We start from the raw sequence: 56189 nt of genomic DNA, 5'->3' as shown, positions 1-56189 counted from the left end.
GATAATTTAGACTTGCTCTACCGCACTTTTCGACGAGATTTCAATGTGCTGAGAGCCGAAAGCGGTATTCACGCCCTGGAAGTGCTGGCGACAGAAGGGGAAGTAGCCGTGATTATCTCCGATCAGCGGATGCCAGAAATGAAGGGAACGGAATTTTTGAGCAGAACCGTGCCCAAGTTCCCGGATACGGTACGAATCATCCTCACGGGTTTTACCGATGTGGAAGATTTGGTAGAAGCGATTAATTCTGGACAAGTCTACAAGTACATTACCAAGCCTTGGGACCCCAACGAATTAAAGGCGGTAGTCCAGCGGGCAGCAGATACCTATGAATTGCTAAAGCAACGCACGGAGGAACTGCATCGCGCTCAAGCACAAACGGCACTGCTGGCAACGATTGTGCAAGTGGCTCAGGAGTCTCCCAATGTGGAAGCAACGCTGGAACCCATCGCCAGTGCCTTTGGCAGAAATTTCGCAGCAGATGGCTGTATTTTGCAGCAGGTAGAAGGCAATCAGCTGGCAGCGGCAAAAGGAACCTATAGTGCCGTAGGCGACACGGAAAACTGGCTGGAAAAAGACCCTCTGGCACAAGATGCGATCGCCTCTCGAAAACTTCAGGTTTGGGTAAATACTCCGGGAACGACTCCTCCAGCAAGTATCGAACAATACCAAGCTTCCGGTCTCCAGGCGCATCTAGCGATCCCGATCATCTATCGGAGCGACGTGCTAGCGTTGCTATCCCTCCAGTGGAAACGACCCTGTAAACTACGCGAAGATGAGTTGAAATTCATTCACTTATCCGCCCAGCAGATTGCTCTGGTTCTAACCACGACCCGCACTCATCAGTAATCGTTAAGGGCTAATGGTAATTTCCTAATTAGCCATTAGCCCTTACCTGTTAGCAACTGAAACATCATGACCTCTGAGCATATTCAAGCCATCTTTGACCGCATTGCACCCGTTTACGACGAGCTTAACGATCGCTTAAGTCTGGGACAGCACCGCGTATGGAAGCTGATGACGGTGAAGTGGAGTCATGCAAGTCGGGGAGATATTTGCTTAGATGTCTGCTGTGGGAGTGGTGACATCGCCCAGCTACTGGCGCGACAGGTGGGAGAGAAGGGTCAAGTATTTGGGGTAGATTTTTCACCGGCGCAATTAGCGATCGCCAGAGAGCGGTGCGAAAATAGGGATACCCAAAAGGAGTGCCCTATCACCTGGATAGAAGGCGATGCCCTGAATCTCCCCTTCCCCGACAACCATTTCGACTGCGCCACAATGGGTTACGGACTTCGCAACGTCACCAATATTCCTCGATGTCTGGAAGAATTGCACCGCGTCCTCAAGCCGGGTGCTAAAGCCGCTATCCTAGACTTCCATCGTCCCAGCAATCGTTTAATGCGAAGCTTTCAGCAGTGGTATCTCGATACCATCGTCGTCCCAACCGCCAAAGACATGGGATTGACTGAAGAATATGCCTACATTAGCCCTAGCTTAGATAAATTTCCCACGGGCAGCGAACAAGTGGATTTAGCCGGAAAAGCGGGATTTACCGCCGCGACCCACTATCAGATTGCGGGTGGGGTCATGGGCGTATTGGTAGTAACCAAAGCCTAAGATGGTAGTAGGGGGTAGCAGATGAGTTTTGAGTAATCAGTGTTGAATTATCAGTTATGAATTGACCCTAACTCAACACTCAACATTCAACATTCATAACTTCCCTTAAAACGTAACCCCTGCCTAATTGGATCGCCGCCTTGAATTGGTCTAACCTCTGGCTTTACGTCAGCCCCCCGATTGTTGGTGCAATTATTGGCTATTTCACCAACGATATCGCCATTAAAATGTTATTCCGCCCCTATCGGACTCTTTACATCGGTGGGCGGCGCGTCCCTTTCACGCCTGGATTAATTCCCCGAAATCAGGAACGCCTAGCCAACCGGGTTTCTGACACCATCATGGGTTCTCTGCTGACGCCAGAAGAATTGCAAAATCTGGCACGACGGCTGCTGCATACAGAACGGGTGCAGGGAGCAATTCTTTGGTTACTCCGGCTAGCGCTAGAGCAGGTCAAACCCGATGCCGAGCAGAAAACCGCTAAAATTATGGCGGGAATTCTGCGGGATTTGCTGGGTGAATCGTTTCCTCGCCTGCTGAAAGTTTTAGCCCGCCGCGAGGATTTTCTGGAAATCCAACTTAATCAAATTTTTGATAAGGTTTTGCTGGAATTTCAGCTGAGTGACGATCAGGCAAAGAAGCTTTCTGACTGGATATTGCAAGTGGTGCTACCGCCAGATATTGTGCGGCAAGCTTTGATAGATTTCCTGACTGACCGCAATATTCAAGTCATTGATGAAGGCTTTCGGGCAAAGACGAGTGGCACTTACTGGGTAGTGGCGAATTTGTTTGGTCTTCGCAACACTCTGACGCGCCTGCGGACGTTTTGCCTGGATGAAAAAGAGGAAACAAATCAGCGGATAACAGAGTTGATTCTCTCTTTGGGAATTCGAGAACGTTTGCAGGAATGGCTGCAAAATCTCTCTTTACAAAATTTGCCGGTTTCGACGGTGCGCCAGTTGCGGAAAACGATGCGCGACAGCGTCCGCAGTTATATTCAAGAGCGGGGCGCTGATTTGTTGCAGGGATTGAGTGACTCTGTGGACTGGGAAAATATTGCTAAGTTAATCCTGGGTCGGCTGCGAACATCGCCTGCTGTCAACGCTTCCTTAGAAGTGGTTAGCAAAGAATTGGCTTTAATTTTAGAGCGCTATTTGGAGCGGGATCTGGAAAAAATTGTCGCTCAAGTAATTCCGATTTTGTCGATCGATCAGGTGATTATTGACCGAGTCAAGGGAACATCGGCGGCGGAATTAGAAATGGCAATTCAAGGCATCGTCAAAAGTGAGTTGCAAGCAATTGTTAATTTAGGGGGCATTTTAGGGTTTGTCGTGGGTTTGTTACAGGGGGTTTTGCTGTTGCTGCGTTAAGCTGTGCAAAAATTAACACGGTTCGTTTCGGAGTCGTTGGTAAGCTATGGCTTGGGCAGCGGGGCAGAGGTTATACGGCGATCGCTATATCATCGAAAGACCGCTGGGTCAGGGTGGTGTTGGGATTACCTATCTTGCTAAAGACAGAAAAGGCAATCAAGTTGTCATCAAGACGCTGAAGGACGATGTCCTCAACAACCCAGAACTCGCTTCTTTCCGGGATAAATTTCAGCGGGATTTCCGAGATGAGGCGCTACGCTTAGCCTTATGTCGTCATCCGCATATCGTGCAGATTGACAACGCTTTTCAGGAAGGTTCGCTTCCCTGTATGGCGATGGAATATGTGGAAGGGGAAGATTTATGGAAGTGGGTGAACAGGTGGGGACTGCTGTCGGAAATAGAAGCACTGCGCTACATTCAGCAGATTGGTGAAGCGCTTACCGTCGTTCACGATAAAGGGTTGCTGCATCGGGATGTAAAGCCGCACAACATCATGCTGCGTTCTGGGAAATTAGAGGCAGTTTTGATTGATTTTGGGATTGCACGGGAGTTTATCCGGGATACTACCCAAGCTCATACTCAAGCTTTAACCCACGGTTTTGCACCGATTGAGCAATATGCTGAGGAAGCGAGGCGAGGCGAGTATACGGATGTCTACGCCCTCGCTGCAACTCTGTATTATTTACTCACGGGAAAGCGCCCGACTCCGGCTTTTGCCAGGGCGGCGAAAGTTCCCTTAGAGGCACCGAGACAAATTAATTCTAGTATTAGCGATCGCGTTGAGCTGGCAATTCTCCTGGGAATGGAGTTTGAACCAGAGAATCGTCCTGCTTCAGTGCAAGCTTGGTTGGATTTATTTAATTTCAGCAGTCTGAATCAAGATGGGGCGACGTTACCCATCCGAAACGTTGAATCAGTCATTACTACGTCTGACACCACGCTTCCCACGACAATGTTTGTCTCTTCAGACGCTTCCCACAATAAGCTGAGTCCGGAGGTGGGGGAAAATTACCGTCAATTGCGGGATTTATTAGCAGCAGGGAAGTGGAGAGAAGCCGATATGGAAACGGCGGCGATTATGCTGAAGGTAGCCCGTCGGGACGAAGAATGGCTGGATTACGAACACATTGAATCGTTTCCAGGGCAAGATTTACGCACCATCGACACTCTCTGGGTAAACTATAGCAACGGACGCTTTGGCTTGAGCGTCCAGAAGCGGGTTTACAACGAGTGTGGGAAAGATTTTGTCACGTTTGGCGATCGCGTGGGTTGGCGCGTCAACGAAACTTGGTTGTGGTGGAATGACCTCAATTTCACTTCCGATGCTCTCCCCGGACATCTTCCTGGGTGGCGAGTCGGGGGTTCGGGGGGTGTTTGGGGTTGTTTTGTAACGGTTGGCGAGTCGCTGCTGGCGCGTCCCGATTTGTAAGCCGATAAACAAAGAGCGATCGCTTTGTTTTGAAGCAGCTGGTTCGCAAGATTTCTGGAAATTAATTCTTAAACAAGTTGAATTTGAAAATTTTCCATTGCTTGTTTTTTCTGAGCATAGAGACTCCGCAACCTCCGCAATTGAGCCTCTGACAGCACAGATTTAATGACGCTCAGCAATTCCCCCCATCTGTACATTTCTGCCAAGGAAGGGGCTGTGTTTAGTTTCTGCTCGTAAAATTTCACCCAAAAGCCGGGGGCTTTATATTGATGCTTTCTCCAACGCTTGCGCCATCTGAGGAAATCTTTGGTAGTGGGTGTCTCTGCGCCTAAAATGGGTGGCAGATCCGCATAGCTGACAAACGTACTCACGCCTTTGCCAACAACGTGGATGACATATTGCCAGCAATCGATCCGATATATCTGTTCGGGGTTGAGGTTAAGCAAAAGCGCGATCGCTTCTTTCGTCACAAACCGAGCTAATTGATGAACAACCCTTGCTTCAGGCTGTGAGCTTGATATCATAATAATTAACTCCAATATCATGGAGTTTTTGTGGAATTAGCGATCGCTCTTCAGTTTCCGACGCCAAAGGGCGATCGCTTTTTACTGGATAAAATATTTTAGTCGAAATTTAAACTCTATGTCAAGAACAGAGTTAATAAAGTTGCGGATTAGGGAGTTTGCCGCCAAGGAAGGCTGGACGCTGAAGGAGGTTTCCGAACGTTCCGGAGTCTCCTACAGCACCATCAAAACTTATGCAGTGTCGCCGGGAATGGTGATGGCGGACTTAGCTGCTTTAAGAAAATTAGCGCGAACCTTTGACGTGTTAATTGAAGATTTGTTGGAAGTGGTGCAAGAATAAGCGGCGTAACATTCAATAAAGTTTAAGTGAGCGATCTCGCTGTGGGGACATTTCTTGGTACTGTGCCAAAATGAACCCAAGCGTTTCAACATTGCAATCGATGGTTTGGGGCGTTGAAATTAATTTCAGCAGTAGGAATGGACTACAGCAGACTGCAAGATTGACTAGCAGATGGAAATGGAAAGAAGCTGATAAAGAAACTGCGGCTGTTGTACTTAAAATAACCAATCGAAAAAGAAGGTTTGCTAGATATAGAAGCGATTAAAAAGATTCCCGATCCAGACTTTTGTACTATCGAAAAACTATGGTTAAGATACAGCAACGGGCATTTTGGTTATAGCGTACAAAAGAGTATCTGGCAGAGTGTCGGTGGTAAGCTGCACGCTGGCGATAAAACTTGGCAAAGTTTTGGCGATCGCTTGGGATGGTTTGAACAAGGTTGGTGCGAATATGATGAACTTACCTTCAGCTTGGATGCACCAGCAGGACATCTTCCTTGGATGCGATCGCTTAATTTCTCTTAGGGGCGACGTGGATTCTTCATTTTTAATTGTGGAAATGTCTTATCTCGCGTCGAGACTTGCAAGTTGTAGCAAAAAGTAATTTCCAGCGCTTTGATAAGACTTAGCAAAGGCATGCAATGACAAGCGATCGCTCTCTCTAAATCCAAGTGTTCACAAGCGATCGCTTCTGGCAAGATAAGGAGAAGTGTCACATTCACTAAGGTCATCAGTTGCTATGCGTTTGAAGCGAATCCTTGGCTTTTTGGTGTTGTGTGCGGGTGTTAGCAGCCTCTTCATCTGGCAGGAAGGGCGATCGCTACCCGTCTCCCAAGCTCAACCTCCACCCTTGCCGGAGGGGGTGCGATCGCAGACTGATGTGCCTTATGTGCCAACACCTAACGAGGTGGTGACAGCAATGCTAAAGATGGCTGACGTCACTCAAGATGATGTCGTCTACGATTTAGGTTCTGGCGATGGCAGGCTGGTTATCGCAGCCGCGAAGGAATTTGGCGCGAAGGGTGTCGGTTTCGAGATTAACCCCCGACTAATTGAGGAAAGTAACGAAAAAGCTAGATTAGCCAGTGTGAGCGATCGCGTGAAGTTTGTCGAGCAAGATTTGTTCCAAACTGACCTCAGCGAGGCTACCGTGGTGACGCTTTACCTGCTGCCTAAAGTTAACGTCCAACTGCGACCAAAACTGCTGCGCGAACTCAAACCGGGAACGCCCGTTGTGTCTCACCAGTTTGACATGAAGGAATGGAAACCCGATCGGACTGAAGTATTGCGGGTCGGTTCTCGCATTCATAGAGTTTTCTATTGGGTGATTCCAGCACAGGTAACAGGAACCTGGCAATGGAATATGCAATCCGTTGGCAGCAAAAACCCCTACACGCTGCAATTACGTCAACAGTTCCAAGAAGTTACAGGAACGGTGAGAATGAGCAATGAGGAAATGCCGATTACTCAGGCGAAATTAACAGGCGACCAACTTAGTTTTAAAGTTACACAGCCGAAGCAAGGGAAGCTAGTAACCATGCAGTTTAATGGGCGCATTTCTGACAACACCATTATTGGAAGCGTGGATATATTAGGTGGTGCCAAAGTAGATAGACGCAACTGGTCAGCCCGACGCTAATACTAAATTGGTCAAATTCCTTTGATGCAAGAGTTTTAAATTTTACTCTAACGCGAGCAACAAAAGAGCGATGATTGCCCGAACTAGAAGAGTTAGACAAATTGTATCAGTCTAACGAAATGATAGTTAGCCTACTTCATTTCTCGGTGGGCGCGTACCGGAACATTGTCTGTAGGGTGTCATCCTTAGACCTCCTGCATGAATAGGAAAGCAATGTGCCAGTTAGAGTCAAGGTAAAGGAGAATCGGGAAAACCTTAGGAAGAAGGACGGCAAGAGGGAGTTAAAATGCCCTATAACGAATTAGAACATCTATCCCGTAGAAACTTTTTAGCGACTTCTGGCAAGATTAGGAGTCTTGAAGAGGTCATATTGAACCAGCAGTCTCCCTGGCAGTTTCTCGCAGCCGCTCCACATCACGCATCGGTGGTGCACCAAAGAGCCGCTTGTATTCCCGGTTGAAGTGCGAGGCGTCATCATATCCCACATGGTAGGCAGCACTGTTAGCGTCAAGGTTTTGCCCCAGCATCAGACGGCGAGCCTCTTGAAGCCGTAGTTGCTTCTGAAACTGTAAAGGACTCATAGCAGTGACTGACTTGAAGTGATGGTGGAAGCCTGAGACACTCATTCCTAGATCGCGTGCGATGCTTTCAATCCGAAGCGGCTGGTTAAAGTCTTTGCGAAGTCGATCGACAGCTCTAGCGATGTGGTGAGTGTAGCCACCTAAAACGGCAATCTGACGCAGCCGATTTCCTTGCGTTCCCATTAGGAGTCGGTAGATAATTTCCCGTTTAATCAGGGGTGCAAGCACATGGGTTTCGGCAGGAGAATCGAGAAGCCTGACAAGCCGCACCACAGCATCCAACAGGTCTGCATCCAACGGACTCACGTCGATCGCTTTTACACTAGCACCCCGTTGCGCTGAGGGATAGCCTGCCTCAACCATAGCTGAGCCAACGAGGGTAGGGTCGAGATCGAGACGAAGACCTAGGTACGGTTTTTCCTGAGTTGCTTCTAGAATTTGGCTGGCAATCGGCAGTTCGACCGTCCCCAGCAGATAGTGCATTGGGTCGTACTGATAGCGATCGCTGCCTAGAAGGACTTCTTTACTGCCCTGAGCGATCGCACAAAAGGCAGGAATAGAGACACTATGAAAGCATTCCGAAGGAGACGAGGTGCGATAGAAGTGCAATCCTTTCAGCAGCTCGATCGCTCCATCTTGACGAATCGCTTGGGCAATTCGCTCCGTTAGTTCCTCTCGGTTGGCTTGCGCTCTGTCTGCCTCGCGCTTTGCCTGTGGGGTGTTAGTTAAATACATATTGAAAACAGAGGTTTGAATTGTAAAACATTGACAGGAAACCGCACAAATCAAATTTCATCTGAGTGCTTCAAGTTTGCTGAGTAGGAGGTTAACGAACACTATAAAAGCTCCTCCCTCTTCTGGAGATGGATCAACTAAGCGATGAGCAGACGGGTTACGAAAAGTCCCAACGATGCCAGCGTATAAATCTCGGTAGCCCTGTCGTTCTGAAGCAACTGTGAACTTCGAGGCTAACGTTCCTTTGTCACTAAATACGTTGTTCACTAGGGCAGAGCCAGTGCAATTTGGATCGGAGATGGAACCGACATCACGCAATCGCTCTTCTAGGATGACACCTGCTGTCCTTACAGCGGAATCCCACAGCATGGAATCTGAGCTTCCTGCACCTAAAATTGGTAAACACCGCTTTTTTAATTGCTCATCAAAGTTACTGATGTCTGCTAAAGGAGTTAAGTGAGTAATGAAAGATGTGTCGGGGGCGCTAAAGTCTGCGTCTATAGCCTCGTACGCTTTGCCCATTACAGTACATTTACGTGCAGTCTCATTCTGTCTTCCTGACTTATCTATTTTGTAAACGATATCGCAATGGATGAGTTTATTTTCTGCCAGAACATTTAATGCGCCTTGAGTAATTGAAATTTCAGATAACTCTTCGTCAGTTCCTTTAAAATCAAGCATTACAGCTTCAAGCGATGGTGCATCAAAGGTAGGAACCCACATAATTCCGAATTCCTCATTCAATTTTCCTTCTTGAATTTTTTGAACGAGCCATCGGACAAGGTCTTTTTGCTGATTTGTCAGGTTATACATCTGTAGAAGAATCACGACAGAAAAAATTAAGCAAAGGCAGGAATAGAGACACTATGAACCAGCCCTGTATAAGAATCTAGCGTGGCTTGAATCGAAATCGGTGCAAGTTTGCAGGATTGTATAACCATCCTAGACGATCGTTTTATTGCTTGCCTTTCAGGATTCATAGAATGAAGTTAAAGGAATGAAACGTGATTCCGGCTTCTTGTAAGCGTCTGGATTTTTCTTCAAGAGAATACTCAAGTTTATTTAATCAAGCGCTTCTCGCGATCGCACGAGAAGCATCATCAAATCCACGGCAGGCATTGGTCGCTGTGGGAAAGCTTTGCATGACAAAGCACAAATTGGAGGAACAGAAATGAAACGGCTCACGATACCTGTCATGGCATTTTCCTTATTGGCTTTGGGGTTCGCGCAGGCAGGGCATACGCAAGTCTCATCTGGCGATCGCCCACAGAGCGTAGAAATCACGCGGAACGGTTCGCAGCCTTCCACCGAAGGAGCAGCCGAATATTTCACGGGTTCTGTCTGCATCAATCCCCTGTTTCCAGTACACGATCCATCACGCGCATCTGGCGCGAGTGTCACCTTCGAGCCTGGTGCCCGAACCGCATGGCATACCCATCCCCTGGGGCAAACCCTGATTGTGACGGCTGGAGTTGGCTGGGTTCAGCAATGGGGCGGTCAAATTCAGGAGATTAGACCCGGTGATGTTGTCTGGATTCCACCGAACGTAAAACACTGGCACGGAGCCACAGCAACTACAGCCATGACCCATACTGCGATTCAAGAACAACTTGACGGCACCCCTGTGAACTGGATGGAACAGGTCAGCGACGAACAGTACGAAGGGAGATCCTGATGCTTTCGAGATGGCTTCCCACTAGAGGAAAAAACGGTCAGAAGCGAATGCTGATTTTGGTTCTCGCTTTAGCAATGTCCCTAAGTTCCTCAGCCTGCCATGCCGATAACAGTATCACCAGCAATGCCCCGTCAGAGATACCAACTGAACTATCAACCGAGCAGACAAACAGGATGAAGATCAACATCCAGATCGGAAACAAGGTTGTACCAGCCATGTTGATTGACAGCAAAACCACTCAGGATTTTATTTCCCTGCTGCCATTAACACTGACGCTAAAAGATTACGCAAACACCGAAAAAATTAGTGATTTGCCAAGACGATTATCCACAGAAGATGCACCTCCGGGCAGCGATCCTGCGGTTGGAGATATTGCTTATTACGCTCCCTGGGGGAATTTGGCGATGTATTACAACGATTTTGGATACTCAAACGGACTCATTATTCTCGGAAAAATTGACGGTGACATCGAGGCATTGAATGTGCCTGGTTCTGTAAAAGTGACGATCGAGTTGCGATCGCAGTAAAGAGGGTACGAAATGAAACTGCTTGCGACGGCTATTGAGCCAAAGTGAACCCGCTAAATAAACCCACACATACGAACAAATCAATGAAACACCGCGTTCTAATACCAACCCTCTTGATGAGTGCAATCTGTGCCACGGCGGCATTTGCGCTCGACAAAACACACGTCTCACGTAAGAAGATATCCCAAGCACCCGTGCAGCAGTCCGCTGTGGTTGAGGGGGTAGACAACTTCTATAAGAGCGACAAGGTGACCATGCAGAAGGTTACATTCAAAAACCAATACAACATACAGGTTGCTGGGACTCTCTTCATCCCCAAAGCCTTGAATCAGAACGCCAGGAATCCGGCAATCATTGTCGGGCACCCAATGGGCGCAGTCAAAGAACAGAGCGCAAATCTGTATGCCCAAAAGCTGGCTGAGCAGGGATTCGTCACCTTGTCCCTCGATTTGTCTTTCTGGGGCGAGAGTGAGGGGCAGCCTCGCAACGTTGTTTCGCCGGATATTTATGCCGAGGATTTCAGTGCTGCGGTCGATTTTCTGGGCACTCGACCATTCGTTGACAGGGATCGGATTGGCGTTCTCGGGATTTGCGGCAGCGGGAGCTTCGTCATCAGCGCCGCCAAGATCGACCCGCGCATGAAGGCTATTGCGACGGTCAGTATGTATGACATGGGTGCTGCCGCTCGCAACGGGCTTAAGCATTCTACGACCCTGGAACAAAGGAAGAAATGGATCGCAGAGGCGGCCCAGCAACGCTATGCGGAGTTCACGGGCGGCGAGACCAAATACACAAGCGGAACCGTGCATGAACTCAATGAGAACTCTACCCCCATTGAGCGTGAGTTCTATGACTTTTACCGCACTCCTAGGGGCGAATACACCCCCAAAAGTTCGTCGCCGAAACTGACAACGCATCCGACGCTTACCAGCAACGTCAAATTCATGAACTTTTACCCGTTCGATGACATTGAAACGATTTCGCCTCGTCCCATGCTGTTCATCACGGGTGACAATGCACATTCTAAGGAGTTCAGCGAAGATGCCTACAAACGCGCAGCCGAGCCAAAGGATCTCTATATCGTTCCGAACGCGGGACACGTCGATTTGTACGACCGGGTGAACCTTATCCCGTGGGACAAGCTTGCGTCCTTTTTCAATCAGCACCTCAGTCGGTAAGCGAGAAACTGGCAGGAGAATATGTGCTACTCAACTCGAATGGAAACTTCACAGATAAGGTGGCTTTTGTCACCGGAGCAGCGAACGGCATCGGTCGAGCGACAGCGCTGGCATTTGCCCGTGAGGGCGCTAACGTGGTGGTCGCTGACATTTCAGAACAAGGCAATCAAGAAACAGTCCGCATAATTGAGGAACTCGACGGGCGGGCGGGAGCTTCGCTGCTGCCGAAGGCAATCGCCATCAGGTGCGACGTGACGCGAGCCGAGGACGTGAAGGCGGCTCTGGATAAGACTATCGAACCTGAGTTCGGGTTAAGCCGAAGGGAGGAAAAACGCATTGATATTGAGAGAGGGCTTCTTAGGCTGATGGCAATAGGCAATTAATCCACAGACCAAATTCACCAAGAAATTGACCGGACTGCGATGCCTAGAATGCTCAATGTGAGAGATGTTTTTCAATTGGTCGATAATTGTCTCAATTAGGTCGCGTTTGCGGATAAGCAGCTTATCTATCAGTGGCATCAGCTTATTGTTCATATTGCGCTTCGGCTTAGTAATCAGTTGAATCCCCATCTGGGTTAATAGCTGCTCAAACAACTTTTGCGATATATACCCTCGGTCAGCCACCACCTTACCAGACAACCCTTTGAGTAGAGTCAGCACAGGCTTACGGTCATCTATATTGCCAGCAGTGACAGCGATATTCAGCAGTTCCCCTTGGTCATTACAAACCAGATGTAGTTTAAAGCCGAAGAACCAATCTACACAAGTCTTACCTCGCCTGCCGATATCCTTGAACACCTTGTGGCTTTTGATTCGTCGGTTATGACAGACCGCAATCTTGGTCGAGTCCATTACAGACACACCTGTACACTGACCAAAACAACTGTGTAGATAGGTACTTAAAGGAATCAGGGTGGAAGGCATCCATTCTACAAAGCGTTGATAACTCACCAACTTGGGAAAGGCTGCACTCCACTGTCCATGTACCTTCTCTTGGTAAAACGCTTTAAAATTCCGGTAATGAGATTGATGAAATGCAATCTCGATGGTCATAATTTCGCTCAGGCACAGTTGACGATGGCGGTGGCGATGTTTGAGTGCATCCCTCATCAGTTGTTTATGCCACAAAGGTTCAAAAAGAAGGCAGAAATCATCGACAGAGCAAAAAAGTTCTTCTAGACTAAGCATGGGACGAGCCTGTAAAGCTGTTGTGTGATGACTTTTAGCTTACTCGCTTGTCCCCTCCTTATCCCGAACTCAGGTTATCGAGACTTTCGGGCGGCTGGACTTTGCCTTCAACAACGCTGGCGTGGAACAGAAGATAGCGGCGACAGCCGACCTTACAGAGGAGGAGTGGAACCGCATCGTCAACATCAACCTGCGCGGCGTGTTCCTGTGCCTAAAGCACGAAATCCCGCTGATGCTTAAGCAAGGAAGCGGCGCGATCGTGAATACCTCTTCAGGTGCTGGAGTCAAAGGCTTCAAAGGTCAAGCTGCTTACGTGGCTGCAAAGCACGGCGTGGTCGGACTAACCAAGGCAGCGGCTCTCGACTACGCCGCGCAGAACATTCGCATCAATGCTGTATGCCCCGGAATCATCGACACCCCGATGATGGATCGCTTCAGCGGCGGCACTTCCGAAGGACGAGAACGAGTGATCTCGCAGGAACCAATTGGCAGGATGGGTCAGCCCGAAGAGATCGCCAATGCCGTCGTCTGGCTGTGTTCGGATGCGTCCTCTTTCGCCGTCGGGCACGCCCTGGTCATTGATGGCGGTCAAACGGTGTAGTGATGTGCAGCGCCAACCCGATCGAACCCTAAACGCACGACAATAAAGCATTGTCGCCATCGTCTCCTTCACCGCCAACGGCGATGACTCATATCGCTACTCAGGAGGTACTCGACGCCAAGCCCTTAGACTGGATGGAAAAGGTCAGCGACGAACAATACCAGGACAGATTCAAGACCGAGTACAAGTAAACCAGCTTATCTTCCAGATTGGAGCATCAATTTATGTACAACGCCAAAGCTTACTCCGCAGTCAGTGCAACATCACCGCTGGCCTCCGACACGATCGCACGGCGCGATCCTACTGAGCACGACGTTCAGATTGAAATTCTCTTCTGTGGCATCTGCCACTCCGACCTCCATTCAGTGCGGGACGAGTGGAGCGATTTCATGTCCACAACCTACCCGATCGTTCCCGGTCATGAAATCGTCGGACGGGTCACTCAAGTCGGTTCAGCAGTGACCAAGTTCAAGTCGGGCGATCTAGTAGGAGTTGGCTGCATGGTCGATTCGGATGGTCACTGTCCCAATTGCAAGGCTGGCTTTGAGCAGTTTTGCCAAAATGCGATCTTCACCTACAACTCCCCAGACAAGCACAAGACCGCTCCAGTTACCTATGGTGGCTATTCCAATAGCATTGTTGTCGATCAACGCTTCGTGCTGCGCGTTCCCCCAAACCTCGATCTAGCTGGAGTTGCACCGCTCCTGTGTGCAGGCATTACCACGTATTCGCCACTCCGTCATTGGGGAGTTACAGAGGGTAAGAAAGTAGGTGTGGTCGGTCTGGGCGGATTGGGGCACATGGGCGTGAAGCTTGCTCATGCAATGGGAGCGCACGTTGTTGTCTTTACCACGTCCCCCGACAAGAAAGAAGACGCGCTCCGCCTGGGTGCCGATGAAGTTGTTGTTTCCCGCAATGCTGACGAGATGCAAAAGCACGCTGGTAGCTTCGATTTTATCCTCGATACCGTCGCTGCCAAGCACGACATTAATGCTTATCTCAACCTGCTGGACCTCGATGGTAACATCACCCTGGTTGGTGCGCCTGAAAAGCCTCTAGATGTCGCGGCATTTAGTCTGATTATGAGTCGCCGCAGTCTTTCTGGCTCTATGATCGGCGGCATCGCCGAAACCCAAGAGATGCTCGACTTTTGCGGTGAACACAATATCACCGCCGATGTTGAAGTCATCCCCATCCAGAAGGTCAACGAAGCCTACGAGCGACTGCTCAAGTCCGATGTGAAATATCGCTTTGTAATTGATATGGCTTCTCTGAAATCTGAATAACCGAGGTGAAACTTCGCAGGAGTACCAATGCAAACGTGCTTACGAGCGCTTGGTGAACAAGGACGCGCGCTATCGCTTCGTCATCGACATAGCCCCGCTGAAGGCAGGCGCGTCGAACCGAAGCTAACCCGCTAGATAAACCCACACCTACGAACAAATCAATGAAACACCGCGTTCTAATACCAACCCTCTTGATGAGTGCAATCGGCGCACCGGCGGCATTTGCACTCGACAAAACACACGTCTGGCGTAATAGCCCCCAAGCACTCGCGCAGCAGTCCCCTGTGGTCGAGGGGGCGGACAACTTCTATAGGAGCGACAAGGTGACGGTGCAGAAGGTTACATTCAAAAACCAATACAACATGCAGGTTGCTGGGACTCTCTTCATCCCCAAAGCCTTGAATCAGAACGCCAGGAATCCGGCAATCATTGCCGGGCACCCAATGGGCGCAGTCAAAGAACAGAGCGCAAATCTGTATGCCCAAAAGCTGGCTGAGCAGGGATTCGTCACCTTGTCCCTCGATTTGTCTTTCTGGGGCGAGAGCGGTCGTCGAGTCCGGGCGTGACGAGTATTTAGTCACATTGACGTCGTCGTCAACAACGTGGGGTATAGCCTGCGCGGCTAAGTTCGAGGAACTATCCTTATCCGAGATCAAGCGCCAGTTTGCGACCACCTTCCGTGGAAGCTCAACTCCGTAGAGCGACGTGACAACGAGTAAGCCTGACGAAATCGCCGAAGCGGTTCTTTGGCTTGATTCGGATGCGACTTCGTTTGTAATTGGACATGCGATGTCCGTCGATGGAGAATTTGTACACTCCCAAACTGAGGACGACGCTTCAGGGGCGACACTGGCACTAATTTGACAACAGGATGGTTGTCTTTCGAGATCGTGATTTCTTCACCACGAAGTGCCACCTCAATTAATTTGGGCAGAGGTTGAGATGCCGCAGCGAGATCGATTTGCTGCATAAATCTAACCCTCTTTTTTATTCATCTTCCATCTTTTCTGAAAAATCCGTGTCTTGATACACTTGGTCAAGTGCCTGCTGTTGAGTCCGCCGGGAAGGACGACGGTATTTTTTTGCTTCCAACCGGGGTTCGTATTGACTGTGCCCTTTACCCTTCGTTTTCATTTTCAGGGTGGCGTCGGGATCGGCTTGTTGGTTCAGATGAGTAGAAAGAGCGATCGCATCTTTCAGAAAATCTAGATAATGCTCGTAACGTTCCCAATCCCCTCGCACCGCACAATTCGGCTCATCCCGATGCAGGCAATCACTAAATTGACATCGGGCAACCGCTAAGCGCTGGCGTGCTTCTGGGAAATAATGCACTAACTCTTCCGGAGTCGCATCCAAGTCTGGTTGGTTGAATCCAGGGGTATCTGCAATGAATCCGCCTGTCGGTAATTCAAACAATTCAACGTGTCGCGTCGTATGACGCCCTCGGCTGAGTTTGCCGGAAACTTCTCCGACGCGCAGATTGACGCTGGGAATAAGATAGTTTACGATGCTCGATTTCCCGACGCCAGAAAGACCCGCAAAAATAGTAATTTTATGATTTAGTTGATGCTGGAATTCTTCTAGACCTCGACCTGTGTGGACGCTGATAAATATCGGTTGGTAGCCCCATCCTTGCAAGCGATCGCGCCATTGGTTGAGTTGGTCAGTTGTCACTAAATCGCTTTTATTTAAGCAAAGGCAGACTTCTAAGCCAGTAGACTCTCCTTTTACCAGAAAACGACTCAATTGATAGGCATCCAACGTAGGTTCTTCTAGGGCAAAAACGAGAAGAATTTGCTGAGCATTTGCCACTGGAGGACGATCTAGTTCGCTTGTGCGGGGGAAAACTTCGGCGATCGCTCCCCGTCCACCTGCCCAGTCAGCTTCCTCAATCAGAACGCGATCGCCTACCATCACCTTCTGACCTATTTTTTTCAGCCTTGCCCGACGAGTACACAGGAGAAAGGGAGTTATCGGCGGGGTGTCAGATTCTAACTCCGGACTACTGAGGTCTAGTCGCACTTGATAGAAATTCGCCTGCACAGCCACCACCGTCCCAATTAACGGCGAAGATTCTTCGAACCGATCAACCGGATCTGGAAATTTCTCCTCCCTCTCCTCTCCTGTCGGCGGTAGCGACGGAGGTGGTACAGAACTCATAGGGAAGCTGGACGCCGCACCCTCAGGGCAAAAAAGCCTGTGCGGTCTTCAGACGCAATGAATCGCGTCTCTTCAATTGTGTAGCCCGCCATCGCTAAACTATCAGGAACCTGCTCAATTGGCTCACCCGGATCTAGCCACACTTCTAATAAGGTACCGGGTGCCATTTGTTCCAGGCGGAGTTTAGTGCGAACGAAGTTAATTGGGCAAGGCGTCCCCCGCAAGTCCAGCTGAGCGTCCGGCACATCCGTTGCAGTCGCTGGATTGTCGATCACTTGAACAACCCTCCTAAAAATCCTTCTAAACCGCCTTTCCCAGTGCGATCGCCTTTGATTTTAGCCAGCTTCTCTAGCAGTTCGCGTTCTTCAGCCGTAATTCGATTGGGAATATCAATTCCTACATTAATCAGGTGATCTCCCCGGCTGACTGGGTTCCCTAGTTTGGGTACGCCATGATTTTCTAGCGTCAGCACCGTATTCGGTTGCGTTCCCGCCGGAATTGTTAACTCTACCGGCCCATCTACTGTATTCACTTCCAGACGGCATCCTAAGATCGCCTGCAAGTAGCTAATCTTAATCTCTGACAGGACGTTAATCCCATCCCGATGAAACTCTGCGTCTTCCTCAACAAACAAATAGACATACAAATCTCCCGGAGGGCCACCGCGCAGTCCAGCGTCTCCTTCTTTAGAAACGCGCAGCCGGGTTCCATTATCTACCCCTGGAGGGATAGTAATTTTAAGCTTTTTCGTTTCCTGTTTGCGACCGACTCCTCCGCAAGTTTCACACTTGTCCTCAATTACCTGCCCTTCACCGTTACAGGTGGGACAGACAGAGACTTGGGTAAAGCTACCAAAGGGAGTCCGTGTCGCACGACGCACTTGACCGGAACCACTGCAAGTTGGACAGGCTCGCGGTCGCGTTCCTGGCTTGGCACCTGCACCGCTACAGGTAGCACAGGTTTCTAGATGGGGAATCCGGATTTCTTTTTCGCCCCCAAAGACGGCTTCCCGAAATTCCAGCTTTAAATCTAACCGCAGGTCGTCACCGCGAACGGGACCGCTACGTCTGCGAGCAGCCGTTTGACCCCCGGCACCCCCAAACCCACTGAAGAAGCTTTCAAAAATATCGGCAAAGTTACCAATATCGCCTAAGTCTGGGCCAGCTCCGACACCAGAAGCCACCCCGGCTTCTCCATAGCGATCGTAGCGAGTCCGGGTTTCTGGTTCCGAAAGGACTTCGTATGCTCGATTAATTTCTTTAAAGCGTTCTTCCGCCCCTGGCTCTTTATTGACATCCGGGTGATATTTTCGGGCCAGACGGCGATAGGCACGCTTAATTTCCTCTTTGTCTGAGTCACGGGAGACCCCGAGAATTTCATAGTAGTCGCGGGCCATAGAACGCTGCTTCTTTAGGGGTTAAGGGTTAGGAGAACGGAAAAATGAAAACTTTAGATATCCTTCAATTTTTCATTTTTCCTTTTTTATTTTTATTTGATTTAGTCAACTGGCTCGTAGTCAGCCTGAACGGTATTATCGTCATCAAATCTAAAGTCATCGTCATCGGGTGTGGAGTCAGGCGCTTCACGAAACTCTGGGGATATACCACTTTCCAAACTTTCGTAATCATCCGGTGTCTCGCGTCCGCTGGCTTGCTGGTACACGGCAGCACCAATCGCAAACAGTGTCTGCTGAAAATCGTCGATCTGTTGTTTGATCTCCTCAACACTAATTGAGGGGTTAGCCAGCGCCGCTCGCACCGCTGTAGCCTTCTTATTTGCCTGCGTTTTGATATCCTCTGCAACCAGATCCCCGTTATCATTTAACGTCGATTCATAGCTGTAGAACAGGCTATCAGCCTGATTTTTCAGCTCCACTACTTGCATCCGACGCTGGTCTTCTTCGGCATAGGTTTCAGCTTCGTGCCGCATCCGTTCGACTTCGCTGGCACTCAAGCCGCCGGTATTGCTAATCCGGATACTCTGCTCTCTCCCAGTGCCTTTGTCTTGAGCCAATACTTTGAGAATTCCATCAACGCCAATTTCAAAGGACACTTCAATTTGAGGGATGCCTCTGGGAGCGGGGGGAATTCCTGCTAGGAGGAATTTGCCAAGACTTTTGTTATCTTTCGCCATCGCCCGCTCACCCTGTAAGACGTGAATTTCTACGCTTGTTTGTCCGTCGGTGGCGGTGGAAAAAACTTGGGATTTCGTCGTGGGAATTGTGGTGTTGCGCTCAATAATTTTTGTAAACACTTCTCCCAAGGTTTCAATGCCCAAGCTTAGGGGGGCAACATCCAATAGCAGCAGATCCTCGACTTCACCGCTTAAGACGCCTCCTTGGATCGCTGCTCCCAGCGCCACTGCTTCATCCGGGTTGATCGACCGATCGGGTGCTTTGCCGCCAAAAAACTTCTTAATCGCATCTTGAACGGCAGGAATTCGAGTTGAACCTCCCACCAGGATGATCCGGTCAATCTCATTGGCTGTCAAACCGCTGTCTTTGATCGCCTGAGCTACAGGCTCAATGGTACCTTCCACCAAATGGTTGACGAGTTCTTCAAACTGGGCGCGGGAAAGTTCCATCTCTAAATGTTTTGGCCCGGTTTCATCGGCGGTGATGAATGGCAAATTGATAGAGGTGCTGCCCATGCTGGAAAGTTCGATTTTGGCTTTCTCTGCTGCCTCTCGCAACCGCTGGAGAGCCATTTTGTCGGTTCCCAGGTCGATGGAATCTTGCTGTTTGAAGTTTTCGATCATCCAGCGGACAATGCTGTTGTCAAAGTCATCTCCGCCTAGATGGTTGTTTCCAGAGGTAGCTTTGACTTCAAAAACGCCGTCACCCAATTGGAGTACGGAAACGTCGAAGGTACCGCCCCCTAAGTCAAACACCAGAATGCACTGCTCTTCATCTTGTTTATCCAAGCCGTAGGCAAGAGCAGCTGCCGTGGGTTCGTTGATGATCCGTAAAACTTCCAGTCCGGCAATGGTACCGGCATCTTTTGTCGCCTGCCTTTGGGCGTCTGTGAAGTAGGCAGGTACGGTGATGACTGCCTGGTCTACCTGTTCGCCAAGAAAGTTTTCTGCATCCTGCTTTAGCTTTTGCAGGATCATCGCTGAGATTTCTTGGGGGGTGTAGTTGCGTCCCCGAATTTGGACATCGACGGTATCATCGCGACCTTTGATACAGGTGTAGGGCACGCGCGATCGCTCTACTTCGGTGTCATCCCAGCGGCGACCGATAAAGCGTTTAATGCTGTATACCGTATTTTCGGCATTGGTGACAGCTTGCCGTTTTGCTAGCTGACCCACTAGGCGATCGCCGCCCTTGCCAAATCCCACGATACTTGGGGTCGTTCTCCCTCCTTCTGTGTTAGAGATGACGATGGGTTGACCCCCCTCTAAAACAGCCACGCAACTATTGGTCGTGCCCAAGTCGATGCCAATGACTTTTCCCATAGCTAGCTGTAGTAAAGGTTTACAGGATTTGTTAAGTAGCCGTCGAATTGCTTGTCCGAAATGGTTCGGACCCGGCACCAGATTTCCATCAATTTGATTGTAATTTCTGACGCCTTCAACCGTCGATGCAGTGCATCAAACTCCATTAACTTTCGCCAGAAAGCGGATGACCTTCCTCTGAGGTTACCACGGGCTCCATACCAGCAGCAACTTTGACTAGGGCGTGGCGCAAGACGCGATCGCCCAAGAAATAGCCGCGCACCAGCTGTTCGATCACGGCTCCTTCTGGATATTCATTCGTTGGTTCCCGCATCACGGCTTCGTGGAGATTGGGATCGAAATCTTGACCCTCCGGACGCATGGGAGATACTCCGATGCGCTTGAGAGCGTCTGCCAGCTGTTTGTAGACACTCTGGTAGCTTTTGTGAATGCTCCATTCTCCATCAGTTTGCGGCTTGATCTGCGATCGCGCCCGCTCAAAATTATCCACTACGGGCAGTAACTCAGTAATGGTTGTGCACTTGATCTGCACCTCCGAGTCTTCCTTCTCTTTGAGAGTCCGCTTGCGGAAATTTTCAAAATCTGCGGCTATCCTCATGTACTGAGTTTTGAAAGAGTCACACTGTTGCGTGCGCTCTTCCACTTGCGCTTTTAAAGCCTCCACTTCCCGCGTCAATGCTTCTACAGCCGCTGTGTTGCTGGCTGCTTCTGCGTTACTTTCGTCTCCGCTGGCTCCGGAGGTTGCACTGGCATCTGATACCACATCAGATGTTTGGCTTGTGCCATACACTGACGCCTCCCCTAATGGTTCTCCATTCAAGGTTCCCGTTTCAGATAATGGTTCATTCCCCATTTCCTGTGCCACCGCCTGGTTATCAACCATTGGAGGTGAAGTATTGTCTTGCTGATTTTCTTCCTCGTTCATTGGGCTATCATCCCAGCTAAGAGACTGCTCGCGCTCATTTTAATGGGTAGTCCTGTCGATGTCGCCACTACCACCTCCCGTTCTGTATCAGGTTGGTGTCTCACCACTCCCTGAGTTAGGGATGGAGAGAAGAGGCGCATTGCCACAAAACTTTCCCCTTTCTAGAATCATAGTGTGCCCAGGCATCCTGCCAATACTCTTTAAAGCTTTTGGCTTGACTTTCTGACAAGGCTTGGGTGGGAAAACCGTATCAACACGCCAACCCTACCTTAACCCTACATTGTGCCAAGCTATGCCATCTGCTGGCATTTGCACAGAAATTTCTTTATAGAAGCAATTGCCTACTTTCCGATTGTAACGTCATCTTCACGAATTTCAGGATAGCCATTGAGCGAGTGGGCGTGCCAGACATCAGAATCTAGACAGTAGACGATGTATGAATCGCAAAATAAATTAAGACAATCCTACGCCTAAGACTTGGTTAAGGCTATTATCGTGAATGTTCCCTACCACGTTCAGCCTTACACGCTCCTTGTCATTAACCAAGTCGTGTCCGAGTCTTCTAAGGCTCCGGCAGGTCTTCAATCTTAAAACTTACAGCATCGTTGTACGGATATTACTGCTTGCGGCTAGTGAGGAGCAAATTGGCTTATCGCGTCAATTTTGCCTTTAAAATCGCCACAACGGCTCAACATAAATGATGAAACGGTCTGGTGGTACTGCGGGGGCGCAAGCCCAAGTCGGTTATCTAAACCGTAAAAATTTAGTTTTTGGCTGACGATAGCAATTTTGCTTCATGGTTTTGGGAACAATTTGTAAAGAGGTATTCTCACGGATCTATGACTCAATCCTCACCACGAAATCGCGCCCTTGCTGTCCGCAATGAGTTTTCGCCCTTCGGCAACCAGCTGATTCAGGCAGGCTATGTTGACACCGACCAAATGCGGCAGGCTATGGTAGAAAGCCGCAAGTCTGGTAGACCCTTAACCGAGGTTCTTGAAACGATTACTGGGCGATCGCTTCCCCCAGATTTGCTACGTCAGTATAAAAAACAACAGCTTTTTGAACTCAAAATTCTTTACGGAGTTGAATCTCTAGATCCGGAAATCAGCCAAATTCCCACTTCTCAGATTGGGTCTTTGATTGAAACCCTGATTCCGATCGATATCTGTAGTCGCTATAAACTGGTACCTTTAACGAAAAATGACACCCAGCCCCCCTCGGTACTGGTGGCAATGGTCGATCCAGATAATTTAGCGGCTCAGGACGATCTCAACCGCATCTTACGACCCCAGGGCATCGCCTTGCAGCGAATGGTGATCACTCTGGAAGACTGTTTGAATCTAATTAACCAATACAAGGATGAGCAAACCAGGAAAGAGGAAGTAGCGCGAATCCAAAAGTCTGTGGATGTCTCAGACGTTCTGGATAATTTGAACGACTTAGGCGATGCACCTCCTGAAATTGAAGATGACCTGAATGTAGAGGATGCACAGGGCGCTCCCGTCATCAACTTGGTTAACAGAATCCTCCTCAAGGGTCTGCAAGAGCAGGTTTCAGACATTCATATTGAACCCCAAGAAGAATTCTTACGCATTCGCTTCCGGAAAGATGGGGTGCTACAACAAGCCTTCGAGCCGTTCCCGAAAAAAATCATCCCAGCCGTCACAGCTCGCTTCAAAATCATGGCTGAGCTAGACATTGCCGAGCGACGGATGCCCCAGGATGGTCGTATCCGGCGGGTGTTTGAAGGGCGTAAGGTTGACTTTCGGGTGAATACCTTACCCAGCCGCTACGGCGAAAAGGTGGTCTTGCGAATTCTCGATAACTCTTCCACCCAGCTAGGTTTGGATAAGTTAATTTCCGATTCGGAATCGCTAGAAATTGTCAGAGAAATGGCAAGCCGTCCCTTCGGCTTGATTTTAGTAACCGGGCCAACTGGGTCTGGTAAATCTACCACCTTGTACTCGGTTCTGGCAGAACGGAACGATCCGGGAATTAATATCAGTACGGCAGAAGACCCGATTGAGTATGCCTTGCCTGGGATTACTCAGGTACAGGTAATTCGAGAGAAAGGAATGGATTTTTCCTCGATCTTACGAGCCTTCATGCGCCAAGATCCGGATGTAATTCTGGTGGGTGAAACGCGGGACAAAGAAACGGCGAAAACCGCAATTGAAGCAGCACTAACCGGACACTTGGTGCTGACAACCCTGCACACCAACGATGCCGCCGGTGCGATCGCCCGCTTAGACGAAATGGGTATCGAGCCATTCATGGTATCGGGTTCGCTGATTGGCGTTTTGGCGCAACGCTTGATGCGGCGTGTTTGTAGCGAGTGTCGCCTTTCCTATTCACCCACTTCACAAGAACTCGGTCGATTTGGTTTATCGGCTTCTGGGGACGGGGATATTACCTTCTACAAAGCCAATACTTTACAACCCGATGAAGCGAAGGAAGCCAAAAGCAGAAATGCTCTGTGCCAAAAATGTAATGGCATTGGCTATAAGGGACGTGTGGGTGTTTATGAAGTCATGCGCGTAACCGAACGCTTGCAAAATTTAATCAGCCAAGGTGCCCCCACCGAGCGCATTAAAGAAGCAGCCGTGGAAGAAGGGATGAAGACATTGCTGGCATACAGCTTAGACCTGGTACGCCAAGGTTATACCACTCTGGAAGAAGTAGAACGGGTGACATTTACAGATTCTGGTCTAGAGGCAGAACTCAAAGCCAAGCGGAAGAGCGGTCTAGAATGTGTCACTTGCACTGCTGAGTTAAAGCCAGAGTGGCTAGATTGTCCTTATTGCATGACGCCTCGCTTTTCCGAATAAATTTCAATCGTCAATCGCTAATGGCGAATGGCAATCACCCAAGCTACGCCCTTAGTCAAGGAAAAATTAGCAACTGAGAAATCAAGAATCACCCCAGGAGACAGCCTCATGGAATTAATGATTGAAGACTTGATGGAGCAACTCATTGAAATGGGCGGCTCAGATATGCACATCCAGGCAGGAGCGCCGGTTTACTTTCGCATTAGTGGGAAACTCAACCCCATTGGGGACGAACCGCTTCCTCCCCAGGAGTGTCAGAAACTCATCTTCAGTATGCTGAACAACACGCAGCGTAAGGAATTAGAGCAAAACTGGGAACTTGACTGCTCTTATGGGGTTAAGGGATTGGCTCGCTTCCGCGTCAATGTGTACAAAGAGCGGGGCTACTATGCGGCGTGCTTAAGAGCGTTGTCTTCTAAAATTCCGAACTTCGATCAGTTGGGTCTCCCAGACGTCGTGCGGGAATTGACTCACAGACCGAGAGGAATGGTGTTGGTGACGGGGCAAACGGGTTCTGGGAAAACCACCACCCTGGCTGCGATGCTCGACTTGATCAACCGGACGCGAGCAGAACACATCCTAACGGTGGAAGACCCGATTGAATATGTTTACCCGAACATCAAGAGCTTGTTTCACCAGCGTCAAAAAGGCGAAGATACTAAGAGCTTTGCGAATGCGCTGAGAGCCGCGCTCCGGGAAGACCCGGATATTATCCTGGTAGGGGAAATGCGCGACCTAGAAACCATTGGTCTGGCGGTATCAGCGGCTGAAACAGGTCACTTGGTGTTCGGCACCCTGCACACCAGCTCAGCAGCAGGTACTATCGACCGGATCTTGGACGTATTTCCTCCAGAGCAACAGCCCCAAATCCGCGCTCAGTTGTCTGGTTCGTTATTGGCAGTCTTCAGCCAATGCTTAGTGCCCAAACATAATCCGAAACCCGGTGAATATGGTCGGGTAATGGCGCAGGAAATCATGCTGGTAACACCAGCGATCGCTAACTTGATTCGAGAAGGAAAATCTGCTCAAATTTACTCTGCTATCCAGACTGGAGCAAAATTGGGAATGCAGACGATGGAACAGGCTCTAGCTGGCTATGTCAAAGCTGGTGCCATCTCCTTTGAGGCGGCGATGGGCAAATCATCTAAACCTGAAGAATTACAGCGTATCCTGGGGACATCGCCAGCGACAGGGGCAAAAGCTGGCGCTCGGTAGGTTCGAGGCGGTGTAAAACCTATTGCACTAAGCTTGTATGATGCCAGGTAGTCCAGACCGAATATGTTTCGGTCTGGACTACCTGGCAGCCCTCAGCAGAAATTGTCAAAAACCTCCCCGGAAGACACCTTCCCATTACAAAAATTTTCCTTTTAAAAGCCATTCTTCTTTCACTTAGAGGTGAGGTATGCCTACCTATATTGCTGATGTTCGAGACTCTAAAGGAGCCGCAAAGAAAGACAAAATTGTTGCCGACTCCCTGGGGAGTGCCCGCGACGCCCTGCGCGAAAAATGGGTTTCTGTTGCAAATATCAAAGAAACTCAAACCTTTGACCTGAGCAAATTAAACCTAAAAGAGTTTCAAACTTCTTTAGCGAAGGTTACGGTCAAGGATAAAGCCGTCTTTTCTCGTCAATTTGCCGCGATGGTCAACGCGGGTGTGGCGATTGTTAGATGTTTGGGCGTACTTTCGGAACAATGTAGCAATCCTAAGCTTAAAAAAGCGCTGGTGGAAATTAGCTCAGAGGTTCAACAAGGTGTGAATCTCTCGGATGCGATGCGTAAACATCCGGAGTGTTTCGATAATCTATACGTCAGTATGGTGCAAGCAGGAGAGGTCGGCGGTGTCCTCGATGAGGTACTCAACCGATTAGCCAAAGTCCTAGAGGATATGGCACGCCTGCAAAACCAAGTCAAAGGGGCAATGGCATACCCCGTGGCAGTGGGAATCTTGGCAATCATTGTCTTTATTTGTATGACCGTGTTTTTGATCCCAATCTTTGCTGGCATTTTCAAAGATTTGGGGACAGAATTACCGGCTCTAACACTGTTCATGCTGTGGATTAGCGAAATCCTCAGAAGTTGGAGGATCATCATCCCTATCATTACTGTCATCGTTGCCTCTTTTGTTTACAGACAGTATTACAAGACGCCAGTTGGTCGTGTGACGATGGATCGCTTTTTCTTGAAAATGCCGCTATTGGGCGACTTGAATGAGAAATCATGTGTTGCTCGCTTTTGCCGCATTTTTGGAACCTTGACTCGTTCTGGAGTGCCTATTCTCACTTGCATGGATATTGTGAGAGATACGGCGGGTAACCAGGTAATTGCTAACGCGGTGGAAGCAGCCAAGCTAGACATTCAACAGGGTGGGATGATGAGCTTAGCTTTGCAAAAAGAGCAGGTTTTCCCAATCCTGGCAATTCAGATGATTAGTATTGGGGAAGAGACAGGTCAGTTAGATGCCATGATGATGAAAGTGGCAGATTTCTATGAAGATGAGGTTGAGCAAGCGGTGAAAGCACTCACCAGCGTTCTCGAACCCATTATGATGGTGGTGTTAGCGGGGATGGTCGCGGTGATTTTGCTTTCGATGTATCTCCCCATGTTTGCTGTGTTTGACAAACTAGGCTAATCAATTTCAGGTTTTGGATTTTTCTCATTCCCAGATTTATCTGGGAATGAGATTTGGGATGGAGGGCTTATGGTACTTAACGATGACCTAATCTCCAATCTAAGATTGAAAATTTAAAATCAAAATATGTTTGTTAAGCAATCCTATTACGAAGCTAGCTTGGCGGAGTACAGTAACCTGTCTGGAGCGATCGCATTGCTCAAGCAGCACCGACCTTATCTGGAGATGATTCCTAGTATGCGCCGGTCTGAGGAGAGCGCGATCGCCATTCCTTTTCCGGTGGTGCGAATTCGCCATGCCTCCTCTAGAGCAGAAAGCCATGGCGTTGTCACATCTAGAGGAGAAGCGATTCGCTTGCCCTGTGATGTGGCAATTTTAATGTGTGACCCCGAATGGAAAATCAAAATGGGGGTGGAGATTTTTGTCTTTATTCACCGTCCCCAAGAAGACTTTTCCGACTTTTTGAGTCGATGGCGGCAGACGCAGGTGTGGCTGGACAAAGAATATGAGTGGTTGATGCCGCCTCGCCATCAACACATTTTCAGCGAGGGCGCTGACAAGCTATATCCTTTGTTTGTTGTATTTCCAGAGACGCCAGAACGAATTAAGCGAGGCTTAATGGGAGCCTGTCTCCCCTTTGTCATCCAGACCCCAATGTTGGATGTTGAGGAACAGGCACAGGAATCTTTTTTGCCTGAAAGTCCCAACGTTTGACGGTTGAAGCAGGTTGAAGTGTAATCAACCTGCTAACGTACCCATTTTCAACCTGTTAACTACTTGACAAACTGCGGCATGACTTCGGCGGCGGTCAACAAACCGTAGATGCCTCGACGATGGAGTGCGACTCCGGCTTTGAGATAGCCGAAGGCAGGGCCGCAGACATTGGCTGCCATACTGGTTTCATCGCCAAGGGTAAAGGTATGGGTAGAAATCTTGCCTTCAAAGGTGCGACCTGTCACTTGGACATTCGTGCTGAGCGGTTTTTTGGGATTGCGGGTATCGACGACGCCGCCGACCGTAACGCGATCGCGCGGACAAATTCCAGCTAGCTCTAGCATCACATCATCAGCGTGTTCCATATTCTCCAGAGCCAGGATGCCGTTGGTTTGATCCAGCAATGCTTCCACTTCGGCATCACTCATGGCTCTGGCGCGCTCCACATCGTATCCGGGTAGATGGGCAATATCTTCCCGAATCGTCGCTCGGTAGGCTTCCCAATTTGCAATCCCTACTCCAAACGTAATCTTGACGCTATGGATTTCGGCATAACTTTGGGCGGCAAGAGCCGCTGCCGCTGTCAACAATCCAGGCGTCGCCCCACAGCCAGTCAGATAAGTAATTCCTGCTGCAAGAAGTTCCTCTTGCAGATCCAGTAGCTGCTCGACAGCGCTGGTACGCTTCATGGCGTCTACCAGAACCCCCCGCCAGCCAGATTGAATAAATTGCCGCGCGACGGACGCCATAAAGGTGTTGGGCAGATTGGGCAGTGCTAGGAAATATCCATCTACCGGCTTAGCTCGTTCGATTAAGTCCTGGATGCTCTGGCTGCTGAGGGTGCCTGTCGGCTCTAAATAGCCAAGAGAACCCCTTGTTTGGTAAATCCCAATGCTGGCATCTGGATCTAACCCTTGGGCGGCGTAGGTATAGCCTTTCTGGTCAGCAGCTGCAACCCAGATCATCTCGCGTTTTGGCGCAAGCACTCTGGCGGCAGCCTGCCCCAGTCCACCAAAGCCCAAGACGCCCACTCGAATGGGGGTTGGGGAGTTGATTGAACCTGTGACTTGCTCTGCACTCATAGCGTCTTCTTGCAATTGAACAAACTTTAATTATCCAGGCTCCTGGACGCGCCGGTTCGTTCACTTTTGAGAGCTTGAGCGATCGCTCAAGAAGTCTGTTGGCTTTTTTGCTCAATTTCGGATAATTTCTCTATCTTGACGCAGATGTAAAGTTAAGCGACACTGACAAATAATCAAAGTAAGACTCGCCTAATTAATTAAGTTTTGTTACGTTTTAACTCGTTGTGACTCAATTGCTCAACATTTGAGCAACATTAATTTATTAATATCCCAGCGAGTCAGTTCTAAGAAAGATGTCTTATCCGGCAGCATCATCAGTATGGTTTGTGCCGCCGCCTAACTTGAGCAATCCCTAACCAATGAGCATGGAAACGCTAGAGTTTATCATTTATCCGGATGGTCGGGTGCAGGAGAAAGTCACCGGAATTACTGGGAAATCCTGTGCCGAAGTGACTGCCGCTATTGAAGCCCAATTGGGTCTGGTACTAACTCAGGAACCGACTTCTGAATTTTTTGCCTCAGTGATTCATCAGAGTGCGACGGCGACAGCCGGGGCAACTTATAGCGAGTGGTAAGGTAAGTTTTTTTTTGAGTCCAACTTAATTTATTTGAAAAAATCGTCATGTCACACTTTAGCAACATCAAAACTCAAATCCGCAATCTTGTCTCGTTAGAAGCCGCTTTGACCGACTTAGGAATAGATTGGAAATCTGGCCCGCAAACAGTGCGCGGCTATCGCGGTCAAACCCTTACGGCTGATGTTGCCATTGAGCAAAAAAATGGTTATGACATTGGTTTTCGTTGGAACGGTCAGGAATACGAACTTGTTGCTGACCTACAGTATTGGCAGCAAACGGGTTCTGTAGAGCGGTTTCTCAACCGAGTGACTCAGCGTTATGCTTACCACACGGTTGTCAAAGAATCTGCAATGCAGGGCTTCCAAGTTGCCGAGCAAAAACAGAATGAAGATGGTTCAATCCGCCTAGTAGTGCAGCGCTGGAGTGCCTAATGTCTGATTACCCAACTCCTGAACAGCCAACTCCCGAACGTTCTGGCTTGGAGCCAGAGTTAGGTGGTATTTGGCGGGATGCACCGGAACGTTCGGGTTTGGAGCCGGAGTTGGGTGGCACCCTGCGGCAAAAAGGCGTCTATGTTGATGAAATAACCTGTATTGGCTGCAAGCACTGTGCCCATGTTGCTCGCAATACTTTTTATATTGAGCCAGATTATGGGCGATCGCGTGTAGTTCGGCAGGATGGAGACTCGGAAGAAGTCATTCAAGAAGCAATTGACACCTGTCCGGTCGATTGTATCCACTGGGTCGATTACACGGAATTGAAAAAGCTTGAACAAGAGCGGCAATATCAAGTGATTCCATTGATCGGATTCCCTGCTGACCATGCGATTACGGCTGTGAAGCAGCGGCAAAAGAAGGTTAAAAAAAGCAACCGAAACCCATAGACTAAAGGTTCGCTGGTATAAAAAATGCCCGTCTGTACGGGCTAAATAAATAAAACCCCCAATAGCAGGCATCTGTTGGGGGTTTTATTTAAAGCATTGCACTCAGTTTCTAACGAGAAACCCCTTGCACGACTGGACGCACACCAGAGCCAGGGAACGGTTCCGGAGTACCCAACCAGTTAAAGTCATTCAGCCGAAAACTGATGGAACCCAGCTGCAAAACAGGGTTGTAACGCAGGACAATGTTGTAGGTGCGGCGGCTGTATTCCAGAAAGTAGTCGGTGCTGATGTTCTCCTTAGTATTTAAATTGACCGAGGTTTGAAAACCCAGGCGAAACGGGCCATAAATCTGTTGGGTAATGCCCGCGGAAAGGACGTTGGTATCCACGAGGCGGTCAAATAAGAAAGGTGATATACCACCACGAGCAACTTGAGAGTAGGTAACGTTAAACCCGGTGTAATCTAAAAAAGGTCGGGAGAAATGACCGAATTGTCCTTGCACCCCAATGCTCCCGCTCAGGGATTCCTGGCTATCCCCACTACTGTAACCACTATAAACGCCGGTGACGCCCGTCGTTAATAGTACATAGGGAACAACTGGCACGGGTGTGTAGCGCAGTCCTTCGGTGGGGGTGGCAGGCAACCCTTTACCCCGCCAAAGTAAAAAGTTGCGGTTGAGGGAGGCACTGGCTTGATAGCGACTGAGACTGACGCGATTGTTGGTTTGCCCTGGTTCGAGCAAGTCTAAACGGTCTGTATCTGCGTTGATGAACTGGGCACCCGCTTGATAAGTGAGGTTGATGCCAGTATTCCCTAAGGGAATGACCGGAGAAGTCAGAACTGCGCCTAAACTACTCTGGACCGTTTGATAGCCGAGGGAGCCGTTGAACAGGCGATCGCGGTAGCTATATTCTAAATTTAAGGTATGGGGTAGACGGGTGCCGATAATCTGGCGCAGCCGCAGGCTCGCTCTTAGCTGGTCGTCTGCGATCTCTTCGGGATCTAGACTGGTGAAAACAGCCGACCCTCTCAAGGTTGTGGTGGGACTGAGGGTGGCATCTAGTCTAGTCCTGAGACCAAACACGGAGGGATCGAGGAAGCTCCCCTCAGAAACCGCTTTTTGAAGAAAATATTGCGGGGTGACGCGCAATCGCACGCGGTTGGTAGAAATCAGTTGAAAGGTTCGTTCCGCAAACACACCACCTCGGTCTTCAGCATCATACCCGAACGTGACGAGACCCGGTTCGGTTTCGCTCCGGTCAATCACTCTGCGATCTTGAAAAATTGGGATCGAAAAACCCTGGTCAAAAACGACGCGGGAGCGGGTGGTGGTAATTTCATCTACCAGGGGCGAAATCCGCCTAAATCTGGCTGTATCTGCCCGTACCTCAAGTTCTGGTGGCGAAAAGGGATCGTTGGTTAGGCGAACATTGGTAGCAAAAGCTCCTTCAGAGTCGAAATCCACCCGGTCGGCTTGAAAGCGCAGCCGGTTAATTGCGCCCCCTTCCTGAAACGGCTGCTGGTTTTGGATGTTCTGGCTAGCCCCAAAGACCAGTCCGTAGCCGCCGGGACTGGTGATATTCGAGACGGGTTGGTTGGCGGTAATGCGATCGCTTAACGGTCGCACTGACGCAGCCGCAGCACTGACATCATTGGGTAAAGGACTCGAAAAATCTGCCCCTGCTGAAGGCTGGTAAATCTCGCCACTGGCATTTAAGAGGAAACCGCTATCCTGGGCAAAATAATACTCAACGCGATCGCCCCGCAGCACTTGTTCTCCTCGCGTCATGGCGACATTCCCGTCGCCCACTACAACGCGATTTGGCAAGTTTACCTGTAGCCGATCCGCATCTACTACCGCACCCTGGTAGCGCAAGACAACATCGCCTTCTGCTGTAACGACTTGTCGATCTACATCGTATTCTTGCTGGTCAGAAGTTAATTCCACGACGCCTCCCGTACCGCCAGAAGTCGTAGGTGGCGTCGTACCGGGGGCGGGAGCGGGTGCTGGTTGATTTTCTGAAGTCGGAGGTGCCGGTGCGGGCGCTGATGCCGGTGCAGGTGCCAATTCCTCTTCAGGCCAAGGCTCACCTTCCGACACGGGCGCTGGAGGAGTAGACTCTATCGGAGTTTCACTCGGCAAAGATTCCGGAGATTCCGGAGATTCCGGAGATTCTGAGGGTTCTGGAGGCTGTTGATCGACACTCGGCAGCTGCTTTTGCAACACAGGAGGAGTTTCTGTGCGTTCTTTTGCGATCGCAGCCTGACTTTCAGCGTTCTCTTCCCTAGGTTCTGACTCTTGATTTTCTACCGACGAAGCATCAAATTCAGCAACGTTCGGAACATCCTGGTCTGGGTATGCGTAAGGGCGAAGCCGTTGTGCTGATAATGCAGGGTCATCATCATTCTGGTCTGTCTGCACAGATGCTTCTTCCCTACCACTCCGATTCCGGACGATTGGATGACCCACTGAAATTGGGGCACCAAGGGGGGCAGCTTTTCTGGTGGGGATAGAAATTACAGAGAGCGAGGAAGAAGACTCCGGCGCAAACGTTTCCGGCTGCGTCGGGGCAGCAAGGGTCTCAGGTTGCAGGGTTCGCTGGGAATCCGATGCAATTGTTTGAGCGGAGACAGCTAGAGAAGTGACATCCTCTGGCGGCAACGTGTTGATAATCGCAGGCGGTGGGGGCGGCGGAACTGGTTGGGGCATCTTCTAGCAACAGGAGTTGAGCGGACAGCACCAATGCCTATCCTCAACTGCACTCTGAGTAGGGTGCCTCGCAGTGGACTGCTGCCCCGACATCGGCCTGAGGCATAAAGCGATCGCTGTTTATTCCAGATCCCGGCGTTTTGGGTTACGGGAAGGATCGCTGGACAAAAATCCAAACACAAAGAGCAGGCTGAAGAAGGCAACGACTATATAAACGACAATTTTGAGAGTCACCATACCGATATCTACTCCAGACGGGAAAGGCTGAATGTTGCTGCCTTAAAGGCAGAACAACTTTCTCATAATACCGAAATATTGCTTCATTTTTGCCTTGAGTCTGGAGTGATTGTTGACCTCAAGCGGTCAGTCCAGCCGTCGTTTGAGCTGCTTAAACTGCTCTGACGATTGCCAGAGCGCGAAGTTTCCCTAGCGATCGCTTAGTTGTTATACCACGAGATCGCACCCGGTTCCTGGGTTTTAACTTTTCCCTAGCTCAAAATCAAGGAAATTGCAGAACCCGGGAAATACTGAAATCCTTGCTAGGGTGCGATCCCAGATAGCTAAGGTGTTTGGACGCCAGGAGGATAAACACGCGAATGCCACTAAATGCCACTAATGGTGCCCAAGGGCAGCGTTGCAAGAGACGCGATGTTCACCGCTTTTAGGCGATCGCTCCCGTGCTAGGAGCGCTTTTCTAAACAAATTTTCTCAATATTCCCTGGAAAAACCAGGATTTTGGATTGAAAGCGGCAGCTTGCTAAGGGCAGCTAGCTGGATAAAGGGATCAACATTTCCAGTCCAAAAGAAGAGTATAAAGAGCATCCAACTTGTAGCGGAAGTGAGTACACAATAGCTCTATTAAGACTTTAGAGGCTTTGTCAATGCAGCCGATTCGGACATTTAACGTTTCCCCCGCCTTGCCGTCAAGACTAGAACCCTTACGAAAACTGGCATATAACCTGCATTGGGATTGGAACTTTGAAACTAAAGAGTTATTTCGCCGCCTAGACCGCGATTTGTGGGAATCCAGCCGTCACAATCCAGTGCTAATGCTGGGAACTATTTCTCAAGCGCGGCTACAAGAAGTTGCTGAAGATGAAGGCTTTGTTGCCCACATGGAACGAGCCAGCCGCCAGCTAGACGACTACCTGCAAGAACGGACGTGGTATCGCAAACACAGGAATGAGGTGAACGAGCAGAGGACTGAGAAGAAACAAGAAAATTCTTCTGCTTCCTCACTCAGTCCTCAGTCCTCCGTCCTCAGCACCCAGGAGTGTTATGCCTATTTCTGCGCGGAATTTGGTCTAACCGACTGCCTGCCCATTTACTCTGGTGGCTTGGGCGTTCTCGCGGGAGACCATCTTAAATCAGCCAGTGACTTAGGCTTACCGCTGGTTGCCGTCGGCTTACTCTATCAGGAAGGGTATTTTGCCCAGTACCTCAATGCCGATGGTTGGCAGCAGGAACGCTATCCGGTTAACGATTTCTACAATATGCCGTTGCACCCGGAGCAAAATCCTGACGGTTCGGAACTGCGGATTTCTGTAGAGTATCCAGGGCGCACCGTCTATGCCCGTGTCTGGCGCGTGCAAGTGGGAACTGTGCCCCTATACCTGCTCGATACCAACATTGAGCCAAACAATCCCTACGACCACGACATCACCGACGAGCTGTATGGTGGTGACTTGGATATGCGGATTCATCAGGAGATGATGTTGGGCATCGGGGGCTTCCGGATGCTGAAGGCGCTGGGATATAAACCCACTGTTTACCATCTGAATGAAGGTCACTCAGCGTTTCTGATTCTGGAACGCATCCGGATGCTGATGCAGGAAGAGAAACTGGATTTTGCCGCCGCTAAACAAGTGGCGCAAGCAAGTCAAGTTTTCACGACTCACACACCTGTCTCTGCTGGGTTCGATTTGTTCCCCCCGGATAAGGCTCTTTATTACGTGGGGCACTATGCCGATATTTACGGACTTTCCCACGAAGAGTTTCTCGGCTTAGGACGGGAGGACACTGGGGATTTGGCGTCACCGTTTAGCATGGCAGCACTGGCGATGAAGACATCGAGCTTTGTCAATGGGGTTGCTCAGCTGCACGGGTTGGTGTCGCGGAAGATGTTTCAGAGTCTCTGGAAAGATTTTCCACTCAATGAGGTGCCGATTACCGCGATTACGAATGGAGTCCACGCCCGCACTTGTGTAGCGAAGTCAACGCAGGAGCTGTATGACCGCTACCTTGGCCCTCAGTGGTCTGACGCGCCAGTAGACGATCCGTTGTGGGAGCGGGTGCAGTCGATTCCGGATGAGGAGTTGTGGCGCAATCACGAGCGTCAGCGGTCAGAACTGGTGGTGTTTGTGCGCGATCGCCTAGTGAGAAAGTTGCGCGATCGCGGTGCTTCTCCCTCTGAGATTGACCAAGCGCAGGAAGTATTAGATCCAACGGTGCTAACAATCGGGTTTGCCCGTCGTTTTGCGACTTATAAGCGGGCAACTCTGTTTTTGCGGAACCTAGACCGGATCAAGAAAATCTTGTTGGGCGATCCAAATCGGCGGGTGCAATTCGTCATTGCTGGAAAAGCTCATCCCAAGGATATGCCTGGGAAGGAACTGATCCGGGATATCATTCATTTCTCGCGGGATGAAGGAATGAATGCCAGCGTGGTGTTTATCCCGGACTACGACACTTATGTTGCCCGATTAATGGTGGCGGGTTGTGATGTTTGGTTGAACACTCCCAGGCGTCCGCGAGAAGCATCTGGTACCAGTGGGATGAAAGCTGCAATGAATGGTTTGCCGAATCTGAGCGTGCTGGATGGCTGGTGGGATGAGGCAGATTATGTCCGCACTGGCTGGCCCATCGGTCACGGAGAAGACTATGAAGACATCAATTATCAAGATGATGTGGAAGCGAATGCTTTGTACGACTTGCTAGAACAGGAAGTCGTGCCGCTATTCTATAACCGGGATGGTGCTGGAATTCCCCGCAAGTGGACTGCCAAAATGAAGGATTCGATTCGATTGAATTGTCCGTTCTTCAATACGTCGCGGATGGTGCGGGAGTATGCAGTGCGGGGATATTTCCCAGCGAGCGATCGCTACTCTACGATGACCGCAGACAACCACGCCCCCGCCAAGGATGTAGCCGCCTGGAAGCAACGAATCTTCGAGCAATGGTACAACATCAAAATCGAAGAAGTTGATGTCTCTGAACCGGCTGGGATTATGGTCAACCAAACCGTTAGCGTCAAAGCGCGGGTTAATCTGGGGGAACTCAGCTCCGATGATGTTCAAGTTGAACTTTATCAGGGTGCAGTTGGTGTCGATGGGGAAATTGTCAACGGCATTCCCGTAGTGATGGATTACCAAGGCAAAGATCAACAAGGATGTAGTATTTACACTGTTGATATTCTTTATACCTCCAGTGGTTTGCAGGGTTTCTCTTTACGGGTTTTGCCAAAACACGACAATCTATCAAGCCCCTACGAATTGGGGCTGATTCTTTGGGCTTAGATAGTTTTGAGTTTTGAGTTATTAATTCAAAATTTAAAACTCAAAATGATTCTTGGGGACGACAATATATCCGGTGGTGTCATCTCCCAGCACCAGATTTCTTTCTAATCCCCAGTACCACCAGTGAGCGCCTACATAGGCACAGATGAGACTATCTAGCTTATCTTCTAAGGCTTTAAAGGTGGCAAGGGTACTGGGGATTTCTAAGAGAAACGAACCGCCAAGACGCAGAGGACGCAGAGAGGAAGAGGCAGAAGAGACATCTAGTTTTGGTGTCAGGTTGGGTAGGCTATTTACAATATACTGGCGGAGTTTTATGAGTTCTATTTGACGTTCTGCTAGTTTTCCTTTTTTGTATTTAAGAATCCGCTCTAAGCTGAATAAATTTACGATGGCTGGGTGGGGAAATACTTCGATTTGATAGCGTCCCGGTTGTTGGGGTTCGATCGTTGGTGCGTGAGCAAATCCACGGGATTCGAGGCTGAGTCCAAATCCTACGGTGCGTTGGGCGAAGGGGAGTCCTCGATTCGCTGGGTAGCAACCCGCGTGATAGCGACCAAAATATTTGTGGGTAAGTTTATCAGGTAGTCGCGTCCCGGTGGTATTAGGAATCAGTGTTGGGGCATCAACGGCAATCATCGCCGGTTCTGCTGCGGGTGCCCAGGTATCAATCCAGTTGAGAATCTCTTCTATTGTTTCGAGTCTATCTAAATCCAGCAGATGCAACTGCCCATCTTCCCAAGCGAGGCAGCATAATCCGCTGGGTTGCGATCGCCATCCCAAATCAATGCCTAAAAATTTCATCACGCTGAAATTTTATTATCTATCTTAGTGCTTCGTGCCGCTCATCTTATTCAAATTTGCGAATCAAATTCAAAAATGGTTCAATTCTGTTGCATAGAAACACATAGTTATGAGGTAAATGAAGCGATGCTTTATAGCTTCTGAATTCGTCTCGAAGTCAATAGATTAGCTGTTTGGAATTTACTTTACAAAATAATTTTAATATAACTTGTTAATAACCCAAACAAATTAAAGTATTTACAAACAGTGTTGCTGATGCAACTAATAATTCTGTTAAGGAGTCCCTTTTAAGCAGTAACTAGGCTGTTAAATATGCAAAGTATCTGAATTCCTAGGGCTATGATAGTATAAAAATCCAGTCACTGGCATACATTGTTCTTTTTGACCCTAAACAAGTAGTAGTTATTACACCAAAGTAGTGATAATGAACAATTATAAAGGATGCAATTACTGTCTGCATTATCGCCCTGATGGAACCTGTGTTGCTTTTGACCCTGGTTTTATTCCAATAACGATTGCTTCAGGGCAAACAAAACATATCCAACCTTTACCAAATCAGGGAAATACGATTGTTTATGAGCCAGCCGGAAAATCTATATTCTCCAGGTTGGATGAGTATCGGATGAATAACAAGCTGATGCGTGAAAGAATAGAGGTTATAGAAGGCGACATTACTCAGCAACAAGTGGATGCCATCGTCAATGCTGCGAATGAATCCCTAATGGCTGGTGGTGGGGTTTGTGGAGCTATCCATCGTGCTGCTGGGTTAGGGCTTGAGGAAGAATGTCTACAACTGAAGGTTTGCACGGAAGGCGATGCCAAAATAACAAAGGGCTACAACCTCCCAGCAAAGTGGGTTATTCACACGGTTGGACCAGTATGGGAAGGTGGCAGGTATGAAGAACATAAAGTGCTGGCTCAGTGCTATCGCAATTGCTTTGCTTTGGTAGAGCAATATAAAATTAAAACCGTAGCATTTCCATCTATCAGTACAGGAGCCTATGGCTTCCCGGTAGAGAAAGCAGCAAAAATCGCAGTTTCTGAAGCTAGACGTTTTCTGGAGCGAAACACCTCAGTTGAGAAGATAATGTTTGTTTGCTATGAAAAGCAGACTTATGACCACTACACTATCAATCTAGATGAAATTCTGCCAGCCAAACCCGAGTGAATTACTTCAGGAAAATATTTACAATTGCCATCTAATCGCCTATTTATTTCATAAATAATCAATTTCTTCTAGAGCGGCTACGAGGGGAAAATTATCAAGAGATAACTCGCAGGAAATTCATAGCCAAAAATCTAAACATTTAAGCTAGCTACGTTGTGCAATCAACAAAACTCCTGAAAAGCGCGATCGCATTCTGAGCATGGATGGTTATTTTCCATCCATGCAGAAAATTGATTATGGGTAAAATGGAGCGTTTAGGTAACGAATAATTGCAAAAGACGCGATCGCTCCTTTGTCTCTGGGCTATTAAAATAACGCCTAAAATAACGCCGCGCTGATGCCAGAAAATGTCAAACTAGATAGATAAGTTTTGTTAACGCAGCCATTAAAGCTGCGCTTCTAGATAGCTAAATTGAAATTCATGGTTAAGCAGCGCGTTCTCTCTGGGGTTCAACCAACGGGTAATCTGCATCTCGGTAACTACTTGGGAGCGATTCGCAACTGGGTAGAAGGGCAGAGTCAGTACGAAAATTACTTCTGTGTGGTGGATTTGCACGCGATTACCGCGCCGCACGATGCCAGCACCTTGGCTGAAAATACTTATAAAATTGCTGCTTTGTATTTGGCTTGTGGGATCGATTTGCAGTATTCCAGTATTTTCGTGCAATCCCACATCCCTGCACATAGCGAACTGACTTGGCTGCTGAATTGCATCACTCCCCTCAACTGGCTGGAAGATATGATCCAGTTCAAGGAAAAGGCAGTTAAGCAGGGAGAAAATGTCAATACTGGTTTGCTAGACTATCCGGTGCTGATGGCGGCAGATATTTTGCTGTATCAGGCGGATAAAGTGCCGGTGGGAGAAGATCAGAAGCAGCACTTAGAATTGACCCGCGATATTGCGAATCGGTTTAATTACCAATTTTGCCGGGAAAAGCCGGTGCTGAAACTGCCAGAGCCGCTGATTCGGACTGAAGGGGCGCGAGTGATGAGTCTGACGGATGGCACTCGGAAGATGTCGAAATCCGATCCTTCGGATATGAGTCGGATTAACCTGCTCGATACGCCAGAGCAAATCCAAAATAAGATTAAACGCTGCAAAACTGACTCAGTGCGCGGTCTAACTTTTGACGATTCGGAACGACCCGAAGCCCGAAATTTGCTGACGCTATACATGGTGCTTTCGGGCAAGACGAAGGAAGAAGCCGCAGCCGAGTGTCAGGATATGGGCTGGGGACAATTCAAGCCATTGCTGACGGAAACCACGATTAACGCCCTGAAACCGATTCAGGAAAAGTATCAAGCGGTGATGGATGACAAAGGCTATTTGGAGTCCGTGTTGCGCGATGGCAGGCAGAAAGCGGAAGCGATCGCGTCCGTTACTCTCGCCCAAGTGAAAGCTGCCCTCGGTTATTCGGTTCCCCTTTAACCAGATATAAGTTATCAAGGATGGAAGCGATTAGTGATTGATGCTTCAGAATGAGTTATTTAATTCAAAATTCAGCAGGAACGCGGGAACCCCGCCCCTACAAGACCAATTTGCGTACTGCTGTGGAATCGGGTGAATTTTTAGTGACTGCCGAGGTTGCCCCTCCCAAGGGCGGCGATCCTTCCGAGATGCTGAAAATGGCGAAAACCCTCGAAGGTCGGGTTCATGCGGTCAATATTACCGATGGCAGTCGGGCAGTGTTGCGGATGTGTTCAATGGCGGCTTCGGTGATATTGCTCCAGCATGGAATCGAGCCGATTTGCCAGATTGCTTGTCGCGATCGCAACCGCATCGGATTGCAAGCTGACTTGATGGGTGCCCATGCTTTGGGAATTCGCAATATCTTAGCTTTAACCGGCGATCCCGTAAAAGCTGGAGATCATGCCGATGCCAAGAGTGTATTCGACCTAGAATCCGTGCGGTTGCTGGGATTAATCAAAAAAATGAATCTCGGCTTCGACTGGAACGACAAACCCTTGAGTGATGGGGCAACTGACTTATTCGTGGGTGCTGCTATCGATCCGCAATTAGCTAGCTGGTCGGGGTTGCAAAGTCGATTTGAGCGGAAATTAGCAGCAGGGGCGCAGTTTTTCCAAAGTCAGCTGATTTGCGATTTTGACCGGCTAGAAAAATTTATGGATCAAATCGCGGCTGGTTGTGGAAAGCCAATTTTGGCAGGAATTTTTCTGCTCAAATCTGCTAAGAATGCCCAATTTATCAATCGATGCGTGCCTGGAGTAAATATTCCCGACCACATTATTGAGAGACTCGCCGCTGCTTCAGATCCCTTGCAAGAAGGGATGCTAATTGCCGCCGAACAAGTCAAATTAGCTCGTCAACTCTGCCAAGGGGTTCATATGATGGCAGTGAAACGAGAAGATTTGATTTCGCAAATCCTCGATTTAGCCGGAATTCCACCGCTGACTCCGGTGATGACAGCAGGAGAAAATAATGAACACACAAACAACAAAGCAGTTGCCGATTCCGCCTCACTTTGATGCCAAAAAGGTCGGGGAAGTCTGGCGGGTGCCGTATCAGCAACGGGCAGCGGATGCGAGGGAGTGGGCGAAAAAACACCAGATTTCAGCGGCGGCTGAGGACAAAACTCGCATTTGCCTATTGTTAATCGATGTCCAGAATACGTTTTGCATCCCCGATTTTGAATTATTTGTCGGTGGGAGAACGGGTACGGGTGCGGTAGAAGATAATCGGCGGCTGTGTGAATTTATTTATCAAAATTTGGGAGTCATTAGCGCGATCGCTCCCACAATGGATACTCACACGGCAATGCAAATTTTCCACCCCATCTTCTGGATTAACAACGCCGGAGAACATCCCACCGCCGCCGTCACGATGATTACACCGGAGGATGTTCACCAAGGCGTGTGGAAGGTGAATCCAGCCGTTGCTGGAATTGCCAGTGTCGATTACGCCGAACTTTCCTCACACGCTTTGCATTATGTCAAACATTTGAGTGAAGCCGGGAAGTATCCGCTGACAGTGTGGCCTTATCATTCCATGCTGGGTGGAATTGGTCACGCTTTGGTGTCAGCGGTAGAAGAGGCACTCTTTTTCCACTGTATTGCCCGGAATAGCCAAACGCAGTTTGAAATTAAAGGCGACAATCCTTTAACTGAAAATTATTCTGTCCTCCGGGCGGAAGTTTTGGAAAGTACAAATGGACGCCCGATTGCTCAGAAAAATACCAGCTTGATTCAACAGTTACTCGCGTTTGATGCGGTGATTATTGCTGGTCAAGCCAAGAGTCACTGCGTTGCTTGGACAATTGATGATTTGTTATCAGAAATAACCGCAAAAGACGCTAATCTTGCGAAAAAGGTGTACTTGCTAGAAGATTGCACCTCACCTGTTGTCGTTCCTGGAGTGGTGGATTATACGGATGGAGCAGAAGAAGCTTTTGCCAGATTTGCAGCAGCGGGAATGCATCTGGTTCAATCAACTCAACCCCTAGAAACCTGGGCTGACTTTCCTAAAATTGGGAATGGGTAAGTGAGTTTTGAGTTTTAGAGTTTTGAGTAACAAGAGAGTTTTGAATAACAAGAGAGTTTTTTAATCTGAAAATTAACCTTAAAAATTATTACTAATTACCATTCACCAATCGCCAATCACCCCTTACCAATTACCGATGACTAGCAGCAACGATGCAATTCAGGCACTGCGCGAGGCTCTCCGATTTTCTCCGGATAATGTACCCTTGCGACAACATCTTGCAGAGACACTTTTGAGCCAGGGTCAGGCAGAGGAAGCCGAGCAAGAATACCGCCTCGCCTTAGCGCGATCGCCCGAAAATCAGCAGTTGAAATTGGGATTAGCTCGTGCCTTCTATCAACAAGGAAAACATCCCCAAGCGCTGGTAATTGTGGAAGATCAAATAAAGCGCTTGGATTGTCCAGCGGGTGCTTTTCTGCTTCATGCGCGTCTTCTTCTCAACACGGGGGCTGTAGAACAAGCTGTCCGTCAGTATCGCAGAGCAGTCGAAGCCGATCCGGCTGTCAAAGATGCTGATTTTGCCGAAAGGTTGGGAATTGGGGCACAGGAGGACCTTCAAGAGGTCGTAGACGGGAAAATTCGGGCAGGGGTGGGAGACTTTCCAAACTCAGAAGAAGATACTCCAGTCGAAAAACCCGCGATCGGATTCCGAGATGTTGGCGGTATGGAAGCGGTCAAAGACGAAATTCGGATGAAAATTATTTATCCCCTGAAACAGCCGGAACTGTACAAAGCTTACGGGAAGGCAATTGGGGGCGGAATTTTAATGTACGGCCCTCCGGGTTGCGGTAAAACTTACCTGGCTCGTGCGACAGCTGGCGAAATTAATTCTAGTTTCCTCTCTGTCGGAATTAACGATGTATTAGATATGTGGTTGGGCAACAGCGAACGCAATTTGCACGACCTTTTTGAACAAGCCAGACGCAACCAACCTTGCGTATTATTTTTTGATGAAGTTGATGCTTTAGCTGCCAGTCGTGCGGATTTGCGACAAAATTCTAGCCGCATGGTAATTAACCAATTCCTGTCAGAATTGGACGGCGTGAGGAGTTCTAATGAAGGGGTATTAATCCTAGCTGCAACGAACGCCCCTTGGCACTTAGACTCAGCCTTCCGTCGTCCGGGACGCTTTGACCGCATCTTGTTTGTACCGCCGCCTGATGCAGAAGCAAGGGCGGCGATTTTGCGCTTGCTGTGTCGGGGTAAGCCAGTGGAGGATATTGACTACAACCACTTAGCGAAGAAAACTGAGAATTATTCAGGCGCAGACTTAATGGCAGTGGTGGATGTGGCAGTAGAAAAGAAGTTAGCGGAAGCGATGAAAGTAGGTATCCCGAAGCCACTGACTACCAAAGATTTAGCCTCGGCGGCGGGAAGCGTGAAACCTTCAACAAAAGAATGGTTTTCAACGGCTCGAAACTACGCCTTGTATGCGAATGAGAGCGGTTTGTACGATGACATCCTGAAATATCTGAAACTCTGATGGGCGTACATTTGGAGCGTGCCGAAATCCTCATGGCTCAATCGCGTTATGAGATGGCGGCGCAGGAATTGCAGCAGGAATTAGCAGTCGATCCAGATAGCGCCCAGGCTTATGCGTGGCTAGGCTGGTGCTTGAGGTTTCTCAAGAAGTACGAGGAAGCAATAAAAGAAGCTGAGCAAGCAATTAAGCTGGCACCAGATTGGGAGAATGGTTATTACGTTCTGGGTTGGATTCTCTGCGATCGCAATCAGCTTCTGGAAGCTGAGAACGTAACCAAAGAGGCAATTCGCCTAAATCCTGAAAATGCCAACCATTTCATCCTACTATCAAACATTCGAGTTAAACAAAAGCGATGGCAGGAGGCACTAGAAGCAGCGACGCAGGGGCTTAACATAGAGCCAGAGAATGTTGACTGTTTGAATAACAAAGGGATTGCCCTATTCGAGTTGGGTCGAACAGAGGAGGCAATCGCTACGACTGAGCAAGCGATCGCGCTTGACCCGGAGAATGCCCTTAACTACAACAACTTGGGATGGATGATACTGAATCGGGAAGGAAGCCCCACGAAAGCTTGGGAGTATTTCCGCCAAGCACTCCGACTCAACCCCAATTTGGAATCTGCACAGGATGGACTCATCCAAGCGATCAAGTTAAAAAACCCACTATACAGACCAGTTTACAGGTGTGTAATATTCCCGTACCGCCGTTTACAACTAGGCAGATTTTTGAGCGGGAAAGCTTTGTTGGGCTTCTTTGCCTGCTTGTGTTTGGGATTCCGTATATTGCTGAATCTTGCTGCAACTAATCCCAATCCTTTGATTTGGTTAGCGCTGATTGTTTTGTTTTGGTTAATCTTTTTGCCTTGGTTTGTAGACCTCTTGATAACCCTATTACTCGAATTGAAGTTTAAGCAATCCTATTGGCTCACGACTTTAGTTTGGGCAATAGTAAGCGCATTTTATTTGTGGTTAATGACCGGAAATTCTAAAACTCTGTTTGCTCCCGTTTTATTCGGATTGTTGCTTCTGCCTGTATCGGCAACATTCCGATCTTCAGCAGGGTGGCACAGCAACCTCATGGTGGGATATACAACCATCATGGGGTTAGTTGGGCTGGCAGGGCTAGTTCTTCCATTACCAGGGCTACCTTTTGTAAGTGTTGACGTTTGGTTCTGGTTGACTTGGTTCATCGTTCTCGCATTGGGAACGCTTTTTTCCTTTTCTTTGAGCAGAAGAAGCTCTCCCAAGTTAAAGTAGTGCCTGAAAAAGAATGGTTTTTGACTGCTCGTAATGATGCCTTATATGCGAATAAGAGCAGTTTGTACGACGACATCCTGAGATGACATCCTGAAATATCTGAAACTCTGATGGGCATACATTTGGAGCGGGCACAGCTGCTGATTGAGCAGTCGCGGTATGAAATGGCAGAGAAAGAACTGCGACAGGAACTGGCAATGGAGCCAGATAGTGCGATCGCGCATACTCTGCTCGCCCTGTGCTTGAATTATCGCCAAATGTACCCGGAAGCCACTCAGATGGCTCAGCGAGCGATTCGCTTGGCTCCCGATTGGGGTTACGCTCACTACGTCCTGGCTTATATTCTGTGCGATTACAACCAGCTTCTAGAAGCGGAAACGGTACTCAAAGAGGCTTTGCGGCTGAGTCCTGATAACCCCAGCTACTTCGCCCTACTCTCGCGCATCCGATATAATCTACAGCTTTGGCACTCAGCACTTGAAGCGGCAACCCAAGGGCTTGTCGTTGACCCAGAGGATGTGGAGTGCCTAAATTACCGAGCGATGTGTCTGATGCAACTCGGTCGCTTACCAGAAGCTCAGGCGGTCATTGAGAGTGCGATCGCGCTTGACCCAGAATATGCAGGAAGCTATGCCAACCGCGGCTGGATACTCCTGGCGCAGGGAGGATATCCCGCTAAAGCGTTAGAGTGTTTCCGCCAAGCACTACGACTTCAACCAACCTTTGAGTGGGCGCGACGGGGAATCGTCGAAGCGCTCAAGGCAAAGAACCCGCTCTACAGGCTGATGCTGCGCTACTTCTTGTGGAGTTCTAGGCTGAGTAACGGAGCTAGGTTGGGCTTCAGTATCGGCTTGTACTTCGCTTTCCGCCTGCTAGTGGGCGGCATCGCTGCAAGTAGCAACCCTTTGCTGTGGTTCGTGGTGATTGCCTACTGTCTGTTTGTCCTGCTTACCTGGATTGCTGACCCCTTATTCACCTTATTGCTCCGGTTTGACCGCTTCGGGCGATTAACTCTTTCCGAACAAGAGGTTAAAAACTCAAATTTAGTCGGGGCAGTATTTCTAAGCATCTTAATGGCAATTGGTTTGTGGTTGGTGACTAAAAACACCAACATCCTCATCGTCGCCCTCTCACTAGGACTCTTGTTGCTACCGATAACCGCGATGTTAAATTGTCCGGCAGGATGGCCCAGACAGTTTATGGCAACCTACACGATCCTTTTAGCGATCGCATGGCTGGCGGCTATTGGTCTATCATTAGCCGAGCCGCCTCTGGGAGAAATTGGCGTTCAGTTTGCCGGAATTTCCCTAGCTTTTTTCTGGCTTGGTTCGATACTTTCAAGCTGGTTGGCAACTATACTGATGGGCGTCAAAACAAAGCAGTGAGTGCGAGCATTTCAAGTATGTTTTCTTTACCTGAAAACCCTTCTCAAAGGTATTCCCCATAGGTTTTTAGAGCGGTTAAAAGGTTAAAAATATTTTCTCAACACTTTTAAGCTCAACACTTTTAAGCTCAACACTTTTAAAATCTCTCCCAATATTCCAGCGCTCGTTGCTTCCCCTCTGCTACAAACTACTTTCAACCATGACTGCGGGACCGACTGGCTGCGGGGGTAGGCTAGAGGGTTCTAAGGTAACAGCTAAGGTTGAGGTTGTAGCACCACAAGCACCGACGGGAATGGAAATTCGCTCTAAAACAGTTCCCCCCTGACTTGCCCCAAAATTTGCACAAGGTATCTTTTTCTCGTCAACAATTGCCCAAAGTCGATAAATTTGACCAGATGGGACAGCCGGAAGATTTTGAAAGGCGATTACCGCTTTTTGTTCGTCCAGATTAACGAGAATACTTCCAGACGCTGTATTTGCTTTTTCTGTACCTGTGAGCGTATATAAGCGGGTATTCCGCTGTTGTAGAACCTCAAGGGCATCTTTCTGAGCCTGCACCGTTTGAAGTTCTTGCCGCAGCCGAGATTGCACTATCTTTAGATTTTGGCGCAGACGATAATTGTCAAAAGCCAAAGCTAGGGCTAATAGTGCTACCAAACTAGCAAAAAGTTTGCTCCAAGGAAAAGAAACCTGTTTTGGAGCGGGTTCGGGGTTAACTGTCGGATTGGCAGCTTCCAGAATCGTCGAACGCAGATGTGGGGGAGGTGTGACTTCAGGAAGGGCGTAGGGCAAGAGTTCAAGCGATGCCTGCAAACGACTCACTTCTTCAGCCAGTTGCGGATTTTTTTCGAGAATTTGCCTAAATTCCTCCGCTTCTTCAGCGCTAAGATCGCCGAGGACATAACCTGCCATTAATTCTTCTAAGTTTTCGGGATTTAAAGGTTCGGTCATGGTGCAACTATGTTAGAAAATCTTGTAACGTTTGCCTCAATTTCAGTAGTCCCTGACGAGCGCGAGTTTTGACCGTCCCTAAGGGGATATTTAGTTGAGCCGCAATTTCCGATTGACTGAGACCCTGGTAATAGGACATTTCTAAGATTTGACGCTGATTTTCTGAAAGTTGCGCCAAGGCGTCCCGAACTTGCTGCGATCGCTCTCCTAACGAAGCTTGCTCAAAAGGGCTTGCAGAGCTGATTTCAGTCGTCATTGTTTGACGCCAACGCTCTAGAAATTTGTGGGTGGTGCCACGAGAGCGAAGTTTGTCAATCGCACGCGATCGCGTCATTACAGTTAAAAAGCTGCTAAGAGAACCACGAGCGGGATCGTAAGTATTAGTACGCCACAGATGCAGAAAAATCTCTTGAGTGAGGTCTTCTGCTTCTTGGGGATTTTGCAAAATTTTTAATGCTAATCCATAGACAAGAGCGCCATAGCGGTCGTAGAGAGTGCCCAGAGCAGAGGATTGACCAGCTTTAAGTGCTTGAAATAGCTCTGTATCCATCCGGGGCGTTGTATTTGTTGATTTGCCATCGAGAGAGTCAGGATGCATGCGTTCTGGAGAGTAGGTCTAAGCCAATCACTCTTCAGAGTCAATTGCAGGACTTGATTGCTCTGCATCTCTCACAGGAGATAAATTCTCTTTTTCTTTAATACGATCTAAAAGATTAATTGGATTTATTTCAACAAAACCGCTGAACGCCTCCGTAATTCTACGAGTATTGGAATCCAAAATCTTAGTAAAATCATAAGATTTGAAAATACTGTTAATTTGTCAATGAGGTTTCTACTTAATTATGTCGCCGAGCAAGCTTTGAGTTTTTGAGGAGCATCGAATGGAATGGTTCTGGACAATCGCTGGGGTGCTGACTGCGCTCTTGGATGCGATCGCATCCAAGCTTCCAAGAGATACCGCCTTGGTTTCTGGGCTTTTTTGAGTTGGTTCATCATGCCAGAAAACCAGGCAAAGCCTTACTAGCAGTTTTACTTCAACCTCTTTTGGTATACATCTGGGGAATCCATCTTGAGCTAAAAGTACAAGGAATTCAGATGATTGCCCATTAATGTCACCAATCGTTGAGTAAAGGCAATGGAAAGAAACGATACTCCCTGGCTAGAGCAATCCGAGAAGCTGGTGAATATATGGGTTGAGACGGAGAAAATGTGGAAAAGCTGGTTCGATCTCATGAGGTCTGTTACAACTCCGGAAACACTCGTCAATGCTCGCGCAGAGGTCAAGGACGCCCAGCCGCTTTTGGACACTCAGGCGGTCTTTGTGCGTTTCCTGGAGAGATTGACCAGCTCCAGTAAGGACACAAATTTTTTGGTTGAATTGGGCAAGGATTGGCAACCCGTCTTCAACAATTACGCTGATTTGTGGCAAATCTACGAAAAGAATCTGCAAAACTTAGGTCAATTTTGGGCAGAACCACTGCGGCAACCACTAGAGATGGCGACTCAGGCGATGAGCGGCGATCATGCAAGGTCGCCGTCCACCAACCTCTACTGGGACTATCAACAGACCTTTGGCAACTTTCTTTTAAGCCCAAGCCTGGGATATACCCGTGAGTTCAACAACAAACTGCTGAAAAGCTTTGATGCCTGGACAAATTTCTATAAAGCAAGCTTTGACTATCAGTTAGTGCTGCTCGATGTCTGGGTGAAAGCCTGTGAGCAGCTGGTGCGATTGGCATCTTCCCAGGAAAAAGGCGAAACGCTTCAGAACTGGCGGCAGTTTCAGCAAGTCTGGAGTAGGGTATTTGACCAAGCATTCGCACAGACGTTCCGTTCAGAAAATGCTCTTCAGATCCAGGGTAAGTTCTTGAATGCAGCCATGACCTACAGGCTCCACCAGCAACAGCTAATGGAAGTGTTTCTGAAGATGAATGACTTGCCAACTCGCAGCGAAGTCGATGAGATACACCACAGCATCTACGAACTGCGGAAGGAAATTAAAAGCCTGAAAAAAGCTTTAGCAGAATCCCAACGCCGCGAAGTGTCTTGAGGATGCAATGCACGAGTTTACCGAGCTAACCGAAAAACTGTTTAAGGGTGCCCATAACTTAAGTCGCCTGCGCGAGGAGGACATTCAGATTGGGGTGACACCCAAGGAAGAGGTTTACCGCGAAGATAAGGTGGTGCTGTACCGCTTCACTCCCAAGGTGGAGCCTTCACTGAATATCCCCATCCTGATTGTTTACGCTCTCGTGAACCGTCCCTACATCGTCGATTTACAGGAAGGGCGATCGCTTGTTGCTAACTTGCTCAACCTTGGTTTGGATGTTTACCTGATCGACTGGGGTTATCCAAGTCGAGGCGATCGCTTTTTGACCCTTGACGACTACATCAATGGTTATATCAATAACTGTGTGGACGTAGTACGCGATCGCTACAATCTAGAGCAAATCAACCTGTTAGGAATTTGTCAGGGAGGCGCTTTCAGTCTCTGCTACAGTTCCATTTACCCAGAGAAGGTGAAAAACCTAATTACTATGGTCACTCCAGTGGATTTTAACACCAATGAGGGACTGCTCAATGTTTGGGGTGGAAGCACTCTGGGGTCACAAGCTCTGGATGTGGATTTAATGGTAGATACTCTGGGGAACATCCCTGGCGACTTCATGAACTTAGAGTTTTTGATGCTAAAGCCCTTTCAGTTAGGAATTCAGAAGTATATTGACTTTCTGGATACTATCGATGAGGACAAGTTGCTCAACTTTCTCCGCATGGAAAAGTGGATTTTTGATAGTCCTGACCAAGCTGGAGAAGCTTATCGACAGTTTATGAAGGATTTCTACCAGGGAAACAAACTCATCAAAGGCGAGATCGAGATAGGCAAGAAACGAGTAAATCTGGAGAAGATCCGCATCCCAATTTTGAACATATACGCCGAGCAAGATCATCTAGTTCCCTCGGCATCTTCCTTGGCTCTTGAGAAGTATATAGGGAGCGAAGACTATACCGTGCGTTCCTTTCCAGTCGGGCATATCGGGATGTATGTGAGCAGTAAGGTGCAGCGAGACCTTCCTCCCACGATTGTTGATTGGCTGAAGGCGCGAGTTTAGAACAGTTGGCATCTAGCAATTCTCTATTGGATGCAGTAAGGTTTAACCCCACCTCTGCCTCTCCCCGCGAACGGAGAGGGGTTCAATATTCTCCCCTCTCCGTAAACGGAGAGGGGATGGGGGTGAGGTTCCGAGTGTATATTGCACTAAGAGTGAGAACCGCTATATATAAGCTTTGCGGAGCGCTTTTCGGAAGGCTTTGCTAACGCTTTACAGCAGCTGGCGATCGCGCGATCGCAACCCTCCACACCCCCACCTCTTAGGTCTGTGCCGCCTATACCGCAAGCGGTATAGGCGGCACAGAATTTTAATTCGCTAGCATATATGAGCCAGGTTTTCAGTTCCTGGTCAATTAACACCTCAAGACATTCGGACTAGGGTCTAAATACTTCTCCCGATGCCGTCAGTTGTTTCTTGCAACGGCTCAACCCTAGGAGATTCTTAATACCCGATGTCCGAAGCCTCACCCAAGCCAGTCAATCAACTGCTAGCTGCTCTGCCAGATGCTGAGTACCAAGGCCTTGTTCCCAATCTAGAGCACGTCCCGCTCTCTTTTAAACAAGTCCTTTACGAGGTTGGTGAACCAATTAAATACGTCTATTTCCCCGATCGGGCAATCGTTTCTTCCCTCACCACGATGGCAGATGGCTCGATGGTCGAAGTTGCCTTAGTGGGAAATGACGGAGTGGTCGGTCTCCCCGCCGCTTTGGGAGATAACATCGCCACTACAATCGCAATGGTGCAGGTACCAGACTCTGCCATGAGGATGAAGGCAAGCGTGCTGAAAACCGAGTTTCAGCGGGGTGGTTCACTGCAAAGTCTGTTACTGCGCTACATGCAGGCGCTGCACGCCTTCGTTTCCCAAAATGCTGCCTGCAATCGCCTCCATTATCTGGAGGGGAGACTGGCTCGTTGGCTGCTGCTCGTCTGTGACCGTGTAGAGTCAAAGGAGTTGCCCATGACTCATGAATTTATGAGCCAGATGCTGGGTGTACGACGTGCGGGTGTCACGGAGGTGGCTAACGCTCTTCAACAGGCAGAACTGATTCGCTACACTCGTGGCAAAGTTACCATCCTGAATCGGGAAGAATTGGAAGCGGTTTCGTGTGAGTGTTATCAAATCATCCAGGGCGAGTACGCTAGGTTGCTAGGCACTAAGAACGGTTGAGAGTTGTTGTTAGAGGAAGAAGCGATCGCTTCTCTCTAGCTGCTCTCGCAGCTCAATATTGATGAAAGTTGATGAAAGCCGTTGTCTGGCAACCTGTCTAGGCTAGATGAGCTTACTGGTGTTAGACACTGACACCGCCAGTACCGCTAACCCTACAGCTCCCAGTACAGCGATCGCACCCCACTTTGCGGTTGGATGAGTTTCCAGCCTAGTGGAGTAACTGTTCGTCCGTGAGTTCTTGGCGACATCTCCTGCACCAACCTGAGTACAGGTATGGTGTAGGCTTCGCAACCAATCCGGCTATTGCTTTCACTAAATCGTTCCCTTGCTCAAAAGATTTAGCTAATCAACATCAGTTCTGTTCGCTTTACGGGCGATCGGGTTGCTGTCAATACATCCTCAGCGGAATCAACCAGTACGAATTGCAGTTCGCGCCGCACATCTTCCGTTAACTCAAGTTAACGCTATAGCAAATTATTGATTTCTAACTTTATCTTTAGGATGATTTATCCAATGATTTATAGATAAGTTATAGAGAACCAAACGTGAGAATTATCACATTTTATAAAAAACAGTTTCCCTCGCCTTTGTATTTTGAATAACACATTAATTTAATATTTCACTTATTTGGAAGATAGGTTGATATGGCGATCGCTCTTACTCAGTGCATACCATTAGCTAGAGGATAAAAAATGAATCGCAGCTTAAGATGTCTGATAACACAGGGAATTTCATCAAGGAACGATGGGCTTATTACTAATAGACATGGATGGCACGCTCCGCGAACCACTCAGCGGACACCAATACTTCCAACATCCCAAAGATCAACGCATTATTGAAGGTGCTGATATTGCCATTCGCGCCTACAAAGATGATTGGATTATTGTTGGTATCACCAACCAAGGTGGAGTTGCCGCAGGTCATAAGTCTATGCAACGGTGCATCCAGGAACAGCAATACACGCTTGAGTTATTCCCTGAGTTGAGAGAAATTTACTTTTGCCCCGACTTTGAGGGTAAAAAATGTTTCCGCGTCACTCATCACAATGTTCATAACCACAGCCAAACCAAGTGGTCTGGACAGTACCGCAAACCGCAATCGGGTATGTTGCAACTAGCAATGGTGAGACACAAACATACTCCGCAAAATTCGCTTTATGTAGGCGATCGCCCGGAAGATGAACAAGCTGCCCAACGATTAGGTGTACCCTTTCAATGGGCATGGGACTGGATCGCACAACATCAAGAAGCGATCGCTCCCAACCTGACAGAAGCACAGTAACAAGAGAGGATACTCATGGAACGAGAGATTACAGATAGCGACGGCATTACCTGGACGTGCATTCAAGCCTATTCTGGGCTTGACAACAACGCAGAAAACCGGGATGCGGCGCAGGTTAAAGGGCAGGAGGATACCTACTGGGTCGTTTGTACGCCCAGTGGTGGCGCGAAGTCGGTGCGGCTCAAACTTCAGGGTGAATGGGAAAAATCCTACTCTGACGAGATGTTGCTCGATGAAATTCAAGCACAGCAGGAGGTATGATCGCAGCAAAATTCGCTGTATGTAAGCGATCACCCGAAAGATGAACAAGCTGCCCAACGAGTAGGTGTACCCTTTCAATGGGCATGGGACTGGACCTGTGCAACATCAAACTCTAGTCTTAAGTATTCTCTTGGCAGCATCGATACCTGATAAAGCAGCACCTTCCATAAAACCTTGCCACTCGTAAAAAGAGTTAGCGTGTTCGCCAGCAAAGTAAATATTTTTAAACGGTTTACCTTCATTACCTGCAATTGTTGTGAAATAACCGGGGTGATTGCAGGTGTAACTGCCCTGGAATAGGGGGTTAGAAGGCCAGTGTTCTAGATGCACTAAAAAATTATTGCCGTTGCGTGTGGCTGCCTTTAAAGTGCCAGGAAAAACGCGGTTAAGGTCGTTGAGAAAAGCCCCTGCTTCCTGCTGAACTTGATTAGGATTAATGTTTTTGCCTCGATTTCCACCAGAGTAGTCGGTCAGCACTGCTCTATTATTAGTTGCATTTTGTGGGTTTGTTTCCCAAGTGTTTTGATGATTTGATAAATCTGAATAGGATGAGCCGTCACTGCCAAGAGCAACCCAAGGGCGACTATTAAAGCCAACCATCATCTTAGCGTTGGTTCCATAGCGCAAATTATTAATCGCAAATAGTTTCTCGGCAGGCAGTTGAAGACCCTTTAAATCAACTTGGCGCAAAGTTGAGAAGGGAATCGCAAAGACAACTGCATCATATTTGGCAGATGAGGCATCATTAAATGTTAATTCTACTTTGCCTGCACTATCAAAGCGGACTCCTACTAACTGCTTGTTATAGTTAATTTGTCCTTGCAGTCGGTTACGCAGACCTTCAACAATTTGCTGGTTGCCGCCAATAACGTGATAGCGCTCGTCGCTGAAGACACCAAAGGGTGTAAACTTCGATCGCTTGTCGGCGTGAATGAAAAAGAGAAAACTGAGGCTGCTTTGCTGGTCAATTTCTAAACCGTACTCGGCAATATAAGCAGCTTTGATAACACCTTTGAGTAGGTTTCCGGCATTACGGCTATCTAGATAGTCTCGCAGACTGAGCAAGTCGAGCTTTTTGTCAGCATCAGTATAATTGTCGGCGGTGGGCTGTGCAGATAGCGATCGCAAGTCGGTACGCATAGCGGCAACAAAATTGCGGAATTCATCCACAACCACTGACTCTGAATAGCGCTGACCGTTGAAATAGTAAAAAACTTCTCCTGGTTGTTTTGATAAATCTTCTGTCTTGAGGTTAAACTCCCGCACGTATCCCAGCATTGTCTTGTGCAAGTTGTCAATCAACTCGCCGCCTCTTTCCACAACCTGACCGGGAAAATTAACACTCCCAGCAAAATCGCCTCCCAGAGAATAACAGCGACCGCCACTTCTATTGCTTGCTTCAAATACGGTAGCGTTAATCCCGTTTTTCTTCAGTTCGTACCCGCAAGCAAGTCCGGCTAAACCAGCCCCCACAATTCCAACTTTTACATCTGCTGGTACAGGAGCTGCGAGGGTACGGTGAAGCAATCCTGAGCCTACTCCTATTGTCGCGCCGATCGCACTCAGCTTGCCCATATCAGTAAGAAATTCGCGCCGATTCGTGCGCCGTACCGCCATCAATGCCTCTAGAGATGCAATTCGCTCAATTCCCTCGTTGGTGGAGATATTTTGCTCTTGGCAATAGCGAGCAATGCGGATAGCACGTGCTAAGTTGTCGAAGAGTGGGGAACGACTCATGATAGCTTTTTCTCCTCACGCAGAGATTAATTAACGTCCTGTGCAACTTTATACTCAGAACCCTCGTTGTTATCGGGGGCTTTCTTAAAGTTACACGTTGCGCGATCGTCAGTTGAGTGATTCAAGGATGTAAAGCTATCTCTTGCATTGATACTGAAACGAGCGAAAAAAAAATAGTCCCACAAGGACTACTTTTGCATTACAGAATCAGAGCCAAGGAGGGCAGATGAAATAATTTCCAGCCGTAAGCATTAGAACACTGTCTCTACTTCGAGAAGGTATTCTGGTTACGCGCTAGGTTGAGCATTCGATGAACTTGGCATAGCGATTTCTGCTGACTTCACAAATCCGAAGTAGAAAGCGATCGCAGCAGTTAGAGCATTGAGCCAGATATTATTTCCAAAAAGTGGTGTAAGCCCAAACAGCGTATTTGCAAAGGGCAGCAATCCTAAAATAGCACCTGCTGCATAAAGGATAGCGAAGATGCGATTGAACACAATTGCTCCGCTTAAGCTAGTAAATGCCGCAATTCCCCAAACACCCACTAAAACGCCAATTGCATTATGAAAATAGTTGGTGGGGAATACTCCGAATATATAGCCGAAACCTGGTTCGGAGGTAAAGTTCTCAGAAGGAGTGACAAAACCAGGCATAAATCCAGCTAAGCCAAGTGACAAGAAAAGGAGACCTAGGATTAGAGCAGCGTAACGAATTGAAGAAACTGAAGATGTTGATGTTTGCGATGTTGATGTTTGCATGGCAGTATTTTGGTTTTTTAAAATTTTGGGTGTGGGCTAAACAAGTGTTTTGCTGCTGTTGGAGAAATACAGACAGCTTCTAACTGACCATTCAACTTCTAGCGAACCAGGTGGAGTACATCCCGAAGAACGCTATAACCAGCCATATCCCAAAGAAGATAGGCAACAAAACCCAGCATTGCTAGGCGACCGTTCCATAGCTCTTGCTGTGGGTTCCAGCCAAAAATCCAGGCATTGCGATCATCACCGTTATATGCTGGAGCGACCGTAGGGGTTTTAGCAGTATTGATGGTTGAGTTTTTCATAGTGAATCGTTCTCAATGACATTGTTTTGATTTCATGCTATCGAGTAGATTTGCTAGTATTGTCTACCGTTAGGATTGCATTCTACCTATATCTAAAGATTCGATTTGTAACGTTCAACTGTTAATATCGGCACAAGAAAAAGCATCCTTATTTACCGATAAAATTGGGGAGAAAAGCCCGAACTTTTATTCCGGATGATTGACTTCAGGATCGAGCGGAAGTTGAATTGGGTCAGTATCGGGTAGCGTTCCTTGAGCATCGCTACCAGGTACGTCGGGATTGTTGTGAAGATTAACGCGACCTTTTTCCGACTGCTCGCCATCTGCCGCATAAGAGCCTGCAATCGTTGAAGCTCAGCAGTTTTGGCATCGCCTGTGGTCCTGGTTGTGGATGAGAAATTAGAAGCAATGGGATGAGCGATCGCTTCTCCCTCTGGGTTTGTGCTGACTCCTGCTGCAATGTTTGCATCTAAAACAGCACTTCCACCTGCATCGGAGAATGCAAAAACTTGAGCCTGTTGAGATGCGCCAACTTCTTGATTTGGCTCACGTGTTTGATTCGGCATGGATGCATTACTCTTTTCTAATTTCTCGGTGAATCTCTTAGAACAATTACTGTGGTATCAACCTCTCCCCTTCCACTAGCTTCACTCGCGATCGCCATCAGCCACCACTAAAACGAAATACACAAGCCAGAAGCAGCATTTCAGTCAGAGCAACTAGCACTTCAGTTCGTTAGACCTCCTGCATGAATGGTCAAGTAGTGTGCCAGTTCATAATCGAGATTGCACAATAAGGGAGTAGATCAGCATCAAGAAACTGGGGAGTTGGTATGCCGTATACGGAGCT

The 56189-nt window shown here is 48.5% G+C and carries 57 protein-coding genes and 3 pseudogenes (1 of these 60 running past the window's edge); 36 read left to right on the top strand and 24 right to left on the bottom strand.

Annotation, left to right across the window (positions count from 1 at the left end):
- From NDA06_RS09840 to NDA06_RS09825, 4 genes are all read left to right on the top strand, one after another.
- Positions 1–849, top strand: the 3' portion of a protein-coding gene (locus tag NDA06_RS09840) for a response regulator (protein WP_190986263.1). Its footprint begins 99 nt before the window's first position; 849 of the gene's 948 nt are visible here — the last part of the coding sequence; its start codon lies beyond the left edge, outside the window; the stop codon is at positions 847–849.
- A gap of 66 nt (positions 850–915) precedes the next feature.
- Positions 916–1617, top strand: coding sequence for a bifunctional demethylmenaquinone methyltransferase/2-methoxy-6-polyprenyl-1,4-benzoquinol methylase UbiE (ubiE, locus tag NDA06_RS09835; RefSeq protein ID WP_190986264.1), 702 nt, complete (start codon positions 916–918; stop codon positions 1615–1617).
- A 140-nt stretch (positions 1618–1757) separates the two neighbouring features.
- Positions 1758–2987 (top strand): DUF445 family protein, encoded by a 1230-nt coding sequence (locus NDA06_RS09830; protein WP_190666230.1) that lies wholly within the window; start codon positions 1758–1760, stop codon positions 2985–2987.
- A gap of 46 nt (positions 2988–3033) precedes the next feature.
- Entirely contained in the window at positions 3034–4416 is a 1383-nt protein-coding gene (locus tag NDA06_RS09825; RefSeq protein WP_190986265.1) for a serine/threonine-protein kinase, read from the top strand.
- A gap of 68 nt (positions 4417–4484) precedes the next feature.
- On the opposite strand, the gene NDA06_RS09820 is transcribed toward NDA06_RS09825, so the two are convergent.
- On the bottom strand, positions 4485–4940 hold the full coding sequence (locus NDA06_RS09820; protein WP_190426374.1) for a hypothetical protein: 456 nt from the start codon (positions 4938–4940) through the stop codon (positions 4485–4487).
- A 118-nt stretch (positions 4941–5058) separates the two neighbouring features.
- On the opposite strand from NDA06_RS09820, the gene NDA06_RS09815 reads away from it, so the two are divergent.
- Positions 5059–5280, top strand: coding sequence for a helix-turn-helix transcriptional regulator (locus NDA06_RS09815; protein WP_190413812.1), 222 nt, complete (start codon positions 5059–5061; stop codon positions 5278–5280).
- Positions 5281–5522: 242 nt separating this feature from the next.
- Complete coding sequence (locus NDA06_RS09810) at positions 5523–5804, top strand: GUN4 domain-containing protein (protein WP_190986266.1); 282 nt, start codon at positions 5523–5525, stop codon at positions 5802–5804.
- On the opposite strand, the gene NDA06_RS09805 is transcribed toward NDA06_RS09810, so the two are convergent.
- On the bottom strand, positions 5801–6010 hold the full coding sequence (locus tag NDA06_RS09805) for a hypothetical protein (protein WP_190666224.1): 210 nt from the start codon (positions 6008–6010) through the stop codon (positions 5801–5803). The genes NDA06_RS09810 and NDA06_RS09805 overlap by 4 nt on opposite strands.
- Before the next feature lie 8 nt (positions 6011–6018).
- On the opposite strand from NDA06_RS09805, the gene NDA06_RS09800 reads away from it, so the two are divergent.
- Positions 6019–6918, top strand: a complete 900-nt coding sequence (locus NDA06_RS09800) for a class I SAM-dependent methyltransferase (RefSeq protein WP_190986267.1) — start codon at positions 6019–6021, stop codon at positions 6916–6918.
- 365 nt (positions 6919–7283) lie between these two features.
- Here the strand turns inward: NDA06_RS09800 and NDA06_RS09795 are convergent, their stop codons facing one another.
- Complete coding sequence (locus NDA06_RS09795; protein ID WP_190986268.1) at positions 7284–8234, bottom strand: AraC family transcriptional regulator; 951 nt, start codon at positions 8232–8234, stop codon at positions 7284–7286.
- A gap of 57 nt (positions 8235–8291) precedes the next feature.
- Positions 8292–9047 (bottom strand): TIGR02391 family protein, encoded by a 756-nt coding sequence (locus tag NDA06_RS09790; RefSeq protein WP_190986269.1) that lies wholly within the window; start codon positions 9045–9047, stop codon positions 8292–8294.
- Between the two features lie 358 nt (positions 9048–9405).
- Between NDA06_RS09790 and NDA06_RS09785 the strand changes: the two genes are divergently transcribed.
- The 4 genes and pseudogenes from NDA06_RS09785 to NDA06_RS09770 all read left to right on the top strand — a co-directional run.
- The gene (locus NDA06_RS09785) at positions 9406–9909 is read left to right on the top strand and encodes a cupin domain-containing protein (protein ID WP_190986270.1); all 504 of its coding nucleotides are present in this window, start codon (positions 9406–9408) and stop codon (positions 9907–9909) included.
- Positions 9909–10436: a cyclophilin-like fold protein gene (locus NDA06_RS09780; RefSeq protein ID WP_190986271.1), complete on the top strand. Its 528-nt coding sequence runs from the start codon at positions 9909–9911 to the stop codon at positions 10434–10436. The genes NDA06_RS09785 and NDA06_RS09780 overlap by 1 nt, the downstream gene beginning before the upstream one ends.
- 83 nt (positions 10437–10519) lie before the next feature.
- Positions 10520–11614, top strand: a complete 1095-nt coding sequence (locus tag NDA06_RS09775; RefSeq protein WP_190526917.1) for an alpha/beta hydrolase — start codon at positions 10520–10522, stop codon at positions 11612–11614.
- A 23-nt stretch (positions 11615–11637) separates the two neighbouring features.
- A pseudogene (locus NDA06_RS09770) lies at positions 11638–11925 on the top strand (SDR family NAD(P)-dependent oxidoreductase); the annotation flags it as partial.
- Here NDA06_RS09770 and NDA06_RS09765 read toward each other — a convergent pair.
- Positions 11926–12804: an IS982 family transposase gene (locus NDA06_RS09765; RefSeq protein WP_190986272.1), complete on the bottom strand. Its 879-nt coding sequence runs from the start codon at positions 12802–12804 to the stop codon at positions 11926–11928.
- Positions 12805–12859: 55 nt separating this feature from the next.
- Here NDA06_RS09765 and NDA06_RS09760 point away from each other — a divergent pair.
- From NDA06_RS09760 to NDA06_RS09745, 4 genes and pseudogenes are all read left to right on the top strand, one after another.
- A pseudogene (locus tag NDA06_RS09760) lies at positions 12860–13405 on the top strand (SDR family oxidoreductase); the annotation flags it as partial.
- 50 nt (positions 13406–13455) lie between these two features.
- The gene (locus tag NDA06_RS09755; RefSeq protein ID WP_190986280.1) at positions 13456–13596 is read left to right on the top strand and encodes a hypothetical protein; all 141 of its coding nucleotides are present in this window, start codon (positions 13456–13458) and stop codon (positions 13594–13596) included.
- Between the two features lie 33 nt (positions 13597–13629).
- Complete coding sequence (locus NDA06_RS09750) at positions 13630–14691, top strand: NAD(P)-dependent alcohol dehydrogenase (RefSeq protein WP_190413822.1); 1062 nt, start codon at positions 13630–13632, stop codon at positions 14689–14691.
- 161 nt (positions 14692–14852) lie between these two features.
- Positions 14853–15236 (top strand): annotated as a pseudogene (locus NDA06_RS09745) (alpha/beta hydrolase); the annotation flags it as partial.
- A 107-nt stretch (positions 15237–15343) separates the two neighbouring features.
- On the opposite strand, the gene NDA06_RS09740 reads toward NDA06_RS09745, so the two are convergent.
- The 7 genes from NDA06_RS09740 to NDA06_RS09710 form a co-directional block, all read right to left on the bottom strand.
- Complete coding sequence (locus NDA06_RS09740) at positions 15344–15661, bottom strand: type II toxin-antitoxin system prevent-host-death family antitoxin (protein WP_190427795.1); 318 nt, start codon at positions 15659–15661, stop codon at positions 15344–15346.
- Positions 15662–15678: 17 nt separating this feature from the next.
- The gene (rsgA, locus tag NDA06_RS09735; protein WP_190986273.1) at positions 15679–16851 is read right to left on the bottom strand and encodes a small ribosomal subunit biogenesis GTPase RsgA; all 1173 of its coding nucleotides are present in this window, start codon (positions 16849–16851) and stop codon (positions 15679–15681) included.
- Positions 16848–17123, bottom strand: coding sequence for a sulfurtransferase TusA family protein (locus NDA06_RS09730; protein ID WP_190413870.1), 276 nt, complete (start codon positions 17121–17123; stop codon positions 16848–16850). The genes rsgA and NDA06_RS09730 overlap by 4 nt, the downstream gene beginning before the upstream one ends.
- Entirely contained in the window at positions 17123–18247 is a 1125-nt protein-coding gene (dnaJ, locus tag NDA06_RS09725; protein WP_190526929.1) for a molecular chaperone DnaJ, read from the bottom strand. The genes NDA06_RS09730 and dnaJ overlap by 1 nt, the downstream gene beginning before the upstream one ends.
- Before the next feature lie 101 nt (positions 18248–18348).
- Positions 18349–20307, bottom strand: a complete 1959-nt coding sequence (gene dnaK / locus NDA06_RS09720) for a molecular chaperone DnaK (protein ID WP_190526931.1) — start codon at positions 20305–20307, stop codon at positions 18349–18351.
- Positions 20308–20452: 145 nt separating this feature from the next.
- On the bottom strand, positions 20453–21232 hold the full coding sequence (gene grpE, locus NDA06_RS09715) for a nucleotide exchange factor GrpE (protein ID WP_190532658.1): 780 nt from the start codon (positions 21230–21232) through the stop codon (positions 20453–20455).
- Complete coding sequence (locus tag NDA06_RS09710; RefSeq protein WP_348251714.1) at positions 21229–21378, bottom strand: hypothetical protein; 150 nt, start codon at positions 21376–21378, stop codon at positions 21229–21231. The genes grpE and NDA06_RS09710 overlap by 4 nt, the downstream gene beginning before the upstream one ends.
- A gap of 693 nt (positions 21379–22071) precedes the next feature.
- Here NDA06_RS09710 and NDA06_RS09705 point away from each other — a divergent pair.
- The 4 genes from NDA06_RS09705 to NDA06_RS09690 all read left to right on the top strand — a co-directional run bounded on the left by NDA06_RS09705 (position 22072) and on the right by NDA06_RS09690 (position 27406).
- Positions 22072–24063 carry a GspE/PulE family protein gene (locus NDA06_RS09705; RefSeq protein ID WP_190413827.1) on the top strand — a complete coding sequence of 664 codons (1992 nt, stop codon included), beginning with the start codon at positions 22072–22074 and terminating at the stop codon, positions 24061–24063.
- Between the two features lie 108 nt (positions 24064–24171).
- Entirely contained in the window at positions 24172–25278 is a 1107-nt protein-coding gene (locus NDA06_RS09700; RefSeq protein ID WP_190413828.1) for a type IV pilus twitching motility protein PilT, read from the top strand.
- A gap of 187 nt (positions 25279–25465) precedes the next feature.
- On the top strand, positions 25466–26692 hold the full coding sequence (locus NDA06_RS09695) for a type II secretion system F family protein (protein WP_190526935.1): 1227 nt from the start codon (positions 25466–25468) through the stop codon (positions 26690–26692).
- 126 nt (positions 26693–26818) lie between these two features.
- Positions 26819–27406, top strand: a complete 588-nt coding sequence (locus NDA06_RS09690) for a hypothetical protein (protein WP_190986274.1) — start codon at positions 26819–26821, stop codon at positions 27404–27406.
- A 59-nt stretch (positions 27407–27465) separates the two neighbouring features.
- Here the strand turns inward: NDA06_RS09690 and NDA06_RS09685 are convergent, their stop codons facing one another.
- Positions 27466–28488 (bottom strand): saccharopine dehydrogenase-like oxidoreductase, encoded by a 1023-nt coding sequence (locus NDA06_RS09685; RefSeq protein ID WP_190526940.1) that lies wholly within the window; start codon positions 28486–28488, stop codon positions 27466–27468.
- Between the two features lie 365 nt (positions 28489–28853).
- Here NDA06_RS09685 and NDA06_RS09680 point away from each other — a divergent pair, with 365 nt between their 5' ends.
- From NDA06_RS09680 to NDA06_RS09670, 3 genes are read left to right on the top strand one after another with little or no spacing between them, the layout of a single operon-like run.
- On the top strand, positions 28854–29063 hold the full coding sequence (locus tag NDA06_RS09680) for a DUF2997 domain-containing protein (protein WP_190413832.1): 210 nt from the start codon (positions 28854–28856) through the stop codon (positions 29061–29063).
- Positions 29064–29110: 47 nt separating this feature from the next.
- A complete protein-coding gene (locus NDA06_RS09675) occupies positions 29111–29497 on the top strand; it encodes a DUF1257 domain-containing protein (RefSeq protein ID WP_190413833.1) in 387 nt (128 codons plus the stop codon).
- Positions 29497–29949 carry a ferredoxin gene (locus NDA06_RS09670; RefSeq protein WP_190986275.1) on the top strand — a complete coding sequence of 151 codons (453 nt, stop codon included), beginning with the start codon at positions 29497–29499 and terminating at the stop codon, positions 29947–29949. The genes NDA06_RS09675 and NDA06_RS09670 overlap by 1 nt, the downstream gene beginning before the upstream one ends.
- Before the next feature lie 109 nt (positions 29950–30058).
- On the opposite strand, the gene NDA06_RS09665 is transcribed toward NDA06_RS09670, so the two are convergent.
- Both NDA06_RS09665 and NDA06_RS09660 read right to left on the bottom strand, forming a co-directional pair.
- The gene (locus NDA06_RS09665; RefSeq protein WP_348251712.1) at positions 30059–32659 is read right to left on the bottom strand and encodes a DUF3769 domain-containing protein; all 2601 of its coding nucleotides are present in this window, start codon (positions 32657–32659) and stop codon (positions 30059–30061) included.
- Positions 32660–32779: 120 nt separating this feature from the next.
- Complete coding sequence (locus tag NDA06_RS09660; RefSeq protein ID WP_190413836.1) at positions 32780–32896, bottom strand: photosystem II reaction center protein I; 117 nt, start codon at positions 32894–32896, stop codon at positions 32780–32782.
- Positions 32897–33540: 644 nt separating this feature from the next.
- Here NDA06_RS09660 and glgP point away from each other — a divergent pair.
- A complete protein-coding gene (gene glgP, locus NDA06_RS09655; protein ID WP_190986979.1) occupies positions 33541–36174 on the top strand; it encodes an alpha-glucan family phosphorylase in 2634 nt (877 codons plus the stop codon).
- Between the two features lie 33 nt (positions 36175–36207).
- Here glgP and NDA06_RS09650 read toward each other — a convergent pair whose 3' ends face one another.
- A complete protein-coding gene (locus NDA06_RS09650; protein ID WP_190986985.1) occupies positions 36208–36978 on the bottom strand; it encodes a DUF429 domain-containing protein in 771 nt (256 codons plus the stop codon).
- Positions 36979–37402: 424 nt separating this feature from the next.
- Between NDA06_RS09650 and NDA06_RS09645 the strand changes: the two genes are divergently transcribed.
- From NDA06_RS09645 to NDA06_RS09615, 7 genes are all read left to right on the top strand, one after another.
- On the top strand, positions 37403–38146 hold the full coding sequence (locus tag NDA06_RS09645) for an O-acetyl-ADP-ribose deacetylase (RefSeq protein WP_347277066.1): 744 nt from the start codon (positions 37403–37405) through the stop codon (positions 38144–38146).
- Between the two features lie 421 nt (positions 38147–38567).
- Positions 38568–39575 (top strand): tryptophan--tRNA ligase, encoded by a 1008-nt coding sequence (gene trpS, locus NDA06_RS09640; RefSeq protein WP_190429192.1) that lies wholly within the window; start codon positions 38568–38570, stop codon positions 39573–39575.
- A gap of 50 nt (positions 39576–39625) precedes the next feature.
- On the top strand, positions 39626–40633 hold the full coding sequence (locus NDA06_RS09635; RefSeq protein WP_190986980.1) for a methylenetetrahydrofolate reductase: 1008 nt from the start codon (positions 39626–39628) through the stop codon (positions 40631–40633).
- Positions 40587–41645 (top strand): cysteine hydrolase family protein, encoded by a 1059-nt coding sequence (locus tag NDA06_RS09630; protein ID WP_190986981.1) that lies wholly within the window; start codon positions 40587–40589, stop codon positions 41643–41645. The genes NDA06_RS09635 and NDA06_RS09630 overlap by 47 nt, the downstream gene beginning before the upstream one ends.
- A gap of 136 nt (positions 41646–41781) precedes the next feature.
- Positions 41782–43128, top strand: coding sequence for an ATP-binding protein (locus NDA06_RS09625; RefSeq protein ID WP_190986982.1), 1347 nt, complete (start codon positions 41782–41784; stop codon positions 43126–43128).
- The gene (locus tag NDA06_RS09620; protein ID WP_190986983.1) at positions 43128–44384 is read left to right on the top strand and encodes a tetratricopeptide repeat protein; all 1257 of its coding nucleotides are present in this window, start codon (positions 43128–43130) and stop codon (positions 44382–44384) included. Before NDA06_RS09625 ends, NDA06_RS09620 begins: the two co-directional genes overlap by 1 nt.
- Before the next feature lie 110 nt (positions 44385–44494).
- Positions 44495–45769: a tetratricopeptide repeat protein gene (locus tag NDA06_RS09615; protein WP_190986984.1), complete on the top strand. Its 1275-nt coding sequence runs from the start codon at positions 44495–44497 to the stop codon at positions 45767–45769.
- Positions 45770–45949: 180 nt separating this feature from the next.
- Here NDA06_RS09615 and NDA06_RS09610 read toward each other — a convergent pair whose 3' ends face one another.
- Together NDA06_RS09610 and NDA06_RS09605 are read right to left on the bottom strand one after the other, a co-directional pair.
- On the bottom strand, positions 45950–46720 hold the full coding sequence (locus NDA06_RS09610; RefSeq protein ID WP_190429199.1) for an anti-sigma factor: 771 nt from the start codon (positions 46718–46720) through the stop codon (positions 45950–45952).
- A gap of 7 nt (positions 46721–46727) precedes the next feature.
- A complete protein-coding gene (locus NDA06_RS09605) occupies positions 46728–47318 on the bottom strand; it encodes a sigma-70 family RNA polymerase sigma factor (RefSeq protein WP_190987106.1) in 591 nt (196 codons plus the stop codon).
- 288 nt (positions 47319–47606) lie between these two features.
- On the opposite strand from NDA06_RS09605, the gene NDA06_RS09600 reads away from it, so the two are divergent.
- The 3 genes from NDA06_RS09600 (at position 47607) to phaC (ending at position 49830) form a co-directional block, all read left to right on the top strand.
- Positions 47607–47744: a hypothetical protein gene (locus NDA06_RS09600; RefSeq protein ID WP_190668214.1), complete on the top strand. Its 138-nt coding sequence runs from the start codon at positions 47607–47609 to the stop codon at positions 47742–47744.
- A 111-nt stretch (positions 47745–47855) separates the two neighbouring features.
- A complete protein-coding gene (phaE, locus tag NDA06_RS09595) occupies positions 47856–48770 on the top strand; it encodes a class III poly(R)-hydroxyalkanoic acid synthase subunit PhaE (RefSeq protein ID WP_190987107.1) in 915 nt (304 codons plus the stop codon).
- 7 nt (positions 48771–48777) lie between these two features.
- Complete coding sequence (phaC, locus tag NDA06_RS09590) at positions 48778–49830, top strand: class III poly(R)-hydroxyalkanoic acid synthase subunit PhaC (protein ID WP_190987108.1); 1053 nt, start codon at positions 48778–48780, stop codon at positions 49828–49830.
- Positions 49831–49976: 146 nt separating this feature from the next.
- Here the strand turns inward: phaC and NDA06_RS09585 are convergent, their stop codons facing one another.
- Positions 49977–50189 carry a hypothetical protein gene (locus NDA06_RS09585; RefSeq protein WP_190678185.1) on the bottom strand — a complete coding sequence of 71 codons (213 nt, stop codon included), beginning with the start codon at positions 50187–50189 and terminating at the stop codon, positions 49977–49979.
- A 92-nt stretch (positions 50190–50281) separates the two neighbouring features.
- Between NDA06_RS09585 and NDA06_RS09580 the strand changes: the two genes are divergently transcribed.
- The gene (locus NDA06_RS09580; RefSeq protein WP_190413848.1) at positions 50282–50998 is read left to right on the top strand and encodes a Crp/Fnr family transcriptional regulator; all 717 of its coding nucleotides are present in this window, start codon (positions 50282–50284) and stop codon (positions 50996–50998) included.
- Positions 50999–51100: 102 nt separating this feature from the next.
- Here the strand turns inward: NDA06_RS09580 and NDA06_RS09575 are convergent, their stop codons facing one another.
- Entirely contained in the window at positions 51101–51289 is a 189-nt protein-coding gene (locus tag NDA06_RS09575) for a hypothetical protein (protein WP_190413849.1), read from the bottom strand.
- 453 nt (positions 51290–51742) lie between these two features.
- On the opposite strand from NDA06_RS09575, the gene NDA06_RS09570 reads away from it, so the two are divergent.
- A complete protein-coding gene (locus tag NDA06_RS09570; RefSeq protein ID WP_190987109.1) occupies positions 51743–52279 on the top strand; it encodes an HAD-IIIA family hydrolase in 537 nt (178 codons plus the stop codon).
- Positions 52280–52294: 15 nt separating this feature from the next.
- Positions 52295–52540 (top strand): hypothetical protein, encoded by a 246-nt coding sequence (locus tag NDA06_RS09565; RefSeq protein WP_190429206.1) that lies wholly within the window; start codon positions 52295–52297, stop codon positions 52538–52540.
- 105 nt (positions 52541–52645) lie between these two features.
- Here NDA06_RS09565 and NDA06_RS09560 read toward each other — a convergent pair whose 3' ends face one another.
- The 4 genes from NDA06_RS09560 to NDA06_RS09545 form a co-directional block, all read right to left on the bottom strand.
- On the bottom strand, positions 52646–54277 hold the full coding sequence (locus tag NDA06_RS09560) for an NAD(P)/FAD-dependent oxidoreductase (RefSeq protein WP_190987110.1): 1632 nt from the start codon (positions 54275–54277) through the stop codon (positions 52646–52648).
- A gap of 287 nt (positions 54278–54564) precedes the next feature.
- Positions 54565–55035 carry a DUF4383 domain-containing protein gene (locus NDA06_RS09555; RefSeq protein WP_190413853.1) on the bottom strand — a complete coding sequence of 157 codons (471 nt, stop codon included), beginning with the start codon at positions 55033–55035 and terminating at the stop codon, positions 54565–54567.
- A 98-nt stretch (positions 55036–55133) separates the two neighbouring features.
- The gene (locus tag NDA06_RS09550) at positions 55134–55340 is read right to left on the bottom strand and encodes a chlorophyll a/b-binding protein (RefSeq protein ID WP_190987111.1); all 207 of its coding nucleotides are present in this window, start codon (positions 55338–55340) and stop codon (positions 55134–55136) included.
- 152 nt (positions 55341–55492) lie between these two features.
- Positions 55493–55906, bottom strand: a complete 414-nt coding sequence (locus tag NDA06_RS09545) for a hypothetical protein (RefSeq protein WP_199324236.1) — start codon at positions 55904–55906, stop codon at positions 55493–55495.
- Positions 55907–56189 lie beyond the last annotated feature (283 nt).

It is taken from the genome of Trichocoleus sp. ST-U1 (assembly GCF_039961835.1).
In the GTDB taxonomy this organism is placed as follows: Bacteria; Cyanobacteriota; Cyanobacteriia; order Cyanobacteriales; family FACHB-T130; genus FACHB-T130.
This window is presented reverse-complemented; position numbering and strand designations above follow the sequence as displayed.

Excerpts from the sequence above, each read along its gene's own strand:
- NDA06_RS09750 (WP_190413822.1), top strand. The coding sequence starts at position 13,630 with ATGTACAACGCCAAAGCTTACTCCGCAGTCAGTGCAACATCACCGCTG.
- NDA06_RS09805 (WP_190666224.1), bottom strand. The coding sequence starts at position 6,010 with ATGACCTTAGTGAATGTGACACTTCTCCTTATCTTGCCAGAAGCGATC.
- NDA06_RS09820 (WP_190426374.1), bottom strand. The coding sequence starts at position 4,940 with ATGATATCAAGCTCACAGCCTGAAGCAAGGGTTGTTCATCAATTAGCT.
- NDA06_RS09690 (WP_190986274.1), top strand. The coding sequence starts at position 26,819 with ATGTTTGTTAAGCAATCCTATTACGAAGCTAGCTTGGCGGAGTACAGT.
- NDA06_RS09605 (WP_190987106.1), bottom strand. The coding sequence starts at position 47,318 with ATGCATCCTGACTCTCTCGATGGCAAATCAACAAATACAACGCCCCGG.
- NDA06_RS09775 (WP_190526917.1), top strand. The coding sequence starts at position 10,520 with ATGAAACACCGCGTTCTAATACCAACCCTCTTGATGAGTGCAATCTGT.
- NDA06_RS09545 (WP_199324236.1), bottom strand. The coding sequence starts at position 55,906 with ATGCCGAATCAAACACGTGAGCCAAATCAAGAAGTTGGCGCATCTCAA.
- NDA06_RS09740 (WP_190427795.1), bottom strand. The coding sequence starts at position 15,661 with ATGCAGCAAATCGATCTCGCTGCGGCATCTCAACCTCTGCCCAAATTA.
- NDA06_RS09765 (WP_190986272.1), bottom strand. The coding sequence starts at position 12,804 with ATGCTTAGTCTAGAAGAACTTTTTTGCTCTGTCGATGATTTCTGCCTT.
- NDA06_RS09650 (WP_190986985.1), bottom strand. The coding sequence starts at position 36,978 with ATGAAATTTTTAGGCATTGATTTGGGATGGCGATCGCAACCCAGCGGA.
- NDA06_RS09660 (WP_190413836.1), bottom strand. The coding sequence starts at position 32,896 with ATGGTGACTCTCAAAATTGTCGTTTATATAGTCGTTGCCTTCTTCAGC.
- NDA06_RS09600 (WP_190668214.1), top strand. The coding sequence starts at position 47,607 with ATGGTTCTGGACAATCGCTGGGGTGCTGACTGCGCTCTTGGATGCGAT.
- phaC (WP_190987108.1), top strand. The coding sequence starts at position 48,778 with ATGCACGAGTTTACCGAGCTAACCGAAAAACTGTTTAAGGGTGCCCAT.
- NDA06_RS09550 (WP_190987111.1), bottom strand. The coding sequence starts at position 55,340 with ATGAAAAACTCAACCATCAATACTGCTAAAACCCCTACGGTCGCTCCA.
- phaE (WP_190987107.1), top strand. The coding sequence starts at position 47,856 with ATGGAAAGAAACGATACTCCCTGGCTAGAGCAATCCGAGAAGCTGGTG.
- NDA06_RS09555 (WP_190413853.1), bottom strand. The coding sequence starts at position 55,035 with ATGCAAACATCAACATCGCAAACATCAACATCTTCAGTTTCTTCAATT.
- NDA06_RS09580 (WP_190413848.1), top strand. The coding sequence starts at position 50,282 with ATGTCCGAAGCCTCACCCAAGCCAGTCAATCAACTGCTAGCTGCTCTG.
- trpS (WP_190429192.1), top strand. The coding sequence starts at position 38,568 with ATGGTTAAGCAGCGCGTTCTCTCTGGGGTTCAACCAACGGGTAATCTG.
- grpE (WP_190532658.1), bottom strand. The coding sequence starts at position 21,232 with ATGAACGAGGAAGAAAATCAGCAAGACAATACTTCACCTCCAATGGTT.
- glgP (WP_190986979.1), top strand. The coding sequence starts at position 33,541 with ATGCAGCCGATTCGGACATTTAACGTTTCCCCCGCCTTGCCGTCAAGA.
- NDA06_RS09560 (WP_190987110.1), bottom strand. The coding sequence starts at position 54,277 with ATGAGTCGTTCCCCACTCTTCGACAACTTAGCACGTGCTATCCGCATT.
- NDA06_RS09800 (WP_190986267.1), top strand. The coding sequence starts at position 6,019 with ATGCGTTTGAAGCGAATCCTTGGCTTTTTGGTGTTGTGTGCGGGTGTT.
- NDA06_RS09670 (WP_190986275.1), top strand. The coding sequence starts at position 29,497 with ATGTCTGATTACCCAACTCCTGAACAGCCAACTCCCGAACGTTCTGGC.
- NDA06_RS09645 (WP_347277066.1), top strand. The coding sequence starts at position 37,403 with ATGAACAATTATAAAGGATGCAATTACTGTCTGCATTATCGCCCTGAT.
- NDA06_RS09790 (WP_190986269.1), bottom strand. The coding sequence starts at position 9,047 with ATGTATAACCTGACAAATCAGCAAAAAGACCTTGTCCGATGGCTCGTT.
- NDA06_RS09825 (WP_190986265.1), top strand. The coding sequence starts at position 3,034 with ATGGCTTGGGCAGCGGGGCAGAGGTTATACGGCGATCGCTATATCATC.
- NDA06_RS09635 (WP_190986980.1), top strand. The coding sequence starts at position 39,626 with ATGAGTTATTTAATTCAAAATTCAGCAGGAACGCGGGAACCCCGCCCC.
- NDA06_RS09815 (WP_190413812.1), top strand. The coding sequence starts at position 5,059 with ATGTCAAGAACAGAGTTAATAAAGTTGCGGATTAGGGAGTTTGCCGCC.
- NDA06_RS09610 (WP_190429199.1), bottom strand. The coding sequence starts at position 46,720 with ATGACCGAACCTTTAAATCCCGAAAACTTAGAAGAATTAATGGCAGGT.
- rsgA (WP_190986273.1), bottom strand. The coding sequence starts at position 16,851 with ATGAGTTCTGTACCACCTCCGTCGCTACCGCCGACAGGAGAGGAGAGG.
- dnaJ (WP_190526929.1), bottom strand. The coding sequence starts at position 18,247 with ATGGCCCGCGACTACTATGAAATTCTCGGGGTCTCCCGTGACTCAGAC.
- NDA06_RS09785 (WP_190986270.1), top strand. The coding sequence starts at position 9,406 with ATGAAACGGCTCACGATACCTGTCATGGCATTTTCCTTATTGGCTTTG.
- NDA06_RS09620 (WP_190986983.1), top strand. The coding sequence starts at position 43,128 with ATGGGCGTACATTTGGAGCGTGCCGAAATCCTCATGGCTCAATCGCGT.
- NDA06_RS09795 (WP_190986268.1), bottom strand. The coding sequence starts at position 8,234 with ATGTATTTAACTAACACCCCACAGGCAAAGCGCGAGGCAGACAGAGCG.
- NDA06_RS09685 (WP_190526940.1), bottom strand. The coding sequence starts at position 28,488 with ATGAGTGCAGAGCAAGTCACAGGTTCAATCAACTCCCCAACCCCCATT.
- NDA06_RS09780 (WP_190986271.1), top strand. The coding sequence starts at position 9,909 with ATGCTTTCGAGATGGCTTCCCACTAGAGGAAAAAACGGTCAGAAGCGA.
- NDA06_RS09615 (WP_190986984.1), top strand. The coding sequence starts at position 44,495 with ATGGGCATACATTTGGAGCGGGCACAGCTGCTGATTGAGCAGTCGCGG.
- NDA06_RS09625 (WP_190986982.1), top strand. The coding sequence starts at position 41,782 with ATGACTAGCAGCAACGATGCAATTCAGGCACTGCGCGAGGCTCTCCGA.
- dnaK (WP_190526931.1), bottom strand. The coding sequence starts at position 20,307 with ATGGGAAAAGTCATTGGCATCGACTTGGGCACGACCAATAGTTGCGTG.
- NDA06_RS09705 (WP_190413827.1), top strand. The coding sequence starts at position 22,072 with ATGACTCAATCCTCACCACGAAATCGCGCCCTTGCTGTCCGCAATGAG.
- NDA06_RS09630 (WP_190986981.1), top strand. The coding sequence starts at position 40,587 with ATGAACACACAAACAACAAAGCAGTTGCCGATTCCGCCTCACTTTGAT.
- NDA06_RS09570 (WP_190987109.1), top strand. The coding sequence starts at position 51,743 with ATGGGCTTATTACTAATAGACATGGATGGCACGCTCCGCGAACCACTC.
- NDA06_RS09700 (WP_190413828.1), top strand. The coding sequence starts at position 24,172 with ATGGAATTAATGATTGAAGACTTGATGGAGCAACTCATTGAAATGGGC.
- NDA06_RS09675 (WP_190413833.1), top strand. The coding sequence starts at position 29,111 with ATGTCACACTTTAGCAACATCAAAACTCAAATCCGCAATCTTGTCTCG.
- ubiE (WP_190986264.1), top strand. The coding sequence starts at position 916 with ATGACCTCTGAGCATATTCAAGCCATCTTTGACCGCATTGCACCCGTT.
- NDA06_RS09665 (WP_348251712.1), bottom strand. The coding sequence starts at position 32,659 with ATGCCCCAACCAGTTCCGCCGCCCCCACCGCCTGCGATTATCAACACG.
- NDA06_RS09695 (WP_190526935.1), top strand. The coding sequence starts at position 25,466 with ATGCCTACCTATATTGCTGATGTTCGAGACTCTAAAGGAGCCGCAAAG.
- NDA06_RS09680 (WP_190413832.1), top strand. The coding sequence starts at position 28,854 with ATGGAAACGCTAGAGTTTATCATTTATCCGGATGGTCGGGTGCAGGAG.
- NDA06_RS09565 (WP_190429206.1), top strand. The coding sequence starts at position 52,295 with ATGGAACGAGAGATTACAGATAGCGACGGCATTACCTGGACGTGCATT.